Genomic DNA, 57,531 nt, shown 5'->3' with positions numbered 1-57,531 from the left:
CCGGCCCCTCATAGCTCCACTCAAAGCCATTTTTGCTGTACTCCATCACATCGGTTCGGGGATTCAACGGAGCGCCGTCGACTGTCACCTTCACGCCGTCGATCGTCCGGTCGCCAACATAATGTTTCATTCTTTCTCTCCACTCATTGCGTCCCGGCTGCCGATCGGACTAGTGCGTCACTTCCACGTCGCCGGCAATCACACGCATGACATCGCGGTCGCGGTGCGCTTCTGCCAGAGAGCCGGAAAACATCAGTTCGCCGCGCTCCAGCACATAGAGGCGATCGACGTAGTCAGGGATGTGATGGACATTCGATTCCGCCATCAACACGCCCTTCCCCATTGCCCGGATCGACGCGACGCCCTCTGCAATCAGCGGAATGATAGCTGGCGACAATCCCTCGAACGGCTCGTCCAGCAACAGAAGCTTCGGATCAAGCGTCAGCGCACGCGCAATGGACACCATCTTGCGCTCGCCGCCTGACAACTGCGCACCGCCACGCGCAAGATACTGCCGCAATTTCGGGAAGACCGCATAAGCTTCCTCGATGCGCTCCTGAGCCGGCCGACCGGTCGGCCGCGTCCATGTCGAAAGCTCGATATTCTCAGCCACAGTAAGGTCGGCGTAAACTTCAGACTCTTCTGGCGAGAAGCCGATCCCGCTCTGGGCGATCCGCCACGTCGGAAGCTTCGTCAGATCGGCGCCGTCAAAAGTGATCTCACCGGATAGCGGACGGCGATAACCCATAATGCTGCGAAATGTCGTGGTTTTGCCCGCTCCGTTACGCCCGACCAGACAGACGAGTTCGCCCGCCGCAACCGAAAGGCTGATACCGTTGAGAATGCGGCTGCCCTGAATATCGACTTTTACGTTGGAGAGCTCGAGCATTACGACGCCCTCCTCAAGGTCGGCGGCCGTGTTCCAACGACGGCCGAAATCATCGCCGGATCGGCAAAGAACCGGTCTGGGGGCATGTCGGCCAGGACCTTGCCCTCCTGCAGAGCCACGATCCGGTGCGAATAACGCGCCACGAGATCCATGTCATGCTCGACCTGAACGATGGCTCGTACTCCTGCCGCCTTCGCTGCCGACACGAGAACTTCCATGATGGAATGCTTGTCTCCCGTGGATACGCCGCTTGTGGGCTCGTCGAGCAGGATGACCGTCGGATTAAGTGCAAAAGCGCTGGCAATATCCAGCAGCTTCTTTTCACCCTGGGAAAGGGTGGATGCCACCGTATCCAGCTTGGCGCGAAGACCGAGAACCTCCGCCACGCGCTCAACATCGGCCTGAAGTTCGCTGTCTTTCGACAGCGAACGGAATGGATTGGCGATGCGCCGCAACCGCGAAGCAACCGCAACCGCAAGGGTTTCACGTACCGTCAGCGCCGGAAATACATTCACGAGTTGGAAAGCACGCGACATTCCGCGCCGGGCCAACTCAACCGGACCCACACCTGCGATGTCGTTCCCGAGAAAGCGAACCTCGCCGATGGTCGGCCGCAACAGGCCGGTGACAACATTGACAAGGGTGGTCTTGCCTGCGCCGTTTGGTCCGACGATCGAAACGAACTCGCCGTCGGCGACGTGGAAAGACACGTCCTGTAGCGCTCTGTATGCGCCGTAGTGTTTGGAAACGCTGATGGTCTCGAATAGCGGCGCCCGGACATCCGGCGATGTACTGATCGGATGCATCATCTGCCCCCTGCCTTGCGAGAGACGAGCATCTCGACGGCACCTGACAAGCCTTGTGGCAAGAAGATAACAAGCAGAACCAGGACGCCGCCCATCACAAAGCGCCAGTACTGCGTGATCGCCATCACGAAGTCCTGCAACAGCACAAAGGCGAGCGCGCCGATGGCCGGGCCGACAAAAGTTCCGCTACCGCCAAGGACCGCCATGAAAACGAGGTTGCCGGAGTGGGTCCAATACGCGAGTTCGGGATCGGCCAGGCCAGTGGTGATTGCGAGAATCGTTCCGCCGATCCCGCCATAAACCGCCGAGATCACGAACGCCGCCAGCCTCATGCGGAAAATCTGCACGCCTACGTAAGCCGCCTTGCCGGCGTTTGCCCGGATTGCCTTCAGATGCAAACCAAATGGCGACTGGGTGATGCGCCACATCGTTGCTCCCAACAGCGCCAGCAACGCCAGCACATAGTAATAGAAAGGCCCCGTGAGAAATGCGGTCTTGCCTCCGCGCCATTCCATGCCGAACAGCAGCGGACGCAACACGCGCATCCCCTGGTCGCCGCCGGTAACGCTGTAGAATTTGAACAGGAAGGAATGAAATAGCATCCCGAAAGCCAGCGTCAGCATCCCAAAGAAGATTCGGGTGTAGCGAACGCAAAGAACGCCAATAACAAGCGCAACAAGAGCGGAGACCACCGCACTGGTCAAAACAATCAGTTCGAAACTCAGCACACCGAATTTTGACGTCAGTGTCGATGCAGTATACGCACCGACGCCAAGAAAGAGGGCGTGCCCAAACGACAGCAGGCCCGTCGTTCCGAACAGAAGATTGAATCCAAACAGCGCGATTGCGTAGGCAAAGAACGGCACGAGCAAGAGAAGCGCATACGGCGATGCGACAAGCGGAAGCAGACCCATAATCGCGATCAAGCCGAAAAAGACCCAAAGGCCCTTGATCCGGGGGAACGGGTTACGCCTCGGCGCAGTCAACGAAATATCGATGGATTGTTCACTCATGCCGTCACCTTGCCAAACAATCCGGCGGGTCTGAAGATGAGCGCCGCGACGACCACGAGATAGACTGACAGCAGCTCCATTTCCGGCATGATCGAGATCGATGCCGCACGCATCAGTCCGACGATCAACGCACCGACAAGCGCGCCGCGCATGCTTCCCAGCCCGCCGATCACAACGACGGCAAACGCCTCCACGACCAGCTCAACGGCCATGTCGAGCGACGCAGCACTGGATGGGACAACCAGTGCGCCGCCGACCGTTCCGAGCATGCAGCCAACGGTGAAGACAAGCGCGAAAATTTTCGACGCATTGACACCGAGTCCTTCGGCCATATCGCGGTTTTCCGCAGTCGCCCGCACGATGCGGCCGGTTTTCGTACGTTGCAGAAATAGCCCTAGCGCGGCGGCAATGCCGATACTCGCCGCTATCACCAGCAGATTATAGGTCGGCACCTGCACACCCATGATATGGGTCGTGCCATATATCATGTAGGCATTGTCCATGGTGCGCGGCGTCGCGCCCCACGTGAAGCGAAAGACATCCTGAAACATCAGAAGCAGGCCGAAAGTGAGCAGCAACTGATAGCTCTCGTCCCGGCGGTACACCGTACGCAGCACCCGCTCGATCGGCAGTCCAACGACGCCGATTACAAGCCCCGCGAGAATAAGCACAGGAAAGAACATGAGCGGCGGCAATCCGAACTTCATCGCAACAGCGACCGCAGTAATCCCGAAATATGCGCCGAGGGCATAAAATGAGCCACAGGCGAGATTCACGATCTGTTGCACGCCGAATACGAGCTGAAGCCCCGCCGCCACCAGAAACAGGATGGCGGCGTGGAATGTCCCACCGAGAATGATATCGACGATCGCCGTCATGGCTCAGACAGGCATCTTGGCGGTCTTGATCCATTCCCAGAAATCCGCGCCCGGCGGTTTCTGCAGTTGCTCGGCCTGGAATGTGTCGATCGAAGCCAATGTCGGGAAATCGTACTTGTTCGTGTTTGTCGACGGCCCCTGATAGAACACCTGCTCCGCGATCTTGTCCTTGCGGAATCGGCCCTTGCCGCCGAGGCTTTCCACTTCGAGGCCTGGCATTGCTTCCGCGACCATATCCGGCGTCGGCCATTTTTTCGCGGCTTTCTGCGCGGCCTCGACGCCCGCCTTGTAACTTGCAAGCGCGAAGTAGGCACGATCCGCTTCCCAGTGCGGCGCCTCCTTGTAGCGATCCATGTAATCCTGAACAAACGCCTTTTGCAGCGGCGATGCCTGCGGATGATCGAAATAGAGGGTGTTGTGTCCGAAGATCACGCCCTCGGGCATGAATTCTTTCTTGAGCTGATTGAGTTGCCAGCCGGCCGCCGGCAGCACGACCTTCACGCCGTCGAACAGACCCGCCGCAGCGCCCTGTTTCATGAATACCGGAAGATCGGCGAACAGCATCGATGAGAAGATCAGATCAGGCTTGGCGGCCTTGAGCGCGGCGATATGTGATGTCAGATCAAGGGTGCCGACTTTTGGCCACTGCTCGGCGACGAACTCAGCCTCCACACCATAGCGTGCGAGAATCTGCCGGAAAGCTTCCCAGTTGTTGCGGCCGTAGGAGTAATCCGGATTGATGCCAGCGACCCGTTTGAATTTACCCTTGAAGTGCTTGACCGCGAGCAGCGACGCCATCACGGCCTCGCATTCATTGTCAGTCGAGCGAAATACATAGCGCGACTTCGGCATCACTTCCTTGACGCCATCCTGCGTGGTGCCATCCCACATCACCAGGAGCGACTGCTCCTCTTCCGCAACAGGAGCTACGCCAAGGCTGACGCCGGTCGAGATCAGTCCGTGGACGCTTTCGACCTTCTCTTGCAGCACCAGGCGACGGAAACGTTCGATCGTGTCCTTGGGGTTGGTCTCTTCTTCAATGACAAGCTCGAACTTGCGTCCGGCAATGCCACCCTCCCTGTTCATACGGTCCGCCGCCCATTGCACGGCGCGGATACCGCATTCGCCGGCGGTACCGGCCACACCGGAGCGCGGTGCGATGATGCCGATCTTGAATGGCTTGTCCTGGGCAATGGCCGGGGCAAATAGCTGGGGCGCCGCGGCGGCGGCAACACTGGCACCTGCGAGCTTCGAAAAGGCACGACGGGTGAGCCTCATTGATATCCTCCCATGTAAGCTAAGCGCATCTGCCGTGCGCCGTTGCCATACGATAAATATATCAGACAGATTTCAGCAAGCACTTTTTACGCGCCGGGGTGTCGCAATGCCGGTTGCCGGTCTAATAGATTGGTGATATGTCAGATTAAAGAGGCTGGACGACGTCGCCGGCCATGCAGAAAATGACGGAGATTGCGCCATGGAACTCTCATCCAGCCCAATGACCGACCGGCAGCGTAAATACCGGGCCACCTACAGGGATCGCATCGCTGGCTGGTACAATGGCTGGCTCCACGCCTTCGTCATTTATGTGATCGGGCTCACTGCCCTCTCGGTCTACATCGCCAACATCGGCAATGTTCGCTGGTGGGAATGGCTGATCGTGCCTGTCACCTTCCTGGCGGCAAATTTCTTCGAATGGTGGATTCACCGGTTCGTCATGCACCGGCCGTCGCAGATCAAGGCATTCCGTGCGATCTACAACCGGCACACCCTGATGCATCACCAATTCTTCACCGAAGAGGAGATGCGCTTCGCGGACCATAACGACTGGCGCGTGACGTTCTTCCCCCCCTATGCCCTAGTCACCTTCACATTGATGTCGATTCCGCCGGCACTCGCGCTGGGGTGGCTGGTGTCACCGAACGTCGGCTGGCTGCTGATTTGCACCACGACATCGATGTATCTCATCTATGAGTTCATGCACTTCTGCTGCCACGTCGACGAAAACTGGTTTGTCCGAAACATGCCGTTCGTCAACACTATCCGGCGGCATCATGCGGCTCATCACAATCAATCGATCATGATGGAGCGAAACATGAACCTGACCTTCCCCGTAATGGACTGGCTGTTCGGCACATCGGATCTCGATCGCGGACTGATCGGCCACATCTTCAACGGCTACGATACCCGTTACATCCGCAAAAACATGCGTAAAACCTCGCGTACGCCAAAACCCGACGCTGTCGGCCAGCGCTCGGGCTTTGCCACGCCCGCCGAATAAACGCGTGGGAGATTCGACATGAGCACGATTGAGCCGAACTGGTTGTCCCTGGTTTGGTTCGCCGGACTGGCAACCGTCTGTGGCGTTGCCTTTCTCATAGTCGCTGGGAAATTTCCGCTCGATGCCCGGCCCGACGCGGCAAGGTCGCTTCCCGCAACCTTGTTGATTATCGGCAACGTAGTTCTGCTCGCGATGCTGCTCGCCGGCACTGGACTCTACGGATATGTCGAACTGCGGTGGAGCACGCTGGTCGTCGTCAGCGGACTTATATTCCTGTTCACGCCAGCGCTATTCGAGGAATGGCGCTGGCCCCTGCGTAACGCAACAATTGAACTATCCGTACTGGTCGGCATTCAGATCCTGGCGCTCGCCGTACTTGCCAAAGTCGGCGGTTCAGCGTTCGCGATCCTGTCGTGAGGTTCTGTCCATATAACCAAAGGAGCAATCGATGCCCGTGAAGATCAAATTGGTGCTGTCTTTGGTCGTTATCATTGTCGCGGCTGTCGCATTCTATGTGCAACACACCCTCGGCCACGAGCGCGTTCAGTATCTCGTGGTGTTTCTGGGCGTCTTCATGGTGTTCGCGATGTGGCTGTTTCCGGAAGTGAAACGCGAGGAAACCGCCGGCGGCATTCGCCGGGAGACAACCCAGAATCGCGCCAGCTAAGGCACCCGCTAAAATTTTCGCCGCGCTCCATGAAAGGAGCACGGCGATTTTTTCCATACAAAGTAGCGCGCACAATTGCGCCGTCAGATCGTCAGCCGCCGAGATAAGCCTCGCGAATGTGCTTGTCGTCGATCAACTCTTCTCCCCGCCCCGACAACACGATCGACCCGGCTTCCATCAGATAAGCATAGTCGCACATATCCAGCGCGGAGTAGGCATTCTGCTCCACCATCAGCACCGTGGTGCCTGATTTGCGGATTCCGTCGATGATCTCGAACACCTGCTCCACAATATTCGGCGCGAGCCCCAGGGATGGTTCATCGAACATCATCAGCTTCGGTTTGGACATAATCGCGCGGCCGATTGCCAGCATCTGCTGCTCGCCGCCCGACAGAGTCCCTGCCACCTGACTGCGCCGCTCCGCAAGCCGGGGAAACTGCGTGAGAACCCGATCACGATCCTCCGCAACACCATCAGCGTCACGCCGCAGATACGCCCCCATATCGAGGTTCTCCTCGACTGTCATGTCAGGGAACACCCGGCGTCCTTCAGGACAGTGGGCAATACCTCGCGCCAGAATCTCCCGCGCCGAACACCGGGTGATGTCTTCTCCTTCGAAGATCATGCGGCCAGACGCCGAGGGCAAGATTCCAGAAATGGAGCGCAATGTCGTGCTCTTCCCGGCCCCGTTCGCGCCAATCAGCGCGACGAGCTGCCCCTGCTTGATCGAGAGAGAGATACCCTTGATCGCTTCAACTTTGCCGTAACGGCAAACGAGATCGCTAATCTCTAGCACGTTTCTTCGCTCCTTGCCCGAGATAAGCACGAATGACTTCAGGATTACCCTGAATTGCCGACGGTGGGCCTTCGGCAATGATCCGGCCGTAGTTAAGAACAACAATGCGGTCCGACACGCCCATCACCATTGGCATGTCATGCTCCACGAGCAGGATCGTGACGCCGAGACCGCGTAACTTATCGAGAAGCTGCATGAATCGCGCTGTCTCCGTTGCGTTCATGCCCGAGACCGGCTCATCGAGCAGCAGCATCGAAGGATCCGCAGCCAACGCCAATGCCACACCAAGAAGCCGCTGATCGCCATAGGCGAGCGAGCCTGCCATTTCACGCGAGCGGCGTTCAATACCAACCAGCGCCAGGATTTCCGCCGCGCGTGTCCGCAGTTCCTTTTCAGACTCACGCTCCCGCGGCAGCGCCAGCAAGGTATCCCACAATTGCGAGCGGCCGCGGCGGTGCAGGCCGATCATGACATTCTCGAACACGCTGACACTCTGGAACACGCTGGTGCGCTGAAACGTCCGCACCAGGCCCAATGCCGTAACTTCGTGCGGCTTCAGATTGTTCAGCGACGTGCCGCGATAAATCACTTCTCCCTTTGTCGGCCGAAGGAAGCCCGTGATGACATTGAACGCGGTCGTCTTGCCCGCGCCGTTCGGCCCGATCAGACTGACGACTTCGCCTTCGTTAACGACGAAGTTCATGTCCGAGATCGCAACAAGACCGCCGAAGTGAACCGCAATGTGTTCGATTGAGAGTGCCGGTAGCGTCTTGGCTGCTTGAACCTTAGCTGCTTGAGCCTGCATCATGGCGCATCCTGCATCTTGGCTTCCGGCGCAATGGCAGGATCCCTGGTTTCATCGACCCCGAACCATTTCTCAATGGCCGGAACGATCCCCTGCGGCAGCACGAACACGATCAGGATCATGAACACCCCGTAGAGAATCCACTGAATTTCCGGAGCGGCGAACGAGCGCGCAACAACGGGGATGAACCCGAAAATCAATCCACCGACGAGTGGCCCTGCCAACGTTCCTTTGCCGCCGGTAATCACCATGATCACCATGGTAACGGTGTAGAGAAAGAGGAAGACGTCGGGATCGATGATTTTCAGATAGTGCGCGTACAGGCTTCCTGCCGCTCCGGCGATGCCGGCAGATACGACAGCCGCCAAAACCAGATAGCGGGTGACGTCGATACCGACGGAAACCGCCAGCGATTCATTCTCCTTCAGCGCCACCATCGCGCGCCCAACCCGCGAATTCACCAGGCGGCTGATGATGATGTAGGAGATAACCACGACGCCGAGGACAAGATAGTAGTTCGATTGCTTGCTGAAGAAATCGAAATAACCGAGCCCCGGAAGTCCGAGTGTCATGGGCGGAATCGAAGTCAGCGCCAGTGGACCTTGGGTCAGTTCCACCCAGTTCAGCGCCACAAGTCGGACAACTTCCGCAAAGCTGATGGTCACAATGACGAAGTAGGCACCCCGAACCCGGAACGACAGCTTGCCCACAATGTATCCGCACAGCCCGGACGCGAGTATGGCGACGATAAAGCCAAGCCAGACGGGCCATGGCTCATGAACGACTCGGATGCCGCCGATCAGTTCCACGTCGAACCCGAGCGCCGTCAGCGCGCTGACGTAAGCCCCGATACCGAAAAAGGCGACATGACCGAGACTCAGCTGGCCGGTGTAACCCAGCAGCAGATTGAGGCTCATCGCCGCGATGATGAAGATCCCCGTCGTGATAAAGGCATTCAGGAGATAAGGATCCTTCAGCCACAACGGAACCGATGCGAATACGACAATCGCAATCCAGGGGAGAAGCCGTTTCATCCAATTCGCTCCGATCGTGCAAAGAGTCCGGTCGGTTTGAAAAGCAAGACCGCGATGATAATCAGAAAGCCCATGGCGTCGCGGTAACCCGACGAGATGTACCCGGCGCCCATCTCCTCGGCAAAAGCCAGGATGAAGCCACCGATGGTTGCGCCGCCGATGCTGCCGAGACCGCCGAGAATGACGATGGCAAACGCCTTCAGCGATGCGATGTTGCCCATCTGCGGTGAGATCACGTAAACCGGCCCGAGCAGCGCGCCTGCGGCGGCCGCTAGCGCCGAACCGATGGCGAAGGTGGCCATGTAGATCGCCTGAATGTTGACACCCATCAGCGAGGCGGTGTCGGTGTCCTGGAATGTCGCACGCATCGCCTTGCCGAGCTTGGTGCGGTTGATCAGGAAATACGAGATGGCGATCAACGCCAGCGCCGCGAAGAATACGAAAAGCCTCAGCCACGACACCGAGAAAGGACCAATCGTCAACGGCGTCTCCGGAAACGGCGTATTGACTGCCTTCGCGACGCCGCCCCAGACGTACTGCTCTGCGTTTTGCATCACGATCATCGCACCGATCATGATCAGCATGGTAGTGTCGATATCGGCACCACGCATCGGCCGCAGAAGAACGAACTCAATCAGTGCGCCAAGAAGGCATCCGGCGACAATCGCAAAAAGCAGCGCCAGAAAAAAGTTGAACCCAAGCATCACAGCGATGAAGTACACGAAGTACGCACCGAACGCATAAAGCTCGCCGTGGGCAAAGTTCACCACGCGCATGATGCCAAAGATCAAAGTCAGGCCGATTCCGAGCAGCGCATATGTGCTGCCGAGGATCAGCATGTTGATCATGTGTTGCAGAAATTCAGTCATCGAGCTTTATCCAGGTCAAAACTCATCGTTCGGCGGAGGCCGCCGTGCCTTTGGAATGGAAAGGCGCGGGCATCGAGACGATGCTCGCGCCTCCATGCTTACAGCTTGGGAAGAACGACCTTAGAGTTGTCGATCTTGATCAGGTAGACGTTGGGCATGCTCTGCCCGCTCTCCTTGCCGGAGGGCCCCTGCTTCTCGAACTTAATCTTGCCGTTCAGGCCGAGCAGTTCGGTCTGCCACAACGCGGCAGCGATCGCCTCGGGCTCCGCCTTGCCTGCCTTCTCGATAGCAGCTGCGATCGTGCGGATGCCGTCGTATCCACGGAAGCTCTCGGTCGCGCCGGCGAAGTTGAAGCCGCGCTTTTTCCATTCGCCAAGGAAGTACTTGGTCGCCGGCGGATTCGGCGTCTCGTCCGGATACCACGGAGCGAACGTCGTCAGGTGGAACGTTCCGTTAGCAGCGACGCCAGCCTGATCGATCAACTGATCGGGATTCTGCGAGCCGCCAGTCGTCACGATCTGCTTCTTGATGCCGAGCGCTGTTGCCTGTTTCAGAACGAGCGTGAGCTGCTCGACAGCAGTCGTCACCATGATCGTGTCAGAGTCGGTTGCCTTAATTTTCGACAACTGAGCGCTCATATCTTGAGCGGACTGGTCCATCGTCTCGACGAGGCCAACCTGGATATTTTCAGCCTTCAAGACCTTTCCGAAATCTTCAGCGGCGCCGCGGCCCCAGTCATTGTTGATGACAAGGAAGTCCGCCTTCTTGATCGACAGCTTGGGAAGAATTGGCTTGAACGCCGCGGCTTCGACCGACGACGGCGGCGAGATGCGGAAGATGTAGGGATTGCCGGTCGTCGTGATCTTGCCCGACGAAGACGTCTCCACCACCATCGGAACCTTGTATTCCATCAGCTTCGGCATCACGGCCAGCGTCAGGCTCGATCCCCAGGCGCCCATGATGACCGGCACCTTGTCGGCCGTGATCAGCTTCTCGGCGACAGCCGCAGCTTCAGTCGGGTTGCTCTTGTTGTCCTCGACGACAAGCTCGATTTTCTTGCCGAGAATGCCGCCTTTGGAATTAATTTCATCAGCGGCGATCTTGGCGCCGTTGACGACATAGGTACCCGACGCAGCAAAGGGTCCGGTCAGCGGTTCGTTAACGCCGATTTTAATCGTCTGGGCCGCGGCCTGACCGGCAACGCCAGCCGACAGCAACGCGATTGTCGCAAGTAGTTTGGTGTGTTTCGCCATCTTCCATTTCCTCCGTTTGAGTGCGGAAATCAGGTCTTTTTCAAGCAAAGCTTGTGCCAGTTGTCCGCTTGTATTTATCTAACTGTCGTCCCTAACCCCGATAGTCCTATTTTTAGTATCTTAGTATCATCTGCAAAGGCCGCTCGCCGTCAAGTTTTTTCAGCAATCCGGCACACTGACCGCGAGCCCTCCGCGCGACGTTTCCTTGTATTTCGTCTGCATATCGGCCCCGGTATCCCGCATCGTACGGATAACCTGATCCAAAGTAACGTGATGCGACCCATCGCCGCTCAGCGCCAGCGACGCCGCATTAATGGCCTTGATCGCGCCAAATGCGTTGCGTTCGATGCAGGGGATTTGCACCAGCCCGCCAATCGGATCGCAGGTCATTCCGAGATGGTGCTCCATCCCGATCTCCGCGGCATTTTCAATCTGCCGACTGCTGCCGCCCAGTGCCGCTGTCAGGCCGGCCGCAGCCATGGAGCATGCCACACCCACCTCCCCCTGACACCCGACTTCAGCGCCGGAGATGGAGGCGTTCATCTTGCAGAGCCCGCCAACCGCTGCGCTGGTCAGGAGAAAAATCCTGACGCCGTCCGGGGAGGAGCCCTCGCAATGGTCGGTGTAGTACCTCAGAACTGCAGGAATGACGCCAGCGGCGCCATTGGTCGGGGCAGTAACAACCCTGCCGCCTGCCGCATTTTCCTCGTTCACAGCGATCGCATACAGGCTGGCATAATCCATCGCTGCGATGGAATGCCGCACGTTGCGGCTCTCCGACGCCTGCAGCCGGGCATGCAGCGAGCGAGCACGACGCTTGACCTTCAAGCCACCCGGCAACTGACCATCGGTGCGTATCCCGCGGTCGATACAGTCGAACATGACCGCGACGAGACGATCGAGCCGATCGTAGACTGACGCTTCATCCGCAAGTGTGGTTTCGTTCGCGAGAACTACCTGCGCGATCGAGAGACCGGAGCGGTCGCACATTTCGATCAATTCAGCCGCGCTTCGATAGTCGAATGGAATGGCCGCGGACGACTCTGCTGCAGAACCCGTTTCGCCCTCTCGCTGAACGAATCCGCCGCCGAGCGAGTACCAGGTTTCGGCCCATAACTCGTGGCCAGCCTGATCAAGGGCCGCAAATCGGAGCGTATTCGGATGAACCGGTGTCGGCTCATCAAAATTGAAAACGATATCCTGTACCGGGTCGAAACGGATCGTCATTCCATCCTTCAGTACGAGCTTGGTCGTGGCAGAAACGACAGCGATGCGGCGGTCCGCATCATCAGGATCGACAGTCTCCGGCGAGAAACCAGAAAGCCCAAGCATAACGGCCTTGTCCGTTCCATGACCACGCCCGGTCCACGCAAGGGATCCAAGCAACGTGACTTGCAAGCGTCTCAGGCACGAGCGCTGAGATTCATCAAGGGCCGACATGAAGGCCGCAGCGGCCTTCATCGGGCCTACCGTGTGAGAGGATGACGGCCCGATCCCGATCTTGAACAGATCAAAAACACTGATCATGACAGGTGACCGGGCATCGCCCGCTCCAGCTTGGGTTGTTACTTCGCCCTCAGCCTTGGAATGACCTCCTTCGCGATCAGTTCGACCTGATCCATCCGGTACTTGTAGGGCACGAAGATGATCTTCTGAACGCCGACAGCCTGGTGAGCCTTCAATTGCTCGACGCACTCATCGACGTTGCCCATGATGGCGCTCTCGCGCGAGCAGTCGCTGTGTTCAGGGAAATCCCATTCCTTGTTCAGCCACTCGTTCATCTCATCCTGAACGGCAGCCTTGGACGGACCGATCATGATCGGCAACTGCGAAGCGTTCAGAAGCTTGTCAGGATCCTTGCCGCCCTCCTTCGCGAAGTTGCGGAGCTTGGCCCAAGATTTTGCGAAAGCTTCGGGTGAATAGAAGTAGGTCAGCCAGCCGTCGCCGACAGTTGCTGCGCGCTGCAGGACCCTGTCGACATAGCCACCGATAAGGATAGGCAGAGTCGGCTGCTGTGCCGGCTTAGGATACATGACCGCGGCCGAGATGTCGTGAGCCATGTACTTTCCATCGACCATCGGCTCCGACCACAGACGGCGCATGATTTCCAGATTTTCATCCATCAGCTTGCCGCGCTTGTCGAACGGAATACCCATGGCATCGAACTCGCGCTTGTACCAGCCTGACGCCATGCCCATCAGCAGACGGCCACCTGAGAACTGATCCATACTGGACAACTGCTTGGCCAGTGCAACCGGGTTGCGCAGCGGCAGAACAAGAATGCCGGTGCCGAGCTTGATCTTGCTGGTGCGCGCGGCGATTGCTGTCAGCGTTGTCAGCGAATCCAGGATCGGAAAGTGCGGGTCCACACCAAGAAGAATGTGATCCCAGACCCAGAGCGAATCGTAGCCCAGTTCCTCGACGCGCACACCGTAGTCCATCAGCGCTTTCGCATCCGGCATTTCGGGATAGGCAGTGAAATTGCGTGCGGCGATACCGAACGTGTTCGACAGTACGGTCATGTTTGCTTCCTCGGTTTTTCTTATGCGATGAAGAGACGATCGGGATCGAGCATTCGCAGCGTGGTCAGCTCGTGCTCGGTGGGCGGCTCAGTGACGTTGACCTGATCGTCAAAAATCAGATCGAAACCGGTGTTGTCCTGGACCTGTTCGCGCGTGATTCCCGGATTGAGGGCGAGCACCTTCATCCGGCGCGAGGTTTCGTCGAAGCCGAACACCGCAAGTTCAGTGATCACACGGTACATGCCGCCTTCCGGCAGCCCGCTTTCAGCGCGGGATTTTCCGCCGCGGATAAAGCCAGGGCTGGTTATGAAATCGACCTGATCAACGAAGCGGCGCTTCTCGTGCTTCATCGCAACGATCATGTTGGTCAGGCTGGAAATGTCGTTTCCGCCGCCAGTCCCCGGAAGCCGTGTCTTGGGCTTCTCGGAATCGCCAATAAAGGACGAGTTCAGATTTCCGTACTTGTCGATCTGTGCGCCGCCCATGAAGCCGACGTCGACATATCCGCGCTGCAGCAGCAAAAGAACTTCGGCGCTGCCCAGCACCATGTTGGCACGCTTGGTACAACGCTGATCGTTGGTCGACGGCGGCAACTTGCCCGGCTCGACAAACGCACCGATCACGCCGCCTTCAAACAGGATTGTTAGGCCAGGGCAACGCAGGCGCTGCGCCAGCGTCGCGGCCAGCAAGGGAACGCCAATGCCGGCGAATACAACCTGACCTTCCTTGAGCTGGCGCGCGCTCAGGATCGCCAGCATCTCCGAAGCTGTATGACGATTCTGTTCAGTCATCGAAAATGCTCCTGCCCCTGCGGCTCGCCGTCACGATTTCGTCCATCCCGATCTTCGCAAGAAAATCGTTCCAGGTTTTCGGTCCGTAGACGTACTCGTCGAGATACTTCTTCATTCCACCAACGGGATCGCCGTTCACCTGCGCCACGTACGCATTAAGATGGTTCATCATCGGCTCGTAGACGCCATAACACTCGTGCGGCGCGGAGCCGTAAGGCACCTCCACCACCGCATCGACGCAGAAAAATGGAATCTTCGTCTGGTCAGGTGCGCGACGAATCTGGTCGTTGGAAACAATCCGCTCGGTGGTCAAGATCACGCGGTTGGCTGCCATCGCAAGATCGATATCCATGAACTGCAAGCCATCGATCTGGGCATTGCCGTAAGCATCGCAGCGCTGCACGTGGATCACCGCCACGTCCGGATTCAGCGCGGGGACAAGCAGCACTTTCTCACCGGTGAAGGGACAATCGAATTCCTTGGCTTCCGGACGAATGCGGGCCACATCGGAGCCCAGCATCGAACGCATCGGCATGAACGGAACACCCATCGCGCCGGCACGGAAGCGCATGCCGACACCCATGTGGCTCCATTCGTCGTAACGTGCCGTTCCGCCTTCAACATGGTGGCGCATCACCTTCGAAAGGCCCCACAGGATGCCTTGGGCGAACCAGCTCGAAATGATGTGATTGGCTGCACCGGATCCCAGCAGCAGATCGCCGTCAGTCGAGATAATGCAGCGCGAACAGGAAAGTTCTTTCTTCCGCGCCCGGATCAACTGCCAGATCATGGCCATCGGCGTGCGCGATATGGTCGAACCCCCGATCCCAACCGATGCGCCGTCACTGACAAATGATGCCGCTTCTTCCAGACTCACAACCTTCTCGCGAAGACTTCGGTCTCGGCGCGCGAGGTTCTCTCGCAGCTTCTGATATGGCTGGACGATATCCTGACCTACGCTCATGAATTTGCCTTGCCTGCCATTTCGGTCTTGTACTGCGGCCCGAAGGCCTCAACGTTGAAATCCTCGATCAGGCGATCCCATTCCGAAAGGCTCGATACGAGACCATTCCAGAACGACTGGTGCCTGCGGCGCTCGAAATCTTCGACACTGACGCCCTGCTGCTCCACCCAGGTGTAGTAGCCGAGATTGAAAACCTGCCGGCGCAACTGATTGGTCAATTCCACGACATTGTCGGTTGCGATCGACGTTAGGCAGAAGCCAAAAATCTCTCCCGCATTAACTTCGTCAAACGACGGAAAATGCTTCGCGCGATAGCTGTCACGCTCGCTGTCATAAAGCGACGCACTATCGGTCGCGATGGTGACGATGACGTCATCGGGTCCGTAGTGAAGCTGTTTTGCGAGTTTGATCGAGGCGACAACGTTGGCGAAGCCGGAAATGCCGACATCCGCGAAGGCTGCAACCAGCTTACCGTCGAGTTTCTGGCGACCCTGAAGATACTTTCGGCCGACATCAGAGCCGAACAGCAGATTGAGGCTGTCGGTGACACGATCCGAGACGCCGACGACAACGTCGGTGTTCATCACGTTATGGATGAATGGAATATGCTTGTCGCCGATACCCTGAATATTGTGCTCGCCGTAGCCGTTGTTCAGCATCGTCGGGCATTCGAGCGCTTCGACCGCGGCAATCTTCGTCCCATGCCGCGTCTTCAGATAGTCGCCTGCCGCAATGGTGCCGGCCGAGCCGGTCGCCGAGACAAACGCGGCGAGACGCCGCTGGCCGCTGCCGTTGAACGCGAGAAACGCCTGCTCTGCCGCACTGCCCGTGCAGGCATAGTGAATGATATAATTCGAAAATGCCGAGAACTGATTGAGAATCACGTTCTGCGGATCGCGAGCAAGTTCAGCGCACTTGTCGTAGATTTCCTTGACGTTGCTCTCGGTGCCGGGTGTGCGCACGATATCATCCGGATGCGCAACCCACTTTTCGAGCCACTCAAACCGCTCGCGGCTCATGCCCTCGGGAAGCACGGCCACACCGCGGCAGCCAAGCACACGCGACACCGAGACGCCGCCGCGGCAGTAATTCCCAGTCGAAGGCCAGATCGCCTTTTGCTGCTCCGGATCGAACCGCCCCGTCACAAGCTGCGCTGCCAGCGCCGAATAGGCAGGCAGGACTTTGTGCGCGCCGATCATCGGAAAACGCCGGCCGAGCAATACAACAATCGGCGCTTTCACACCGGTGAGCGCTTCCGGGAGCACGAGATAACCCGGCACATCGATCCGGCTGGTGCGATCGGCCCCGTTGTACCAATGGACCCGCCAGAGATTTGCGGCATGAGGTTCGTCGGGCGCAATATCCACCAGCGCCTTCGACGCCGCGGCGGGAATGCTGGACGGGTTGGCAAGCTGCGAGAACGTCGGCATCACCACGCCCCGCTCGCGCACCCGCGCAATGGCTCTCGCGCGCTGCTTGCTATCGACTATGTCGGGATTGATGACCGAAGACATACCAAACTTCTTTCAGGCTCACACCGATTTGAATGATACTAACGTTAGTAAAATAGGATGTCTAGGCCGGTGCTGTCCGATCCTATGAAATACTTGCGGCATGCACGTTTTTGTCACCATTGACCGCCATTCGCGCAGCAGCCGCGTCAAACGAACGCAACCGGACGTCCTCTTCCGCATTGCGATAAAGTGTCGTGCGCTGCCTCGGATTGCGCCCGGCCGAGAGGATGATCGCTTCCATGTCTTGCGGCGTCATTTCCTGGCCATGGGATGCACCTGCTGAGCGCGAAATGCTCTCGTCCATCAAAGTGCCGCCGAGATCGTTGACACCCGCCATCAGACATTGGCGAACGCCATCGGCGCCAAGCTTTACCCAGGAAGCCTGAATGTTGGGGATATGCGGATTGAGCACCAGCCGCGCGACCGCATGCATCAGGATCGCTTCGCGGAACGTGGGCCCTGGCCGCGCACGGCCCTTGAGATAGATCGGCGCTTCCATGTGAACGAACGGCAACGGCACGAACTCGGTGAAGCCGCCGGTATCCATTTGCAGATTGCGGATGCGCAGCAGGTGGCGCGCCCAATGTTGATAACCCTCAATATGACCGAACATGATGGTAGCGGTCGAACGGAAGCCCACCTGATGCGCGGCGCGCATCACATCGAGCCACTGCTGGGTGTTGATCTTGTCGGCGCACAGCACCGCCCGCACTTCATCATCGAGAATTTCGGCCGCGGTTCCCGGCAATGTGCCAAGGCCCGCCGCCTTCAGCTCGCGCAAAAAATCAATTACAGGAATTCCCAGCGTCTGAGCGCCCTGATGAATCTCCAGCGGCGAGAACGCATGCATGTGCATCTGCGGTACAGCCTGTTTCACCGTCCGGCAGATATCGAGATACTTCTGTCCGGTATAGGACGGATGAATGCCACCCTGCATGCAGACTTCAGACGCGCCGCGTTCCCAAGCCTCGACCACGCGGCCGGCGACTTCGCTCATCTCCAAATCGTAAGGCCTGCCGCGCAGATTCTCGCTCATCTTGCCCTTGGAGAAAGCGCAGAACTGACACTTGAATGAGCAGATGTTGGTGTAGTTGATATTGCGCGTGACAACATAGCTCACCGTGTCGCCATTCTTCTCACGGCGCAGTTCATCCGCTGCACGGCAGATGGCCGCGAAGTCATCACCACGCGCCCGAAACAGACGGACGACTTCTGCTTCGCCCAGCGTGACTCCGCGCTGGGCTTTCGCCAACACCTGTCCAAGGTTCGCGGATGGTGTGGCCGATGGCGCTCTTTGAATCCAGCCGAGTTCACGTGAAGGCAATTGCCCGACGTGGCCGGGGCACCAGTCATCAACACGAGGCGCACCATCACCGTCAATGTGATTGAGCACCGAGGTCCGCAAACCAGCATCAACCCATCGGGATGCATCTCGCGCGAACGACGGATAGATCGCAAGGCGCTCGACGAGATCCTTGCCCGCCGCCTTGGTTGCCGCTTCCAAAAGCCGCAGATGCGGCCACGGTGCTTCCGGATTGACGTGATCCGGCGTGACCGGCGACACCCCGCCCCAGTCGTTGATGCCCGCTGCCACAAGCCTGCCCAGTGCACCGGGGCTCAGATTGGGCGGCGCCTGAATGTTCATTTCCGGATCGAAAATCAGCCGCGCGAGCGCAATCGTCCAGAGATGATCCTCGACATCCGGCGAATCGGTATTCGCCATACGCGTGCCGGCCTTCGGACGGAAGTTCTGGACGATGATTTCCTGAATGTGTCCGTACTGATCATTAAGATCGCGCAGGGCCAGCAACGAGTCGATGCGTTCCTGCCGCGTCTCTCCGATACCGATGAGAATCCCGGACGTGAACGGTACGTTCCGTTCACCTGCCAATCGCATCGTTTCGAGGCGAGCGGCCGGAATCTTGTCCGGCGAACCATGATGAGCACCGCCCTTCTCGGCAAGACGGTTCGAGATGCTTTCCAGCATGATACCCTGAGATACCGAAACCTTACGCAGAGCGTCGATGTCTTCTCCGCTCATCAGACCGGGATTGATGTGCGGCAGCAGACCCGTTTCACGAAACACCGTAGCTGCAGCTTCTGCGAGATAGGACAGCGTGGTGAGATGTCCCAGCCTGTCCAGCTCCTCACGAGCGACGCGGTAGCGCAACTCAGGCTTGTCCCCCAGGGTGAACAGCGCTTCCCTGCATCCGGCCTTCTTGCCTGCTTGCGCAATGGCAACCATCTGCTCGATTGAGAGATAGGGCTTCTCGCCATTGCGCGGCGCATGCGCGAAGGTGCAGTAATGGCAAACGTCGCGGCAAAGCTGCGTCAGCGGAATAAAGACCTTACGCGAATACGATACCTGATGCCCATGGACGGCGTCGCGCCGTGCGGCAGCGGCGGCAAGAAGCTGATCGAGATCGCCCACATGAATGAGTTCGGACGCCTCGTCGCGGCTCAATCGGTGGTCCAGCGGAAATTCCTGCAACAAAGAAAGGACCGTCATCACATATGCCTCACGCAAAGCGGCAGCGCGCCAACACCCAGGCGGTTTGAAACATTCAGTTCTGCGAGCAGCGCCGCTGTCAGCGAATACTTTCCGGTCGCGATCGGCGCGACCAGGTCCTGTGGGCGATCGATATCCCGCCCGATGCCGTCCGAGCTGACGACGCCGCAGGCAAAGCCCTTCGCCCGTGACTGCATCTGATGACGCAGATAGCTGTCCTCGCCGAATTTCGGCACGATCATATCTGGCGCGCGCATGGCGAGAGCGTTGGTGCCGCCATCGGACAAGGCCGGCGCCAACACCACAGGATTGTGCTGAAGTTCAGCGATGATCGCCCGCAGATCACTTGCGGTAGCAAACGGCACATCGGCCGGAACAATCAGTGCACTTGCCACTGCATCGAGTGATTCCAAACCCTGCTGAACCGCCGCATTGACACCTGCTTCCGTGCCATCGTGGACGACCCGCGCATCGAACAACGACGCAAGATTTGCAACCATCGGGTCGCTGGTAACGACCACAATGCCGGCAAGTTCGGAGGCACACAACGTCGTCAGAACTTCGTGCAGCATGGTACGTGCAAGCTTGACCCGCTCGTTGTGCGACAAAACCGGCGCGAGCCGCTGCTTGGCCTGGCTCAGCCGTTTAACAGGAACAACAGCCCAGATGTTTGAAGGGTTTTCAGCGAACGTTTCCATCACGTCACTTTCCTTCTTTCCGCGGTTGCCAGCCGCTCCGCAAATTCCAGGCAATCGGCTGCCAGCCGGTCACGGTCTTCCAGGCTCCGCATCCACGTGGATGTCACATGCACAGGCATGTCCACCTTGCCGGCATCGCCACGATCGGTCTCGTCGATGATCAATCCGTCGATAAAGCGATAGTGCCCGGCGATCGCGACAGAGTTCGCCGGCACGCCTAGCTCAGCCATGATCTTTGCGGTTGGCCCCTTCACCGCCTGCCCACCGATCAACGGAGAGATCGCGAGAATAGGCGCGGTCACGCGCTCGAGAGCATTCCGAATATCCGAAACGGCCAGAATAGGATCGACACTCAGATACGGATTCGACGGACAAACAATGACAGCAGCAAGGTTTGGGTTATTGAGCGCCGCCAGAACCTGATCGGAAGCCGCTGCATGCTCCGCATTCTTGAATTCAAGCCGCTTCACCACCGGCGCGCATTGCAGCCCGACGAAATAGCGCTGAAATGGCAGTGGCCCATCGGCTGTCATTACCGTGGTCTCGACGCGATCATCCGACATGGGAAGGATGCGCGAAGCTATCCCGAGCCGGCGCGCCATCGCGGTTGTGAAATCCGTGAGCGACATTCCCGCGCGCAGCGCGCGTGTACGCTCAACATGCATCGCGAGATCGCGATCGCCGAGCCGGAACCATGTCTCGCCACCCAAGCCGCCGAGCGACTCCATGAAATTCCAGGTCTCGTCCGCCCTGCCCCAGCCGCGCTCGATATCGCTGAGACCGCCGAGCGTGTACAGAACTGTATCGATGTCCGGCGAGACATGAAGTCCAAGATGCTCGAAATCATCGCCGGTGTTGACGATTATAGTCAGATCGGCGCCGATAAGACGCTCCAATCCGAGCGCCAGCTTGGCGCCCCCAACGCCGCCGCAGAGCGCGACGACCGGCCGTCCACGAAGCGATGATGGTTGGACGCTCATCGGAACATGTCCCGTTCGCGAGGGCGCACCAGCGCCGATGCAGAACGCGGCGCTGCGTCGAATGTCAGACCGCGCACCACAACCACCGGCAGACCTTCGGCCGCCTGCCCCATCAAGAGCGACGCGCCGGCGGCGATCTCATCGGCCACCGCGATTTCAGTCATCTGCATCTTTCGGCCGAACATATCCGGCTCACCGATCATATCGAGCAATGACGGTAGGCCCGCAGCACCGAGCGCAACACCGACGACGCCGTTGCGCCACGGACGCCCGAAACTGTCATTGATGATGACGCCAACCTTTGCACTAAATGCTGCGTCAAACCTGGCCTTTAACTGCACCGCAACACCATCCGGGTCGCGCGGCAACAACAGCACGCGCTCCTCGCCATTAATGTGCTCGATGTTCGATTGATCGATTCCCGCATTGGCCATCACGAATCCAAGCCGATGTGCAACGATCATGACGTTGGGACGATGGCGCACGACCTCGTCGGATTCCGACAGAACGACTTCGATGTAACGTGCGTCCTTGCCGACCTGATCGGCAAGCATTCGCGCCTTGTCAGAAGGAATCACGTCCTTCAATGCAACATAGCGGTTCTCTGCTTTTGAGACGATCTTCTGGGCGATTACGACGATGTCGTCGGAGAGCAGCGAAAGCTCCGCCTTGTTCAGAGACTCGACAATGAGCGCAGCAAGATCATCGCCCGGGGCAATCAGCGGGATACCGGGTACAGCATGATATGTGACGCTCTTCGCCATCGCGAACGATCATTGTGGAGCGGGTGGAGAAAGCCCGGTGATACGGATGCCCGCACCGGGAACCTTGTAACGGCGATTGATTCCGATCAGAACCGACGTCAACGCCTCCGCAGCAGCCGAATTGGCGAGCACGCCGCCATCGATACCTGCACTGGCAACCTCGTTCGCCAGTCCGATCACGACGTCACGGGATTCCTTGTCGTTACCGAATACAAGCACGTCGCAATCCGCGCGACCGCCTGCATGTAACTTCGTGGCGCCGACGTTGTGAAACGCGGAAACCACTTTAACACCCTCGCCGAGCAGAGTCTGCGCGATCTGCGCCGCCGAACCCTCGGGAGGAAGCTGCACGACCGACACCTTCGGCGGCACCAGCGGTACAGCCGCATCAACCACGATCTTGCCCTGCACTGCGTCCTTTACCTCGCGCAAGGTCGCATCATGACTGCCGAACGGCACCGCAAGCACCACTATGTCGGCAGATTTCGCCGCGCCGACGTTGTCGTCACCGCGGGCACCGCCGCCAAGCTCCTTGGCAAAGGCCTGAGCCTTCTCCGCCGAACGCGAACCGATGACCACGGAATACCCCGCAGCAAGCCATCGCTTTGCGAGACCTGAACCGAGATCGCCGGTGCCTCCGAGAATAGCAATGCTTGGCTTAGCGCTCATATAACCGGCCTTTCTTCAGATACGACGTCAGTTGCAAATGTTCAGTCGAGCGCCATTTCGGTCAGCGGCACCAGTTTGACACCGGCCTTCTCGAGACCCTCTCGCACCGACTTTGCCAGCGCGACAGCAGTCGGCTCGTCACCATGAACGCAGAGCGAATGAACCTTGCAGGGAATCTGTTTGCCGGTCCGCGTGGTAATCGTGTTGTTCACCACCATGTCGACGACCTGCTTGGTCGCAACCGCCGGGTCCTTGATAACCGAGCCTGGAATCTTGCGCGAGGTTAGATTACCGTCTTCTTCGTACTGGCGGTCGCAGAAGCCTTCCAACGCGACCTTCAGTCCGAGGCTGCGCCCGGCCTTCTCCATCTCGGAGCCGGACAGCGCGAGATAGATGATGCTGTCATCGACCGCCTTGATCGCGCGACCGATCGCAAGCGCGTAATCGTAGTTCTCAGCCGACATGTTGTTGAGCGCGCCATGCGGCTTCAGATGCGTCACCTTCACACCGGAATAGGACGCCAGAGCCTGAAGCGCGCCGATCTGATAGGCGATCATGTTCTCAAGATCGTCGGGGCGCATGTCGATCCGCCGGCGGCCGAAGCCCCAGAGATCGTTGAAACCGGGATGAGCACCAACGCTGACGCCCGCGCGCTTAGCATCAGCAACGACCTGACGCATGGTCAGCGGATCACCGGCATGGAAACCGCAGGCGATGTTGGCGGACCCGATGATCTTCAGAATTCCGTCATCGTCGCCGATATGATAAGCGCCGAAGCCTTCCGCCATGTCTGCGTTGAGGTTGATCTTGATGGTCATTGCTCACTCCGGATTTAGCACGATTGGCGGAAGTGCTTGTTTTTAAGGTCCCGCCAAGCATAAGGTACTATTGTTAGTAAGACAATATCTTTTATCGATGTCGTCGCTTAACGGGAGCCAAAAAGTCGCCCGAACAGGCGCTTGAGCCTCGCCTTCAGGACGTCGAACACGAGCGAAGCTGCATCGAGGCCCGGGGCCTCTCCCTGTATTGCCTCTGTATTCCCGGAAAGCTTTGCCTCGAGGTTCCGGACAAACATGGCAATCAGGCGTCCGGCGACGTCCTGGACGAGCCCGGAGCGGCTGAACTGCGCCAATGCGCCCGTAAGCGTGAACCCAATGCTGACGTCCACACGTGTTTCATTGGGGTTGTCGCCCTGCTTAACGGCGTACCCGACCAGGCCACGCGTCGCAGAGTTGCTGCGCTTGTCCTTGCCCGAACCCATAATGGTTCCGGTCCGCTTCGCATCATCGCGAGTGATGTCGGCGACGCCCTGGAACTCCGCTGAGATCGGGCCGACCTTGACCTTCATCTGACCTTCGACATGGCCGTCAATCGGCTCCCCCGCCAGCGACGCGCCGGGAAGACAAGAGGCAACGCCGGCGATATTGCCGAAGAAGTCCCACACGACATCGACCGGGTGCGCAACGGTAAAGCTCTGGTTGAATGTTGTCTGCGGCTTCCAGTCGGGATCCATACGCGCGGAGGACGCGGACGGCGCGCTGACTTTCTTTGCAGTTCCCGGCGCCGCGACTGCACGGGGCGCAGAGCCAGCAGCCACCGGAGCCGAATGTCCCGACCCTGACGGGCCAAGCCGCGTCCGATTGCCGTTTGGAATCGCGGCAATACCCCGGCTGCGGCGCGCTTCGACGACGCGCTGCACCGCACGAATGATGCCGACATAGCCCGTGCAGCGGCACAGGTTGCCGCTCATCGCGACACGAATGTCATGCTCGCTCGGCGCTTGCATCCGCAGCACCACATCGCGAGCGGACACGAGCATTCCCGGCGTGCAATAGCCGCACTGCAGCGCATGTTCCTGCGCGAACGCGGCGCGCAATTCAGTTGCGATCTCGTCGTTGTCGAGACCCTCGATCGTGGTCACGTCGGCCTGCTGGCAGGCAACCGCAAAGGTGATGCACGAGCGCGTCGGCACGCCATCGACCAAAATCGTGCAAGCACCGCAAACGCCGTGCTCGCAGCCGAGATGAGTGCCGGTGAGGTTCTGGGTCTCACGCACGAAATCGGCGAGATGGGTACGCGGCTGAACATTCGCGCTGACCTGTTTGCCGTTAACTGTGAGGCTGACTGTATTCATGCCGATTGCGCCTGTTCGATAGCGCGCCGCAACGCGACAATATGTGTTTGCTTGTCGAGCGGATCGGTCATACCCGCCGCTTCAATGACCTCGCCAACCGCCTGGCTGTTGAAACCAGCGCCAAGGCGCTCGGCGCGTCCGTCGCCAAGGATGTTGCTGGCTTCAGCGATCACGATGGGCCGGCTCTCCGTCGCCCCGATGACGACACGACTGACCCCGCGATCCGGATCGGAAAGGAATGCCCCGATGGCATGCGCGAACTCACCGGTCTTCCGGCAGCTCTTGTAATAACCCCATCGCGCCGTGCTGCTGAGTTTGGGGACCGTGACGCTGACCAGCATCTCGCCCGGCTGCAAATCGGCTTCCAAGGCACCGACCATGTAGTCCTCAACCGGGATGGTACGCTCGCCGTTTGGCCCGCGCAGCATAACCTTGGCGCCGACGGCTGCCATGATCGAATGCCAGTCCGCGGAAGGATCGGCGTGGGTCAGGCTGCCCCCTATGGTTCCGCGATTGCGCACGGCGCGGTAGGCAATACTGCGCGCCACTGTCGGCAATGCACCGCAGGTTACGTCCGGCACGCGCCGATCTTCGATGTCCGCGTGGGTGATGCATGCGCCAAGCACGATCTCGTCGGAGCGTTGGTCCACGCTGCGAAGCTCGTCGATGCCGGTGATGTCCACTAATAGATCTGGCTGCACGAGGCGCATGTTGAGCATGGGCCCAAGCGACTGACTGCCAGCCATGATCTTGACCATGAGACTGTCGTCACTGATCAGCTTGAGAGCTGCACCGACGTCACCGGGACGCGCGTAATCGAAGTTAACCGGCTTCACGCGAGCACTCCTTCACCGGCTTTTGCGCGTGGTGTGCTCTTGGCTTCCTCGATTGCCTCCAGCACCCTGCGCGGCGTGATCGGCGAGTGCCGTATTTCAGCACCGAGCGACTTAAGCGCGTCATTGACCGCATTGCCGATAGCTCCCGGAGGCGCGATCGCGCCCCCCTCGCCGAGGCCCTTCACACCGAACTCGGTGTATGGCGCCAAGGTCTCCATGTGGCCGAGCTTGGGTTCGGGCACCTCGGTCGGACCGGGCAACAGATAATCCGCGAACGTCGACGCAAGCGGCTGACCGGATGTATCGAAATTCATCTCTTCGTACAACGCGGTGCCGATCCCCTGCGCGAGCCCACCATAAATCTGGCCGTCGACCACCATCGGATTGATGAGTTTTCCGCCATCCTCGACGATCACGTAGTCGAGGAGCTCGATGTCGCCCATTTCCGGATCGACCGCGACGACAGCGATATGGGAGGCGTAGCTGAACGTACCGGAGTCACGCACCGGCTTGTATCCGATGGTCACTTCGAGGCCACGCGGATCGACCGACGGAGGAAGATCCTGCGGGCGGCGATACCAGGTGTAAGCGACTTCCTGCAGGGTCACGCTGCCGCTCGGGCCGACCACGACGCCGTCGCTGAGTTTTACGTTGCTGATATCCGTCTGCAGCAGATGCGCGCCGATTCCAAGCACGAGTTTGCCGAGCTCGCGCGACGCCGTCGCAACCGCTCCGCCGGCCATCACCGCACAGCGTGATCCCCAGCTTCCGGTCGAGTACGGCGTATATTCGGTGTCACCGTGCACCAGTTTGATCTTGGCCGTATCGATGCCCAGAATCTCATGCGCGACCTGCGGCAGCGTGGTTTCCATGCTCTGCCCGTGAGAGTGGACACCGACGCGCAGCTCGAGCCCGCCGTCCGGCGTCATGCGCGCCGTCGCCTGCTCATGGCCTGGCACCATTGGAATGCCCCAACCGGCGTAAACCGATGTTCCGTGTGCGCCCTGCTCGCAATAGACTGACAGGCCGACGCCGATCAGGCGCCCATCCGCCTCGGGTTTCTTCTGACGTTCGCGCAGGGCCGGCAAATCGATCTTGGCCAGCGCCTGACGCAGCGACTCCGGATAATCGCCGCTGTCGAAATGCTTCTTGGTGATATTGTCGAACGGCATCTGGTCCGGCTGCACGAGGTTTTTCAGCCGCACCTCATAAGGCTCGAGACCGGTCTCACGGGCGATGGCATCCATCATCAGTTCAATGGCGAAGCAGACGCCCGTGCGGGCAACGCCGCGATACGGCAGAATTGGACACTTGTTGGTCGCGACGGACCAAGTCCGGCAGCGATAGGACGGAAAATCGTAAGGCCCCGGCAAAATGCTCGCGACCTGCGCGGCCTCAAGACAGGCTGAGAACGGATAAGACGAATAGGCCCCTGAATCGACCGTCGCCTCGCACTCAACACCGCGCAGCTTGCCGTCGCGGTCGGCATAGACGGTGATGTTGTAGTGATGCTCGCGGCAATTGGCGCCTGCAGTGAGATGCTCGCGGCGATCCTCGATCCAGCGTACGGGATAGCCGCAACGCTTTGCAAGCCAGCCGAGACAGACGTCTTCCGTCAGCACGATGCCTTTGTAGCCGAAGCCACCGCCGACATCGGGGGAAACAATGCGGACCTGAATCTGTTCGAGTCCGAGACACTCCGAAAGACCGTTGCGCACGATGTGCGGCTGCTGGTTTCCGGTGTAGAGAACCAGTTGGTCCATGCGCTTGTGCCACATGGCAACGGTACCGCGACCTTCCATCGGCGCCATGCTCTGGCGAGCCGTGGAAATTTCTCGGGTAATCTTGATGGGCGCATCGTACGCCGCTTCCATATTCACATCGACGAACGTCTCCAGGAAGATGTTATCCCCCCAGTGCTCGTGGAGCAGCGCCGAATCCGGGCTCTTCGCGAGCAGCATGTCGTGAACGGCAGGCAATTCCTCGAAATCCACCTCCACGGCGGCGGCAATGTCTTCTGCCTCCGCCCGCGTATCCGCGACGCACATGGCGATCAGCTCGCCGACCTGACGCACTTTTTCGAAGGCCAGAATCGGCTGCTCGGAAACCTTGAAACCCGGCAGGCCCGATACAGCGCGGATCGGCTTCACACCTTCAAGGTCAGCCGCAATGAAAACACTGTCACGGTACTCGGGCGGAATCCGTATGCCCTTGATCCGCGCGTGAGCCAGAGGACTCCGGACGAAGGCCACATCGCGCATGCCGGGCAACCGTATATCGCCGACGAATTCGCCCCGTCCGCGCATCAGGCGGTCATCTTCCTTGCGGAGAAGCCGCGCGCCTACGCCTTGCTCAACCATGCCAATTTCCTTCAACGGAGGCGGAACACCACCGGCCAAATTCATCCTATTTTTAGGACGATAGCAAGACCTCGTTCGCGCGAATTCTGGAACAAAGTAAAGCTGCTGAAAAAAGCTGCTCAGTGCACCGGAACTAGGCTTTTCCGGATTTCCGCCGCGTCAGGTTGACGGTCTTATGCCCGTTCCGGGATTTCTTTTCCCGCAGCGGCTTGGTACCCAAAAGGTCCATTTGCAGCTTGATGCTTTCGCTGCGGTAAATGATATCGCCGACATAGATCGCGATACCGCCGTCATCAATGACAACGCAGTGGGCCTCGACGGTCGGGGCGCCGATCGAAATCTTCAGAAGATCTGCGATTTCGGGGTCCGCGCTACCGATCGTCAGCGTCTGATGCGCCTCGGACAGGGTAATTTCATCCATGGCGTCGATGACAACAAGCGCGGCCGCATTCTTGAACCGTACGGGGTTCAGATCGAAGATTTCCCGCGCCAGAAGAAGATTGACGACCGAATAAGGATCCTCATTGCGGTACTGAACGCTGCGCAGCTTGACGTAGCTGGAGGCGAGATCGCCATCGGACTCTCCCAGAACAGGCGGAGCCACGCCCTCATCGATCGCCAGCCGCCGCGGCACGTTGTCCTTGAGCGATTCGATCAAGGTGGCCCAACTGGTCGCAAGCTTGACCCAATGCCGGTCCTGGGTCTTCTTCGAAACAAAGGTGCCGAGTCCCTGGCGCGCCTGAAGCAGGCCCTCCTCGCGCAGAATGTCCACAGCTTGCCTTACCGTGACGCGCGCCACCTCGAACTCGCGTTCGAGTTCTTCAAGCGTGGAAATCTTGTCCCCAGCGCTCCACTGCCCGGATTGAATCCGTGTCCTCAACACCGATGCGACCTGAATATACAGGGGCACTCTGCTGCGGTCGTATGCCTTTAACAGTCTGGACACATTATTACTTCTTCTGGAATCTGGGACTCGCAGCGAAGATCATAACTGACGCCGACATCAAAGCAATGCGCTAGCTGACGGGGCGACATGAGCCAAAGCGTGAACTTTCGCCGAGTGGATCACGCTCGATTTTCGTCCTGCCTGCACGGATATTCAAGGAGGATTTGACGAAGTCATACTATCTTTAGTACTATAATATCAATCAAACGAATGTGGACCGCATGGCTGATTTCCGGATTTTAAAGGCGGCGGACAGCGCCCTTGTGATCGAGTTCGGATCTGCCATCGACCGCAAGATTAGCGATCGTGTCCTGGCCTTGGCCGCGGCTCTGGAACAAGCCAGATTGCCTGGCGTGACCGAGGTGATCGCCACATTCCGTTCGCTCAGCGTGAACTACGACCCGCTGACGACAACCGGCAGCGAACTTGAGCAAGCTATTGCAGCATTCGTGGACCAACCCGCTCAATCAACCCACCGTAAGCGGTTATGGGCCATCCCCGCCTGCTACGATCCGAAATTCGCACCCGATATCGAAGAGGTAGCAAAGGCCAAAGGTCTTTCGGTTTCTGAAGTCGCAGCGCTCCACGCCGGCACGCAATATCATGTCTACATGATCGGATTTGTCCCCGGTTATCCCTACATGGGCGATTTGCCGGAGAAACTGCAATTGCCGCGCAGGTCGGACCCTCGCCTGCGCGTTCCTCCCGGCTCGCTCGCGATCGCAACCAGCATGACCGCCGTCTACCCATACGAGAGCCCGGGAGGCTGGCATTTGATCGGAACCTCGCCCGTTCGTTTCTTTGATGCGGCATCGGCAAGGGGGTCCCTGCTCGGCCCCGGTGACGGCGTCAGGTTCGAGCCGGTCACACCGGAAGAGTTTGACCGAATTCGCAAAGCTGTGGACCGCAATGACTACATTCCGGACAGCACGGAGCTTGCGGCGTGATTTCTGTGCTCAAAGTTATCGCGCCCGGCTTTCACACCACCGTGCAGGACGAAGGACGGCGCGGCTTTCAGCACGTCGGGGTGCCAGTTTCCGGCGCCCTCGACCGCAGCGGCTTCACGCTGGCAAATGCGCTAGTGGGAAACGGGCAGAACGCATCGTGTCTGGAAATCATCGGCTCCGGTCCTGAACTGGAGGTTGTCAGCTCATCCGTCCGCGTGGCCCTTGTCGGGAGCGGCGGCGGGCTCGATATCGTCGGGCGCGAGGATCCCTTTATCCCTTCAGGACAGTCGATCCGGTTGACCAAAGGCGAGATCGTACGCGTGCGTCTGGGCGGCGATGCGTTCTGCTCTTATCTCGCGATTGAGGGCGGTTTCGACGTCCCGCTGTGCCTCGGCAGCCGATCGACCTATACGCGCGCCGGCTTTGGCGGACTGTCCGGACGGCAGCTCCGCGCTGGCGATGTCCTCGACGGATCAATCGAGGACGTCGCGGCGCGCGAAGAAGTCACTCTGAGCGAACAGCGCAATCTCCGTTTTGATCAGCCGATCCGCGTCGTGCTCGGCCCGCAGGATGAATATTTCACTGAAGATGCCATCCGCGAACTTCTGTCGAGCACTTACACCATTACGCCGGCATCCGACCGGATGGGGTTTCGCCTCGACGGCCCAACTCTTGCACACAAAAGCGACTACAACATCGTCTCGGACGGTATCGTTGCCGGATCGATTCAGGTGCCCGGCTCGAAGCTTCCCATTGTTCTGATGGTCGATGCCCAGACGACAGGCGGCTATCCAAAGATCGCCACGGTCATTTCCGCTGACTTGCCGCTGCTCGGCGTCCGCGGCGCGGGTCGCACCGTGAGATTCAAAGCTGTCTCACGGGAAGAAGCCGAAGCGATCCGCCGGGCGGAGCATCAGGATGTCCTGAGCATCATTCAGGACATCCGGCCCGTAGGCGAGATGCAGGGCATCAATCTCAAGGCGCTGTATACGTGCAACCTGATTGATGGTGTCGTCGATGCGACGGCTTGATCAGGAATTCCCGATCAGGCCGGGACAAGAATGCGCGGATCGACGCCGGTCAGGCTCTTGTAGATCGAGGGATCGGTCGCACCCTCGGTATTGAAGAGAAGCACGCGCGAATTCGCGTTCAATCCAAGCAATTCGCGGCCCTGCGGATCAGAGGCCGCAGCGAGCAGACCGGCCAGGCCTGCGCCACCACTTTCACCTGCGACCACGCGGCTTCGTCCATTTTCTGCTCGAGCCAACTGCTTCATCGCAGCGATCGCATCGGGATCACGGACGGTCATGTAAGCTTCCGCCAGCCGGGACAGAATGCCCCACGCCAGCATCGATGGTTCGTAACATTCGAGCATCGCCATCACGGTCGGCTCGACCGGCGCGATCTTGACCGGCGCGTCGGCCTCATTGCTGGCGAGCAGACACGCCGCGCGATCGGGCTCGACAATGATGAATTTGGGCCGGGAAGTGCCGCTACGGAGCGTGAGATTTGCAGCAATGGCGGCGGCAAACCCGCCAACACCTGCCTGCAAGAATACATGCGTCGGCAGTTCCGCCATTTCATCAAGAATCTCGGAGACCATCGCGGTGTAGCCCTGCATCACGAGACGAGGAATGCGCTCGTAACCCGGCCACGACGTGTCGGATACAATGATCCAGTTGTTGGCATGACAGACGCGTTCTGCTTCAGCGACCGCGTCATCGTAGTTGCCGTCAACTTCGATAACATTGGCGCCGAAGCGCGCAATCGCCGCGATCCGCTCAGGACTGACGCCTTCGTGAACGAAGATATTGGCCTGGCATCCGGCGAGATTGGCTCCGGCGGCAACGGACCGGCCGTGATTTCCGTCTGTCGCACAGCCGACATTGATGTTGCGCACAACTGCGCGCACGTCGGGGTCGAGCAATTCGCCGGGAAGCACAGGGCGGCCGAGCACGCGGGCCGCCTCTTCAAGCGCGAGACAAACCACGGCGTAAGCACCGCCCAACGACTTGAAACTGCCAAGCCCAAACCGCCCGCTCTCGTCCTTGATATCAACCGATCGCACGCCCGCCGTGGCCGCCACCTCGCCCAGAGAGAGCAGCGGCGACGGCCGATAACTCGGGTGCAGCCGCAGCATTGCCAGCGCTTTTTCGGCGGCCACCGGTCCAAACATCTCCTGATCCAGGGCCAGGAGGGTCTTGCCGCGGTTGATGCTCTTGTTGCGTTCAATCATATCTGCACCTCTTTCGGATGCAAAATTAGCTTACTTGACGTGCTATTTTACCCCTGATTTTATGGTCTAAGCGCAACAATCTTGCGAGAAATCGATGGCACCTTCAAAAAGCATCCAACTGGACGAATTCGACCTCGCCATTCTCGAGGAGTTGCAGGTCAACAACCGCACATCGCTTCAAGAGATCGGAAAATCCGTCAATCTGTCGGCCGCCGCCGTGCAGCGACGAGTCCGGCGGATGGAAGACGCGCGCGTTATTCAATCCAACGTGGCAATTGTTGATCCCGCCAGCGTTGGGCGTCCCATTACGATTGTCGTGGAAGTACAGATCGACAGCGAACAGGCGGATCTGATGGATTCGGCGCGCCGTGAGTTCGCCGCCGCGCCTGAAGTTCAGCAATGCTACTACGTGACAGGTGCTGCGGACTTCATCCTCGTCCTCACCGTGTCGACCATGGAAGAGTATGAGCAGCTCAGCCGCCGCCTGTTCCTCGAAAACCGGAACGTGAAGCACTTCAATACGTTTGTCGCGATGAACCGCGTCAAGACGAGTCTGAGGGTGCCGCTGATACCGGGCAAAGGCCTTTGAAATTTTTGCCGACGCCAAATCTTATCAACGCTTCTAAGGGAAATACCCGCACAATAGGCCCGCTCACAACTCTCGCCGATGCCTTCAAGCACGATCGTCATATAGAGACCGGGCTTCATGATCCCCTGTGTGCGAAGATCGTTCGGCAGGTGCAGATCGCGCGGATTAAGAATGCAGCTGGGATTATCAAGCCAGATCATGCTTTGGGAAAATGTGTCTTCAACAGGTGAGAGGCCAGTTCAGAGCTATTTGAAATTGAGGGGCGGCGTTCTTCCACCTATGGAAACAGCCCGCGCGTCGTCTTTGCGGCGCGTACGCGCTCCACGCCGATGGCCATGGCGGCCGTCCGATTAAAGATCTTGTCGCGTTTCGCGCGCACAGCCATCTGATCGAAAGCTCGATCGAGAATCTGATATTCACGCCGCATCACCTCTTCTTCTTCCCAGAAGAGCTGTTGCAAATCCTGCACCCATTCGAAATAGCTGACCACGACACCACCGGCATTGCAAAGAATGTCGGGTATCAGGAAAATTTCATCCTGGCGTCTTTCGAGCACGAGGTCGGCATCGGGGGTCGTGGGACCATTCGCACCCTCCGCGAGAACCTTGCATTGCAGTTTTTCGGCGATGGTCGCGTCAATAACGCGCTCGGTAGCCGCCGGTACAAGGACATCGCAAGGCAGCGTCAGGATGGTAGATGGGTCGCACATCAGTTCCTTGGAGTAGCCTTGAAGGCTCCCGTGTTCGGTGACATGCCTGATCAAGGAGGTGACATCCAGACCCGTGGCGCGATGCAAGGCACAGGTATGATCGCTGACTGCGATGACAGTCACACCCATTGCTTGCAGTTCTGCGGCTGCGATCGATCCGACGTTTCCAAAGCCTTGAACCACGGCCGTTGCATTGTTCAAGGTGATCGCACGTTCAAGCATCACCCGCTTGGCCAGATGAGCGACCCCGCGGCCCGTCGCTTCCCGCCGCCCCAAGGTCCCGCCCGCACTGACCGGCTTGCCTGTTACGATTTCGGTGACGGTGCGTCCTTGATACATCGAATATGTATCCATGAACCACGCCATCACTTGTTCATTCGTCCCCATATCCGGCGCCATCACATCGACGTGAGGCCCGACAAACGGAATCATCTCCTGCATGTAACGGCGAGAGAGATTTTCCAGCTCCCGTGCGGACAAGCTCAAGGGATCCACGCCGATACCGCCCTTGGCGCCGCCATATGGCAAGCCAACAAGCGCACACTTCCAGCTCATCCAGATTGCGAGCGCGGCAACTTCCCCAAGGTCAACGCTTGCAGCGAAGCGTGTTCCGCCCTTGGTCGGACCGAGCGTCAGATGATGCTGAACGCGATAACCCTCAAAGACCGCGGTCGATCCATCATCGCGATGGACAGGGCATGAAATAACAATCGCGCGCTTCGGCATGAGAAGTCTGTCGCGATCGTCCTTTGGAATCGCCAGATAGTCCGCGATGACACCAAACTGCTTCACAGCCATCTCAAAAACCGGACCGCTATAGACTGTCATCTATGTCGCACCTGTTAATTGGAGGTAGAGGAAGAGCTGGTCACGTCTGCTGAGCGGGCACCGATGGCTTCACGAAAGCATGACAATCGCCGGGAGCGATTCTTCATCCGCACATTAGCAATTCGGGCAAGCGTTGGCTGCGGAATTCACTTCCAGAATTGAGCATGGAGCGCGATGCTGCGCTGCATCCAGCGCTGCAAAGTGCTCTGCAATCATGGAAAACCGTCTGCTACCGGCTGCGGTCGCCCTACCCCGCAATACAGAATGCCACTTCGCGAGACTTCGTCCGGCGAGTAGATATTGCGAAGATCCACAATGACGGGAGTGGCCATGATCGCCGAAGACGTTCACGACTGCTCCTTTATCCTGAAGCGCCGTGATCAGCGGGATGGGCGGTGCATCACGCATGTCGTCGGTGTTTGGCTTGAACACCTCGCTCCATCCGTCACAAACATTGTGCGAATGTCGTCCACCGTATCGACGCCTTGCCGGAAGATAAAGGCAACTCATCGTCTTGAACATCTGATCAAGCCGATACGCCGAGAGACGACCTGCAACAAGCAGAGCCCGTGTTATCTACAGCGGCGTACACGCACGCCATCAACCCACACGGTACGACAAACTACAGCTGGCGGACGGCGAACAACAACGGCTCCCCGAGCTCCAGCGCAACCGGCGCGGTATACACCCTTCGCGCAAACCACCGCACCGGCGTCCGTCGTTCGAATAACCATTGTCCCGGAAAACGCCAGAACGGCAGACGCAATCAGCAGAAATGAGCGCATGGCAAACTCCCAAAGCTGTCTTGTTTGATCCTTGAAGCAAGCGATTTTCTCAAGCCGTCAGCGCCGCTGACTTACTTATTCTCCGCAGCGATTAGGACTTTCTTGCATGCCGCGGTGAGCTTGTCGCTTGATTTGGACAGACAAGCGATAATTCGCCCCCCTCCCGGCTCGACGCCCTTACAGAATTTTTCATAATCACCCATGCAGGCGCTACGCTGCTCGGCCGTCAAATCCTGCGAATACGCAGCTCCGGAAACGCACAGAAGAGCGGCAATCAGTATGACATGTCGCATGTGTATGCTCCCTTTTCCGATTCAGTTGATCCTACGCGGCAGGCAAAGTCCCCATTAAGCCCGCAGTTGCCATGGGGAAACGACAGGCGGAGGTTCTTGCTTCTTTGTCCGGTAGCCGTTGTACTGAGACGATTTGAAATCTTTGATCGGGCAACTGCTCAAAGCCGGCGCATCCGAAACCGGCCACAGTCGTGGGGGAAAACCATGGAGAATATCAGAGCCAAGTGGCTTACGTTCTACGCTGACCATGTCGAACCAGCCTCGAAGGAAATGTTTGGTCACGTCGAGAAAATGATCGTGGCAACATTGGTGATATCGGCAGGTGCACATGTCTCCAGCACTGACCCCGCCATACTTTTGTTCGGCTACTTACGTCACGGCCTCATTGGCCGTGGCGTGGAGTTGTTTGGTATCGTTCTTCTCGTTCTGAATTTTCTTGACGGCTTGTATAAGCTTTCAAAGTTGAATTGGCATATCGCTTACCAAATCGCCATGTCGATCTGTTACATCGTTTTGAGCGTCCGATTGGTCCAGTTGATCCTTGCCTTCCGCGGAGAGTAGCCTGCCGGTTTGGCGATTACTGCGCCGCGAACTGGCTCAGTACATCCTTGCACGCGGGTGACAGCGAACCAGCCCGCACAGCCAGACACTGCACGATACGGCCGCCACCGGGCGCGACGCCTCCGCAAAGCGCGCGAACGTCTCCACCGCAGGCTGATCGCAGGACAAACAGCTCCTCGCGCGGCCGCATCGGCCGCAAAACCAATGCAGGCGCGGGAGCCGCCGCAGAACTTGCTGCCGGTGCTGCGCTCCCCTCGGCTGGAGCGGCAGTGCCGCCGCTAACAGCATTCACAGCCTGTTGGCAGCTCGCCGAAAGTTTCGACTTGTTTTTTTCCAGACAATTCAAAGCCGGTGCGCCCCCAGGCGGGACGCTCGCGCAATTCTTCTGATAGTCGGAGCGGCAGGCGCTGCGTATGGCTGCAGTCTGTGCGTCTGTGGGCTTTTGCGAGGGTGTCGTCGCAGCGGCCTTCGGAGCTGCGGCAGGCGCAGCAGCTTTCGCCGGTGCGGGAGCGGCAGGTGCCGGAGCGGTTTCTGCCTTCGGCGCGGCCGCGGGTTCGATGGCCTTCACCGCTTGCTGACAGGAGCCGGACAGTTTCGACATGTTTTTCTGCAGGCACTGCAACGACGCTGCACCACCCGGCGGTACGCTGGCGCAGTTCACTTCATAGTCCGAACGACACGCCGAGCGGATGGCATTTCGTTGTTCGTCAGTAGGTTGCTGGGATATCGCTGACATTGCCGTCGCCAGAACGATCATTACAGAGAGCGACCATAGCGCTGCCACACGTTTCAACGTGTCAGTCATTTGAAGAAATCCCTATCGGCGTCCGAAGGACAATGCCCGCAACAGAAGTGAATTCGAAAAAACTTGTCAGCAAATTCCTAGTTGACGATATCATTTTCTGTTTTGGGTTCCACCGCAAGTGGATTGTTGTTATCCATAGGGCTGCGGACGCAATTTTCCAGCGGAATAATTTCCGCAAGAAATTTTTGAATAGGGCACCGAAATGAGAGCTTCGTGTCCGGCCAGTATTAAATTTCCCGGCGCCACCAGGCGCAACGCATCTGCTATCCCGCGTATTCCTCTCGTCATATTTTCACTGGCCGCGCTAACTGCTTGCGAACAGAATAGTTTCGTCCCGCCGCCGCCGCCGAAAGTCGATGTCGGCGTTCCCGTGCAGCGCACAATCACGCGGTATTTAACAGCCACCGGCAACACCGCTCCATTCAAATCAGTCGATCTGGTGGCGCGCGTACAGGGTGTCCTTCAGACAATCAGCTACGAAGACGGCGCGTTCGTAAAACAGGGTACAACCCTGTTCACGATCGAGCCTGAAACCTACAAATTGAAACTTGAGCAGGCGCAGGCCGCCGAGGCCGGTGCGCAGGCCTCGTTGAAGCAGGCAGAAGCCGATTTCAAACGTCAGTCGGACTTGGTCACCAGACAGATCGTCTCGCAGGCAACGCTAGAACAGTCCACATCCGCGCGTGATAACGCGCAGGCCAATCTGCAACAGGCTCAGATCAACACCAAGATTGCGGCCGTCAATTACGGCTACACCAATGTGACGGCGCCGTTTGACGGGATCGTCAGCGCGCACCTTGTTTCGGTTGGAGAACTGGTGGGCGCCGCCTCTCCAACCCAGCTCGCGACAATTGTCGCATTCGATCCAATCTACGTAAACTTCAACGTCAACGAACAGGACGTTCTACGCATACGCGCGGCCGCCGCCAAAAGAGGGCTGACACCGAAAGACCTCAAAGACACTCCCGTCGAAGTCGGTCTACAGACCGAGGCTGGTTATCCGCACACGGGTAAACTCGACTACGCCTCGCCAACCATCAACCAGGCAACGGGCACACTTGCGGTACGCGGGATCTTTCAAAACACTAGCCGTGTGTTGATTCCCGGATACTATGTGCGCGTCCGCGTTCCGCTCGATAAGCAGGATGCCCTGCTCGTTCCCGATGTCGCGCTCGGCAGCGACCAGGCGGGACGATATGTCCTTGTTGTCAATAAGGAAAATGTCGTCGAGCAGCGCAAGGTTCAGACCGGGCCTCTCGACGGCGAATTGCGCGTGATCGAGAGCGGCCTCAAGGCCGATGATCCTGTCGTTATTGCCGGCCTGCTTCGCGCAATCCCCGGTCAGAAGGTCGATCCTCAGCTACAAAAGATAGACCAGCCTCGCGCTTCGGCGAACTAGGGACCGAGGACGGCCATGATCTCGAAATTCTTTATCGAACGGCCGGTGCTCTCAAACGTCATCGCGATCCTGATGATTTTGATCGGCGGTGTTGCGCTGTTTAGCCTGGCCGTTGCGCAATATCCCGATGTGGTTCCTCCTACTGTGCAGGTCACAACGCGCTACCCCGGCGCCAGCGCCAAGACGGTCATTGACACCGTGGCACTGCCAATCGAGCAGCAGGTCAATGGTGTCGAGGGCATGCTTTACATGCAGTCCTATAGCGGCGCTGACGGAAGTTATACGCTCACAGTGACATTCAGGATCGGCACCAATCTCGACTTTGCGCAGGTGCTGGTTCAGAACCGGGTCTCCAGCGCGCTGTCGCAGTTGCCGCAGTCGGTTCAAACCCAAGGCGTCACGGTTCAGAAGAAATCGACGGCAATTCTTCTGTTCGTGACACTGACGTCGCCGAATGCCACCTACGACAGCCTCTATCTGAGCAACTACGCCACGATCAACATCCGGGATGAGCTCTCGCGGCTGCCCGGTGTCGGCAGCGTGAACGTCTTCGGCGCAGGCCAGTATTCAATGCGCGTCTGGCTTGATCCGAACAAGCTGCAGGCTCTCGAACTGATGCCGCAAGACGTCATTCAAGCGATCCAGCAGCAAAGCCAGCAGGTCACGGCCGGCCAGATAGGAATGCCGCCGGCACCGCAGGGACAGGCATTCCAGTACACGCTGAATGTTCAGGGCCGGCTGGATGAAACGAGCGAATTTAACGATGTCATTGTCAAGACGGGCAGCAACGGCGATGTCACGCGCGTCCGCGACGTCGGGCGCGTTGAACTCGGCGCCCAGACCTACAGCCAGATATTCTCGCTCGACAAAAAGCCTGCGACCGGGATCGGCGTGTTCCAGTCGCCCGGAGCGAATGCTCTTGAGGTCCAGCAAGCCGTAAAGACGAAGATGACCGAGCTGGCACGCGGGTTCCCGCAGGACGTGCAGTTCGACATCCCGTTCGACACAACGAAATTTGTCTCAGCATCTATCCACGAAGTCTACAAGACGCTGATCGAGGCTGGTTTTCTGGTGCTTGTCGTCATTCTTGTGTTCTTGCAAGACTGGCGCGCCATGCTGGTTCCGGCAACGACGGTCCCCGTCACCATTATCGGTGCCTTTGCCGCGATGGCGGCGCTCGGCTTTACCATCAACCTGTCGACCCTGTTCGCCATCGTGCTCGCGATCGGAATCGTGGTCGATGACGCCATCGTCGTCGTCGAAGGTGCCGCACACAACATCGAACAGGGCATGTCTGGCCATGACGCAGCGATCAAGGCAATGGATCAGTTGTTTGCACCTATCATCGGGATCACGCTGGTCCTGGTCTCGGTGTTCCTGCCGGCCGCCTTCTTGCCCGGCCTGACAGGCCGCATCTATGCGCAATTTGCGCTGGTGATCGCGGCAACTGCTCTGATCAGCGCCATTAATGCTGCGACCCTGAAACCCACGCAGTGCGCGCTGTGGCTCCGGCGTCCGGTTCCGCCCGAGCAACGCAACTGGTTCTATCGCGGCTTCAACCTGGTCTATGACCGGATCGAGAAAGGTTACACCTCGTTCATCGATCGGATGGTCCGGCACAGCAATGTCTCGGTGGTCGTCGCGCTGATCCTGATTGCCATCGGCGGCTATGGTCTCTCCCGTGTGCCGACCGGATTTATCCCTATAGAGGACCAGGGATACCTGTTGGCTGCCGTGCAGTTGCCGGACGGCGCTGCGCTGGACCGCACCCAGCGCGTCCTCGATCAGGTGACCGAGATCGCCGGCAAGACTCCTGGCGTCTCACAGATCATCAGCATCGCCGGCATATCGGCGCTCGACAACAGCTCAAGTCTCGCCAATGCTGGCGTTGCATATCTCATGCTGAAGGATTGGGATGCGCGGGGCCCCGGAGAAGATCTGCGATCGCTCGTTGTCGGGCTGAACCAGAAGCTCGAAGCGATACCGGAGGCGCGGATTTTTGTGCTTCCGCCCCCGCCTATTCAGGGCATCGGTAATGCCGCCGGCTTCGCCATGCAGGTTGAACTGCGTGACGGCAACTCCGATTTCGGCAAACTTCAAGCCGTCACCCAGGCGGTCGTCGCCAACGCCCAGACACAGAGCGCGTTGCAACGCGTCAGTTCGCCGTTCCGCTCCATGGTCCCGCAGTTCGACGTCGAGGTTGACCGGATCAAGACACAAACGGTGCATATCACGACCGATCAGGTGTTTTCCACATTGGCGGCCTATCTCGGGTCGTCCTATGTCAATCAGTTCAACAAATTTGGACGCACCTTTCAGGTCTATGCGCAAGCCGACGCCCAGTTTCGCCTGACGACAAAGGACATCGAGAATCTCACGATACGCAACTCGCAAGGCGCGATGATACCGCTCGGCACGATCGCAACGGTCACACCGGCGGTAGGTCCCTCCCTCATCAGCCTCTACAATCTCTACCCGTCCGCCACCATCATTGGACTGCCGTCACAGGGCTACAGCTCCGGCCAGTCCATCACGCTGATGGAACAGATCGCCGACAAGACCTTGCCGCCTGGCACGGGCTATGAGTGGACCGCGATGTCGTATCAGGAAAAAGCCGTCGGCAGCCAAATCTACTACGTGTTTGGCCTCGCCTTGCTGCTGGTCTATCTGGTTCTGGCTGGCCAGTATGAGAGCTGGTTCGCGCCGATTGCGGTCATTCTGGCGGTGCCGTTATCTCTGCTCGGGCCGATGGCAGTCCTGACGGGACTGAGGATCGAGAACAATCTCTATACGCAGATCGGCCTGATCCTTCTGATCGCCCTCTCGGCCAAGAACGCCATTCTAATTGTGGAAGTTGCGCTCGAACTTCACGTCCGGGATCGCAAGCCGCTGCTGGAATCTGCTGTGGAAGCAGCACGGGCGCGGTTCCGGCCAATCCTGATGACGTCGTTTGCCTTTATCCTCGGTGTGGCTCCGCTGGTGTTCGCGACCGGCGCCGGCGCGAGCGCCCGCAAGTCAATCGGCATTACCGTGTTCAGCGGAATGCTCGCTTCGACCTTCCTTGCGGTTCTGTTCGTTCCAACATTCTTTGTCGTGATACAGCGGCTAGAGAACTGGCGCGCCGAACGTAAGGCAAAGAAGGCCGTCGCACAGCCGGCCGCAGTAGGGCCCTAGCCGCCCGAACCGTCGTGCTTTCACGGACCTGCCTAGGTTAAATGAAAATCGTGTTGATGCGTGTGAAGTTCTGCCGACGAACTGAGCCGGGTCGTTATCCCGTGATCGTCATGGCTGGTGAAAAAGTCGAAGCTTGTCATGGCTTGAACAAGAGTAGCCACATTAACCCCGTCACCAGACCAGGATCTATCAGACTGCATAAGGTCGGATGTCGACTGAACGTTGTGGTCAGTATTGCGGCCGAGGTCCGATCTGAAATCGAAGCTGTCGCGCTGATGAGAGTTACTGTTCCAGGAAAATGCGTGGCTTGAAAAACTATGGCTATGGTGAGACGAACTGCTCTGGCTTGAATAATCGGTTGCCACGCGAGACAGGCTGGTTTGTAAATCCGTAGAGATAGGACGGCCTGGGTCAAAATCTGTCGGAGCGGGGATCTGGGCTGATCCGTGCGCTCGCACATCAATCGCGCCGCTTCCGTGGCTCTCGCTCGGCGATGACTCATGCGAAGCATGTTCTACTGAGGATGATGAACCCACCTCCCTCGACGAATTCGAGTGATCATCCCTCTCCTGCGGGGGCTCCCTCGAGCATCTTTCGTTGCAACCGGCTGAATCCACCTCTCTTAGCTCGGACTTGTGGTGATCTTGTTCCTGACTATCGGAAACGACGTCGCCGGTTCCTGCCGACAGCTCACGGCTGTCGCTTGCCAGGATGATATCCTGGTCGTTTCCAGAAACTGCATCAATCGGACTGTCATCGAAATAGTGATGGTGGTGGTGATGATGATGGCTTTCCGCAATTACGAGGTCAAACTGGTCAACCGCGGTGGCGTTGTGCTCGTCACTCGCGATGACCTTGATATGGATAACGCATTCCTCGCCCTTCGGCGGCGTTCCCGAAAATGTCATCGACACAGGATCAAACGTGAGCCAGTTCGGAAGCGGATCGCCATTCGCTAACGTCGCGCGGAACGTCAAAGTATCGCTGGCATCGAGATCGGCGAATACACAGGCCGGGATGACATATTCGAATCTGCAACCTTCCTTGGCCCGCTGGTCCGGAATCGGATGCTCGACAGTTGGCTTATCGTTCAATCCGTTGATGGTCAGCGTGAGCGTTTCCGGAACAGCAGACGATCCAGGCTGGCTCTCGAAGCCAATCGTATAGATTGCCGATTCCCCAACACCCAGAAACGCGAATTGGCTCGCATCATAGTTCACGACGCCCGTTGCGGGATCGACATGCACCAGCCTGGCGAGATCGACGCCCTGAGGTGTCGGCACCGTACTTTCCACCCCGGTAACGGTGGCGGTGCCCGGCACGTATCGCCCCGCCGATTGATCGACGACCTGTCCATCGACCGAAACCGTGACCTGATCGCTGATGGCAAAGTTTCGTTCGACGGGTCCTTGCGATGCCTGGACGTCCACCACGTTTGCGACTGCGATCGCGCGCACAACCGGAGGCGGGGGCGCTTCAGGGAAAATCAAGAGATCCTGCGCCGTCGCGATAACCGGTATGATGGCGACACCGCTTGCAAGAGCGATTAACCCTGGCACACCGGATTCGACTCCCCGGCCAAAGGAATTACTGGCAAAACTTGCCAGCGGGTTGGCGCTGGAGCCGGTTTTTTCGCCTCCCGGGCCGTCCGGATTGTAGTTGGGGTAGTAAATCTTGAAAACCTGCTGAATGAGGCTTTTCTCGCTTTGGATATCGGCAAGCGTTTTGAGTTGATCAACAGCGGAGACGGGTTGTCCCGCGCCGAGCGGCGAGACGATTGTTACAAGGCCGGCCTGAGACACCACCTTGAGAAGTTCTCCGGTCGCCTTGTCGTAAAGATGAAACGATCCGATTTTTCCATCCGGCTCTCTCAATACCGAGAATTTGCTCGGTCCATCATCCGAAGCGATTTCCACCATAATCGCCGTGCCACGGATGCCCATCGTGGCAACCGGTGTTTCGACGCGCATGTTCCCGAACTTCGCGGTATGCCCGGCGACGAGGGTAATCGTTCCTTGTATCAAGCTTAAAAGCGACGAGTTGGACGATCCGTTTGGGTCATACGTCATCTCATCCAGGACGATGCGCGCATTCGATGCGAGACCAAGCGCCGTGCCGTCAACGAAGCTGATTCCGATCGTGGTATCCGGTCCGGTCTGGACGACGTCTCCCTTGAGAAGCTTGTCACCCTGCTTTAACTCGACAGGAACGCCATTGCGCGTAACCACCGCGGTACCGCTCACTTTCGCGACGTTGCCCACAGCAGGTACCGCACTTGCGATCTGGTCAGCTTGAGCATATTGGGCCCTCGCCGTCATCGCTTCAATTACGCGACCCGACAGGCTCGCTCCTTCTGGAGACATCAGCGGCGCGCGATGATCGCCCTTGAAATATTCCTGAACTGTAACGCTTTCGATTTCGTTGGAAATGATCAGATCAATGCCGACCCTGTCATAATTTCCGGAAAATAGAAGTTCGGAATTCACAAAGGCTGCCGGCGAACATGCGGCGGGACATTCGATTGAGTTCGCAGCGAACACAAATCCGCCTGAAATTGCGGTTCCGGCCAACCCTTGCATACTGAGATTGCTACTCATGTGGGTTCTGTTGCCTCGATTTCATGCCATCCCTGGCTATGCCGTTGCTGCTTCGCCTTGCTCCATTCTGCCGTTGGTGACGCGCCGTACTTTCGGCTCGCGACCATTCAGTTTAGGAGCACTCTCAGTCCTACCAAGAGCAGTCACGAGCGCCGCATTGACGTCCTCGATCCGGCCAAGTTTGACGAGTATCGCCGCCAGGTTCGCGAAAGCCTCGGGCAGATCCGGCTTTAACCGAATGACCTCCCGATAAGCGTTTACGGCATCTATATGATGTCCCAGCGCATCGCACGATTGAGCAAGACAGAACCACGGTTTGTAAATTTCGGGCCTGATCGCCGTGAGTGTCTTGAAAATCCGTTTCGCGGCAGCATGATCACCCTTGCTGGCCAGTAATTGACCGAGCCGATGAATCGCGTCCGCATTCTTCGGCTCCACATCCATGACTTGCCGGTAGCCGTGTTCGGCTTCCACAAGCCTGCCTTTCTGATGAAGCTCGGTTGCCTCTTTCAAAACATCGGGAATGGTTCGCTGATCGATCTTGCCGCCGAGATTCAGTCCGTTCTTGGTGCCGACCATGACGTACCGGATACGGCGCTCTTTCACACCGAATGAGTACTTGTAGGGCTCATTGCCACGCAGGAAGTCATACTCGGTGAACCCGTTGGCGATCGCATGCCGGATGCTGTGGGAATGCAAGATCACACCCGGCGGCGGGCCGTCGAAGGTTTCGTCTCGCCCGGTCATATAAAACAGGAAGGCATGCTTGCGCCGGTCGATCAGCGTCGCGAGCGCAGCAAGCGGCCGATCTTCCTTCCAAAGTGTCGGCAGGAACAGCAGACCGGCCCTGAAGCTGCGCGTCAGCATGGCCCGGTTCGAACGTATCAGCGTGTGAACGAGATCACCCTTGCGCGGTGTCCACTTGATCTCCCAAAATCGCAGCAACGTATTGAGGTCCCGCTCAATCGTCTCTGGCGTTGCCACGGTGATGCGATACTCGCCGGTTTCGTCGACGAGCCTCAACAGACGCCTGATCTTCTGTCTGGTGTTGGAACTCAACATATCGAGATATGCGTTCCAGTCCGGCGGAAGTGCCGCGAACGGACAGAGATTGTTGTCGATGTTATCGACTTTACCGATACGATTGATTTCACTGGTCTGGAAACCGGCTTTCGGAAAATGCGCCAGAAGAAGCCGAATGCGCGGCTCCGACATACGAATGTTTTCGAGATTGAGACGTGCCCAGTTCATCCGCTTCAGGTGCCGGGCAAATGCGGGAATGACCTGATGCTCCGCTCCGGGGGCGCAAAGAATGCCGGTATAGTCGGCCGAGAAATTACCGGCCATGTTCAGCTCATTGTGAAAACGCGCATTCTCCAATTTGGTTTGGATCCGCATCGGCAGGAAGGCCACATACGGGGCGTCTGCCTTCTCGCTCGTTTTCGCGCCAAGGACAAACCAGGGGGTGGAGATCTGCCCTAGCCAGCCTGAAAGCCATTTCCAGGACATGAACAACTGGGCATCCGGGTCCGCGTCATAGACTGCGTTCCAGTTCTCTTCCAGCCGGGCAAAATCCGGCAATGTGTCTATGACATCAATGCGCACAGGATGACCTCGCTTGTTATGCTCAATACCTCAAATCAACGCCTCAACCTTCCTAAGCAAACCTCATTTAAGACCGTAGACGCGCTTTCTCATCGCTCGCGGAACGCGCGCGTCATACTGTCGTGGATCGGCTTCACGATGTACTGGAAGAACGTTCGTTCAGTCGTCTTGACGTAGACTTCCGCCGGCATACCTGGCGTCGGGCTGAAACCCGGAATTGCGGCTGCTTCCTCATTATTCAGCTTAACGCGGATGATATAGATGTCGGTCGGTCCAACTTGTTGGGATTTTTTCTCGTCGGCCAGCGTATCGGCTGAGAGATAGATAACTTCACCCGATATCATCGGAGTAATGCGCTGATTGAGAGCGCTGAGTCGAACCGTTGCGTGCTGCCCATGCCTGACGCTGTCGATGTCCTGCGGGCGCACGCGGGCTTCGATGATAAGCTCATCCTTGAGTGGCAGTATTTCCATGATGTTCTTGCCGGCTTCGATCACGCCTCCTTGCGTGTGATACCGCAACTTGACGACCACCCCTCTGACGGGCGCCGTAATGCGAATGCGGTCAAGCACACCCTTTGCACTCAGCATTCGCTCGCGTACATCGACCAATTCGCCCCGCACCTCATGCATTTGCTCCACTGCGGTCTTGATCGCGGTCTTCTTGACGCCGTTGATCTGTTCAAGAGCCTTCGCGATGCGCTCTTTGGCGTCGCCGATATCGCCCATGATCCGGCCGACCTCTCCATCAAGGTTCGCTTGCGACCTTTGCAGTAGCAGAACCTCCGGCTTCCTTACCAAGCCGGTCTTCAGGAGATACTCCTTAGCTTCAATCTCCTCCTCGATGAACTTGATCTGGCGGCGGACACCGTCAAGCTGAATTCTGGAACCCTGAATTCTTTCGTTCAGCGCGTTGATGCCTTCATTGATCCCCGCGATATCGCTGTTCATATTATTCCTGCGGGCTGTGAAGGTCAGTTTTTGACTACCCAGTATTTCCTTCACTTCGGGCTCATTCATCGCCTGAATCAGTTCATTTGGAAACGCGATCTCATCGGCTTCGCTCATTTCGGCCTGCAACCGGGCATCTATCGCCGTCAGTCGCATGCGGCGGAGAAACAGGCGACGCAGCTCGGCGCGCGGAGCGGTTTCATCCAGATCAACCAGCAACTGTCCCTGCTCGACGATATCGCCCTCGCGCACGTAGATTTCACGTATGACGCCGCCTTCGAGGTGTTGAATGATCTTGTTTTGGCCTGTTGCGACAAACACACCTGACGCGACAATGGCGCCGGCGATCGGAGCCATATTGCCCCATACGCCGAAGCCCATGACCATAACCGCCATAATGAGCACACCGCCAATCGTCGGCAGGCGTGTCGACCGCGGCAGTGAATCGTACCAAGTGCCTTCAGCTACCTGCCCCTGAGCAGCGAGTTTTTTGCCTGACACCACAGCACCTCGATTCCTGTTAAATCAGATCTTCCTCATCAAGAATTCAGCATTGGCGGCCCGTCACCGCCGCTTGGTTTGCGTCCGGAAATGAGCGGGATGATCTCGTCACGCGTCCCGAACGCCTGTACCGCACCATTGTTAAGGATCATGATCTTATCGACGCTCCTAAGAAGCGCGGCACGCTGCGTGATCGTCACGACCGTTATCTGCTTCTCTTTTGCACGAATGAGCGCCTTGGCCAGCGCTCGCTCGCCATTCGCATCTAGATTTGAATTTGGTTCATCGAGAACCATCAGGCGCGGATTGCCATAGAATGCGCGCGCGAGCCCAATTCGCTGCCTTTGACCGCCGGACAACGGGCTTCCGTCCATGCCGACAATGGTTTCATAGCCCTGTGCGAAACTCGATATCATCTCGTGAACGTCGGCTGTTTCTGCCGCGTCGAAGATATCTTCATCGATCGCATCCTGCCGCATGCGTGCGATATTCGCCTTGATGGACGCGGGGAAAAGCTGGACGTCCTGTGGCAGGTAGCCGACGCTTTCGCCGAACTGACGCGTGTCCCAGTTCCGAAGGTCCATCATGTCCAGGCGCACATTGCCGGCCGTTGGGATAATTGAACCCACAAGCATGCGCGCAAGCATGGTTTTTCCGGTTCCCGAATCGCCCACGATCGCCAGCGACTCTCCGGGTTGTAATTGGAAGCTGATCCCGTTCAGGATGACTTTCTTGGTAGGCGGCGGAACGTACAGAATGCGCTCGACGCTGAGATGACCCTGCGGGCGCGGAAGCCGTAACCGGTCCAGGTTCAGCGGTGAATTTTGCAGAAGGGCTTTGACACGCCCGTACGCGGAACGTGCCTGCACAAAGCCGCGCCACCCCTCGATGGTCCCTTCCATTGGAGCAAGAGCGCGGCTCGCCACGATCGAGGCCGCGATGATCATGCCGCTGGTCAGTTGGCTCTCCAATGCCAGCCACGCGCCCCAGCCCAGAATCGCTATTTGTGTGCAGAGGCGCAGGAATTTCGAAATTCCCGTCATCATGATGTTGAGATCTTGCCCGGCGACCTGCGCCTTCAAAGACTCGACCGTTTCGTGGCCCCAGACCTGAACGCCCTCCGGGATCATGCCCATGGCATTGATGACCTGAGCATTGCGCGCCATCGCTTCTGCCTGAAGGTTGGCGCGGGTCCCAAAGGCATTCGCCCGTGTAAACGGAATGGCAGTGATCTTTTGATTTAGTATGGCGACAGCCATGAGCGCCAAACCGGACGACAGAACGATCAGCCCGAGTTGGGGATGGATCAGAAAAACAACCGCGAAGTACACAGGAGCTACCGGCGCGTCGAACATCGTCAGCAGTACCGGGCCGGTGATGAATGCGCGCAGATGCTGAAGGTCCGCAAGTGTCTGAAACTCACGACTCGACCCACCCTGTGCTGCTTTCGCAGCTGCGCTTAAAACAGGACCGCCCAGCCGCGCTTCGGTTTCGACTGCAACGCGCATCAGGATAATACGGCGCATCATATCCATCAGCACGTGTGCACCAATCGCCACCACCACGATCATCGACAGCATGACAAGCGTGTCGGTGCTTCTGCTCGTCATGACGCGATCCGACATGTTGAAAAGGTAGACGGGGATCGCGAGGACGAGAAGGTTGACGGCGATGGAGAATATCCCGACGGTCACAAGGTTGCGCCGCGCGTTGGCGAGGCCTTTGCCGAGAACATCTCGGAATTCATTATCGCTGGAACGCTTATGCAAGGGTGTCGAACCGCCGCCTCCACCGCCTCCCCCGCCGTTCGACGCTCCGTTACCTCCACCCCCGCCTCCATTCACTACGGATGGGACTGGTGCACCGGTGCTGACAGGTGAGCCGCTTGCCGGTGGACGCGCATCACTTTGCGGTTCTGGTGGTGTCTTAGCCACCTCCGGTGGCGCGGGATCGTCGGATCGCTTGGCTACGCTGTCTGCCGCGGACAGGGCTTTCTGGATTGAAACGGCGGCTCCGGACTGATCTTTCGCCAGTTCGGAAGCTTCCTTATGCGCCACATCGTTTGTGCCGCCTGGCGTATCGTGACGGGCGGGAAAAGGGACAACCTCCGCAGTGCGCAGTTTCGCGCTCTCTTCGTCGGTCAGATGCACAGACGTACTGGCCCTAATGTGAGGTTCGTTGTCGCCCCGTGTCATGTACCCCAGCCTCCACAACGCCGATCTGGTTCAACTCGATGACTTCGTTTTCACAGCACCTTTACCGTTCAGTGCATGACACTTGCTATTGGATCCTCGTGCACCGGCGTACTTAGTACCGGCTGCGCCACCGGCGCTTCCTCCTGACTATCGTTGACGAAAGCGATCAGCTCCGGAATCAGGGCCTGTGCATCGTGATTCAGCACATGACCTTTGTCGTCCGGCAGGAGATTTGCCTGCACGAGGATAGTATCGCCGTATACCTGACCGTTGACGAAAGTGTTGGTCGCACCAACATCGATAATTGCGACGTCATTGGAGAGAAGATTCTTGCCGCTAGTAACGGACTGGGATTCGAGGCCATCTGTGTCACGGGCGACAGCTGCAGCTGACGGCGGATCGAGAAACTGCATGACCATGTTGACGTCGGAAACGACATTGGTCTGCCAGACGGCGTTGACGTCGTAGTAGTCACCCTTGACATACAGCACGTTGAACTCGCCACCAGATCCGTCCACGAATTTCCCGTAAGAAGGATCGAGAGTCGTCGTGCCGCCTCCAACCGCAGACACGAGACTTTCGAGATTGTGGTTCATCGCCTCGAAATTGTCGTCACCATAATTCTCGATTGTCGCTTTGTTGTTCAATTCGTTCTGGCCCGACACCACCGACTGTGACGGATCTGTGCCTTCCCCGAACATTTTGATATAATCATTGTTCAGCAGGAGATTGTTCTGGAAGATTACATTCATGCCGTGATAGGCGCCGGCAACGATGATCAGATCGTAGTGAATCGATCCGTCGAACACTTGGGCCAGATTGCCCTGCTCATTCCCGCCGCTATAGAGCTCATAGTGCGAGTCCGCGCTTTTCTGAACAACGATATCGTTGTCGAGCAGATAGTTCATCTGAACGATTGTGTGAACACTGTAGTAGTTTCCTTCCACCACATCGACGTTCCATTGCGGTCCGGCGAAGGTGGCTTTCAGGTCCGCATAAATCCCTGGATGCTGGACGAAGTCGGCGATGTTGTCCGTAACATTATCTCCCTTCGCGATCGAAAGCCGGTCACCTCCAGCTGTGTCGATATGATCGTGATCAACGATCGAGTTGGTCTGGAAGATCGCATTGGTCTTGAAGTAATCGCCCATCACGATCATCGAGCGTCCGGATTCGCTCAGATCGACGATCAAGCTGGCGTTCCAGCTATCGTTGGCTCCTGTTGTAGCCCATTGCCCTAAGCCGTTACCAAGATCCGGCGCGGGCTCGGGTTGCGGAATGGGCGTCTGGTCGGGCGGCGGCGGCGCCGGTTCCTGCAAGACACCGTTCAGATAATAGCCGGGCTGAACTGAGTGCGCGCCCGGCGCGCCATCCTGAGAAACCTGGTCTTCGTTGTGCGCCGTGACAAATTCCGTGATGCCGGTTCCATTCTGGGGAATCCACCATTCTTTCGGAATCTGGTCGTTGGCTTCGTCTGCCATCCTTTCAAGGATGGTTTGGCTGTGCTCTGCGATCAGAGTAGATTGGACGGTAATGAGCGCTGTGTCGCAACTGCAGGCGACGCTGTCGCCATAGGGCGAAACGAGAAGACTATCGTTGTCCAGCAGGAAGTTGTGCTGCTTGATCTCTAGCTCGGTCTGCTGGCCGCCTTCCTGATACTGGACGGTGATCTTGTGCTCTATTCCTCCGCCTCCACCGCCGGCGCCGCGAGGTGCAATCAATCGTGGAAGCCCACCCGGCCCATCAGAATCCATATCTGCTTCTGGCAGTAGTGGATTGGGCGATCTTATCGGGAAGATGCGGGGGTTATGAAATTCGTCAAAGAGTCCGGGTTCCGGAGTCTTTAAACCCTGACTATCGAGGGGATCGAAATCCGGATTGCTTTCATAGTTTGGACGCGGCGTAACATAGTCGTCTTGCTTGCTTCGGTATGCAGCCGGGTCGTAGTCGATGCGATCCCGCGCGATGTCATTTATGATCTGCAGATAGCCAGCGAAGTGCCAAACGACTTCGGTTATGCCGCCGGGTACCATGGGAGCCTCCTATGTCAGGCTCAAGCAAGCGACGATCCTGCGGGGTTAGCCGCGACAACAAATCGTTTTAATATTTGAAGATCGTGAGGATAACCCGCGCGGCGGACGCCGCGCGGGCCATGTATTAGGTCATCCCAAATTATGGGAGTCAGTCCAGTCATCGCCGGCAATATTCGCCGTGACGCTGTTGAACTGGATGTTCGCACCCTGCGTAATGGTCTGGTTGAAAGCGTCCTGCGTCAGAGCGGCGTCGGCGCTTGCAATTGCACCCGTCGCGCTGTTGCCGGCCACGTCGTCGATCTTCGAATCCATCTTGACGTCGCCGCCCTCGATCTTGGCATCCATCGAGAAGCCGTGGCCATCTTCGCCACCCTTGAAGGACACCTTCGCGTCGCATACCGAGTCATTGTCCACCAGGTTGTTGACCTGATCGAGGTTGAACTGGTTTCCATTGCCGTCGATCTTCTGGTTCACCACGTCCGGCATGATCACCGAGCCGTGAACATCGCTCAGGCACGACAGATCGATAACCGGGCTGCTGAGGCCATCGGCGCTGAGATCGAGATCGACCTTCACGTCAACGTCAACATTGACCTTGTTGTCGATGGTGTTTTCGACCTTGTTCTCGACCTTGTTGTCGAGGCTGTTATCGACGCTGTTTTCGGTCTTGTTGCTGACCTTATTGTCCAGATCGTTGTCGATCTTGTTGTCATTGCTGTTGCTGTTCTTGTTGTCGTTCTTGTTGTCGTTATCGCTCTTGGAATCAAGAGACTGAACAGCAAACTGAGCCTGTCCCTGTCCCTGGCCCTGAAGCTGGCCCTGACCCTGAAGCTGTGCCTGCAAATTGGCCTGCTTCTGGTCTTGATCCTGGTCTTGCTTCTGGTCTTGGTTCGGATCGTTCCGCTTTGGCTTTGGCTGATAGTGACCCATGACGAACTCCTATGGGGTAAGGAGCATCGTGGTCGCCTCGAAAATCGCTGATCTTCTACGTCTGCGATCGTCAACGCGCTACGATGCGGTTGATGTCGGTCTCCCGACCGCGATCCCCTCGCAATTGTTTGCGAGACTCCGCATCGTCAGCGTTACTTATGTGGAAGTCTGGGAATAGCCGCACATTCGAGCATTACGAATCGTCTTAAGCATTAGACGAACGACACCATTCGATATGATTCCCGCGGTCCCTAAGCTATTCGAGAGTCCCCAAGCTAATCCTTTCGGCTAGCAAGGGTCACCCAAATGGATAGTTTTGCACGTCAGGATTGTTGCAATCGCGTTGCGCACGGCAACAGCCAGCAGGAGAAGCCTACGCGCAGGAACGCGAGAACGCAGCAGCAAAGTAATCAGCTCGGCGGCTTGTCCACCGAAAAGCCCATCGTCTCACCTGCAATCGCGAAACGGCGCAAGCCGTATCAGGGCGATGGTTTGGCCGAACCCAAATGACTTTCCAGCCGCGGCAGGAAATCCCAGATATCGCGGTTGATGCGCGTCATATCTTTTGTCGCCTTCACCATGCTTTTCAGCCGCGCCTCATCCATCGGCTTCATTTCGCCAAACCGAAGACTATCCTTTGTCTGCACGATCCGCATCGATTGCGTGTGGGTGATCTGGCCACTGGCATCGACGATATACATGCAGTGATTGAATTCGTTACGGACATGGGTCGATTCATTGAATCGCTCAATGATCTTGGAAAGCGCCTTCTCGAGATTCGGGTCCCGGATGGTGATCTTCGCCAGACGCTGAATGAGATCCAGCCGCGCGCGCGTGGTGTTAAGCGTGGCAAAGGTCAGCGCCGCAGATGCCTGATCCGTTCGTAAAAGGAGCATGAGAACGTAAATGAACAGACTCTCGTTATTGGTCCAGCTTGAAACCAGATTACCGATCAGCGCCAGAATGAGCGTGCGGCGATCGGCCGACGCAGGCGCCGATGCTGCAAGCGCCTCGAAATCGGGCTTTGTCGGAAGCCGGCTGGACACCATGGACAGGTCCACTCCTGACGGGTCTGGAGCACCGCACGATTATTGATGTATGATCCAGCAGGTCCTTGAACAAAACAAGGGCGGCATTGGCATTCTGACACTTTTTGGAGACCTTGCGGAGTGCAGCGACATGTGGCGCTGGGCCCTAGACCTATCCAAAGTTCGTAGAGCTCACAGGGCCGCAACCGCTGTGATCTCACCCATGGTCGAGAAAAGCCGCCACCGCCTTGGGGGCATATCCGACCTCACATGGTCGGACCCATACATGGTCGGCTTCATGGTCATGTTGATTACCATCGCGGCCAGGATCGAAGCCGGCAAGATCGAGGGTGAGGCTTTGTGTCGCGTACAGGCTAGATCTTGGAAAGACATCACCACGATACGATCCGGGCTAATCGGCGAAGAGGTGCTTTTGTTGAGTACCTCATGCAATCGAGAGTTTGAAACCGGTTGCCGGAATGCATTCGCCTTCGGCTCGATGCTTGTCGGGAATTCAATCCTCTTTGCCGGCGCTGGGACAGGATGGCAGGACCGGCCCCGCGACCTGCAAGAAGCGGATTCGACAATCACAGAGCGGGACGACGTATCAGCTGCATGGGAACGCTTTTTCGATGCGCACGTCAGCGTACGTCCGTGATAATATGGCAGAGCGAGACGCAGCAACTCTCTAAAGTTCCCTTCGTGGAACCCGTTGGAGGACACGTTTGACGTGCATCCAACTTTCAAAACGCAAGTTTGTGCAGCGCGATGACCCCCCACATAAAAACGTTGCAGGATTGCAAAAAAGGGGGACTATACTGAGGATTAAAGGCAAATTGATTAGACCCGCTAAGCATTGCGTTTTGAAATGGAAAGGCCCGTGCGACCACCGAAGTAATGAGTAGGGGCGTATTATGAGTATCACCGGTTATTCAAATTCAACTTCATTCCGCGAACGACAGCGAGCTTTGGACGATTTGTCTGAACAAATTTCTCTCAGCGAATTTCAGAATAATCCCGCTGAACAGAATGCCAGCCGGCGTCACGATACACACTCCAGCGGTCACTCTTTGCAATTCACACTCAAGCAATCCATTTTGAGAAAATCGCTTCCGAGCAGAGCTCGTCTCTTCATGCGAACTGGCGCTGACCACCCTTCTTCACCAGCCGTGCACACCCGTCTAGACTCCGCCTGCAAGCACGAGACGAATTCACAGGACGCACGCCCGCTTCCTCCGCGCCATCGCGCAGATCCCAAAACCACAACCAAGCCCAATGAAATCAGGCATCTCAACGGAGCCAACGAAAAGGATCACAAACCTCCTCCTGTAAAAAAGCCCGGGATCGTCGTGATCCATCAGCGCGCGTTTTTTCGTGACTGTTTCGTTCGCTGTCTTGAAATTTCTTACAGAAGCCATGGCATTTTCGCATTCACAAACATCTTTGAGTGGAGAAACTCGACCGAACAGAATGCTCTTACACCGGCCGTGATCGTATTCTTTGTCGATGGCAGCGGATCGTCCAGCGTCGCCGACCTTCAATTTCTTGAATCCAGCGCCGCCGATATTCCTGTCGTTATCATGTCCGACATCGACGACACGAACTATGTGATGCACGCGCTGAGAAATGGAGCACGCGGCTACATCCCAACTAGCTTACCATTCAATGTTGCCGTTGAAGCTGTGCGCCTGGTGGAAGCTGGCGGAACATTTGTGCCTGTCAGCAGCCTTGAGCTCGATCGCAACAAGCAGCCGGCGGTGTCCAAAACAAGCGAGCTTTTGACAGAACGGCAGATGATGGTCGTCGAAGCGCTCTGTCAGGGGATGGCCAATAAGCAGATCGCCTATGAGCTTGGTATGAGCGAGCATACAGTTAAAGTCCATCTTCGCCACATCATGAGAAAGCTCAAGGTCAGAAACAGGACTGAGGTTGCCGTCCTGACCAAGGATTTCTTTGAAAAGACAAACGATCACAAGTGGCTGGATTCTGGGACCGGCAGCCATAAGGATGTTCAGTCTTCGTGATTGCGCGTGAGCTCGCAAGGTCTTGCCGGAACCGGTCAAGGCCCTGGACCCTCTGGTGAGTCTTTGGCCAGACGGAGCTCAACTAACCGATCTCGCAAAACGGTCTGCCTTGTCGAGCGCGGCCACAAGGCTTTGCTCAGTCACCGCCCCTACAAACTGCTTCAGATACGGCGCTTCGGCGATCGAGCGCTGGGCGATCGTCTGAATGCCATCCTGCCTGTCGCCGGAAAACCCGAGGTCCTTCAGGCTTGTCGGCAGGCCAAGCGTCTTGTAGAACGTCATTATGTCGGCGAGAAATTCTTGTGATCTCTGCTCCAGACAGAGCTGCGTCAGAAGACCGAATGCCACCTGTTCACCATGCAGCGCGCCGTTGAGCGATGGAATGGCCGAGAAGCCACGCGTCAGCGAGTGCGCAATCGACAGCCCGCCGCTTTCAAAACCTAATCCGCTGAGCAGAATTGTCGCTTCTACGATATTCTCAAACGCAGCATCAGGCTCCTTCCGGTCGACCGCCACGAGCGATGCAACCGCATCCCTCCGGATCACCTGATAGCACTGGTTCGCAATTGAAACCGCGAGTTCGGCCGGTCGAGCCTTGTAGAAATTCATGCCGCCAGAATTAAAGCACTGCTCAGCTTCGAACTTCTTCGAGAGTGCATCGCCAATGCCCGCAACAAAAAATCTGCGCGGTGCGCGTGCGATGATCGATGTATCGACAACCACCGCGTCCGGATTGGTTGGCATCAGCCTGACTTCTTTCAGGACATGATCGTCGGTGTAGACGATCGCAAGACGGCTGGTGGGCGCATCGTTCGAGGCGACCGTCGGCACCACGATAATGCCCCCGCCTCGCTGAATCCGGACACCTTTTGCGGTATCGATCGCCTTGCCGCCACCAATCGCGACAACCACGTCTGTGCTTGCAGCACTAGCCCTGCCCGTCATTGCGTCGATCTGGGTAGCAGAGCATTCGCCCGAAAATTCAGCGAACTCTATGCTGTCGGTACACGGCTGCAGCAGTGTTTCGAGTTGCTCACGAAGGACTCCCATCACCGCGACATCCGCCACGACCAGGGGGCGGCGGCCATACAGCGGAACCAGTGCCGAAAGCTCATTCAGAGCGCCGGGGCCCTGTACATACCGATGCGGGCCGCCGAAAGCTCGAATGGTCATTGGTCACCCCAGAAGAAGTCACGCTTGCCGCCATCCATGCAGATCAGCGCGCCATTGATAAAAGCGGCCTGAGTGGAGCACAGAAATGCGATCAGAGAACCCACTTCGTCGGGCTGGCAGAACCGGCCGAGAGGGTTTTGCCCAGCGATGATGGCGCGCTTCTCGGCGGAAAAGCCGGCGATCAGCGCGGTCTCGACATAACCCGGCGCGATGGCATTCACGGTGATGCCGGCGCTGCCGACTTCCTTGGCCAGCGTCCGCGTGAAACCAATGACCCCTGCCTTCGCCGCGGAGTAGTTCGTCACACCGGGACGTCCACCCCCGGTGACATTCATCGAAGAGGTATTCACGATCCGCCCGAAGTTCCGCTCGCGCATAAACGGCACTGCATACTTGCTGCACAGGAATGTGCTGCGCAGGTGAGTCCGGACAATGATGTCCCAATCGTCAAGGGACATGTTCTCGGCAAGGCTTCCGAGATGGCGGCCGCCGGCACCCGCGTTGTTGACCAGTATGTCGAGTTGCCCGAGACCGCGGTACGCCTCGCGCACGACCGCTTCCGCGCCAACCTCCTCGGACACGTCACCGATACAGGCCACGGCTTTCGCTCCGTTCGCACGCAGCTCCGCGACGGTGGCATCAGCGGCATCACGGTCGATGTCGTTGATTGCGATCGAACAACCTTCCGCCGCCAGCGCAAGTGCCTCGGCCTTGCCGATGCCGCGCGCCGCGCCGGTGACCAGCGCTGCTTTGCCTTTCAATCCGAGATTCATAATTAGCCTTTTACTGCACCGGCACCGAGGCCTTGAATGAAGTACTGCGTCAGGAGCGCGAACGCTGCGAACAGCGGCAGCGCGATCAGCGTCGAGCCCGCCATGATCTCGCCCCACCGCAAATCGAATGAACCGACCATCGAAGCAAGCCCCACCGGAAGGGTCTTGTTGGCATCGCTGCCGATCATGATCAGCGCGAAGGTGTAGTCGGTCCAGGACAGCAGAAACGAGAAGATTGCAACGGTAATAAGCCCCGGCAGCGAGAGCGGAAGAACCACGCGTAAAAATGCCCCGAGTCGGGTGCAGCCATCGACCATCGCGGCCTCTTCCAACTCAAACGGCATGCCTTTGAAGAAGCCCCACAGAAACCAGACGCCGAGCGGGAGCGTCAGTGTCAGGTGCGACGCGATCAGCCCAA

General features: G+C 57.9%; 52 protein-coding genes and 1 pseudogene (2 of these 53 cut by a window edge). 11 read left to right on the top strand and 42 right to left on the bottom strand.

Annotated elements, in window-relative coordinates:
* The 6 genes in view from ACP7AL_RS17380 to ACP7AL_RS17355 are tightly spaced (at most 39 nt apart) and all read right to left on the bottom strand, a layout consistent with a single transcriptional unit that may run on beyond the window.
* Positions 1-130, bottom strand: the start of a protein-coding gene (locus ACP7AL_RS17380; protein WP_111835275.1) for a DUF6166 domain-containing protein. The gene continues 185 nt to the left of window position 1, outside the view; the window shows 130 of its 315 coding nt (coding positions 1-130); its start codon is at positions 128-130; its stop codon lies off the left edge, out of view.
* Between the two features lie 39 nt (positions 131-169).
* Positions 170-889: an ABC transporter ATP-binding protein gene (locus ACP7AL_RS17375; protein ID WP_425993242.1), complete on the bottom strand. Its 720-nt coding sequence runs from the start codon at positions 887-889 to the stop codon at positions 170-172.
* Positions 889-1,695, bottom strand: coding sequence for an ABC transporter ATP-binding protein (locus ACP7AL_RS17370; RefSeq protein ID WP_006019495.1), 807 nt, complete (start codon positions 1,693-1,695; stop codon positions 889-891). Before ACP7AL_RS17370 ends, ACP7AL_RS17375 begins: the two co-directional genes overlap by 1 nt.
* Entirely contained in the window at positions 1,695-2,708 is a 1,014-nt protein-coding gene (locus ACP7AL_RS17365) for a branched-chain amino acid ABC transporter permease (RefSeq protein ID WP_425993241.1), read from the bottom strand. The genes ACP7AL_RS17370 and ACP7AL_RS17365 overlap by 1 nt, the downstream gene beginning before the upstream one ends.
* Positions 2,705-3,586: a branched-chain amino acid ABC transporter permease gene (locus tag ACP7AL_RS17360; protein ID WP_425993240.1), complete on the bottom strand. Its 882-nt coding sequence runs from the start codon at positions 3,584-3,586 to the stop codon at positions 2,705-2,707. The genes ACP7AL_RS17365 and ACP7AL_RS17360 overlap by 4 nt, the downstream gene beginning before the upstream one ends.
* Before the next feature lie 3 nt (positions 3,587-3,589).
* Positions 3,590-4,864, bottom strand: a complete 1,275-nt coding sequence (locus tag ACP7AL_RS17355; protein ID WP_425993239.1) for an ABC transporter substrate-binding protein — start codon at positions 4,862-4,864, stop codon at positions 3,590-3,592.
* A 199-nt stretch (positions 4,865-5,063) separates the two neighbouring features.
* On the opposite strand from ACP7AL_RS17355, the gene ACP7AL_RS17350 reads away from it, so the two are divergent.
* From ACP7AL_RS17350 to ACP7AL_RS17340, 3 genes are read left to right on the top strand one after another with little or no spacing between them, the layout of a single operon-like run.
* Complete coding sequence (locus tag ACP7AL_RS17350; protein WP_425993238.1) at positions 5,064-5,867, top strand: sterol desaturase family protein; 804 nt, start codon at positions 5,064-5,066, stop codon at positions 5,865-5,867.
* A gap of 18 nt (positions 5,868-5,885) precedes the next feature.
* Complete coding sequence (locus tag ACP7AL_RS17345) at positions 5,886-6,284, top strand: hypothetical protein (protein WP_425993237.1); 399 nt, start codon at positions 5,886-5,888, stop codon at positions 6,282-6,284.
* Positions 6,285-6,315: 31 nt separating this feature from the next.
* Positions 6,316-6,534: a hypothetical protein gene (locus ACP7AL_RS17340; RefSeq protein WP_425993236.1), complete on the top strand. Its 219-nt coding sequence runs from the start codon at positions 6,316-6,318 to the stop codon at positions 6,532-6,534.
* A gap of 91 nt (positions 6,535-6,625) precedes the next feature.
* On the opposite strand, the gene ACP7AL_RS17335 is transcribed toward ACP7AL_RS17340, so the two are convergent.
* The 20 genes from ACP7AL_RS17335 to ACP7AL_RS17240 all read right to left on the bottom strand — a co-directional run bounded on the left by ACP7AL_RS17335 (position 6,626) and on the right by ACP7AL_RS17240 (position 28,942).
* Complete coding sequence (locus tag ACP7AL_RS17335) at positions 6,626-7,330, bottom strand: ABC transporter ATP-binding protein (RefSeq protein ID WP_006019488.1); 705 nt, start codon at positions 7,328-7,330, stop codon at positions 6,626-6,628.
* Complete coding sequence (locus tag ACP7AL_RS17330) at positions 7,317-8,138, bottom strand: ABC transporter ATP-binding protein (RefSeq protein WP_425993235.1); 822 nt, start codon at positions 8,136-8,138, stop codon at positions 7,317-7,319. The genes ACP7AL_RS17335 and ACP7AL_RS17330 overlap by 14 nt, the downstream gene beginning before the upstream one ends.
* A complete protein-coding gene (locus tag ACP7AL_RS17325; RefSeq protein ID WP_425993234.1) occupies positions 8,135-9,169 on the bottom strand; it encodes a branched-chain amino acid ABC transporter permease in 1,035 nt (344 codons plus the stop codon). Before ACP7AL_RS17325 ends, ACP7AL_RS17330 begins: the two co-directional genes overlap by 4 nt.
* Positions 9,166-10,038 carry a branched-chain amino acid ABC transporter permease gene (locus ACP7AL_RS17320; RefSeq protein ID WP_006019485.1) on the bottom strand — a complete coding sequence of 291 codons (873 nt, stop codon included), beginning with the start codon at positions 10,036-10,038 and terminating at the stop codon, positions 9,166-9,168. The genes ACP7AL_RS17325 and ACP7AL_RS17320 overlap by 4 nt, the downstream gene beginning before the upstream one ends.
* Positions 10,039-10,136: 98 nt before the next feature.
* Complete coding sequence (locus ACP7AL_RS17315; RefSeq protein WP_425993233.1) at positions 10,137-11,291, bottom strand: ABC transporter substrate-binding protein; 1,155 nt, start codon at positions 11,289-11,291, stop codon at positions 10,137-10,139.
* 159 nt (positions 11,292-11,450) lie between these two features.
* The gene (locus tag ACP7AL_RS17310; protein WP_425993585.1) at positions 11,451-12,818 is read right to left on the bottom strand and encodes an L-serine ammonia-lyase; all 1,368 of its coding nucleotides are present in this window, start codon (positions 12,816-12,818) and stop codon (positions 11,451-11,453) included.
* Between the two features lie 38 nt (positions 12,819-12,856).
* Positions 12,857-13,813: an LLM class flavin-dependent oxidoreductase gene (locus ACP7AL_RS17305; RefSeq protein WP_425993232.1), complete on the bottom strand. Its 957-nt coding sequence runs from the start codon at positions 13,811-13,813 to the stop codon at positions 12,857-12,859.
* A gap of 20 nt (positions 13,814-13,833) precedes the next feature.
* The gene (locus ACP7AL_RS17300) at positions 13,834-14,604 is read right to left on the bottom strand and encodes a CoA-transferase subunit beta (protein ID WP_425993231.1); all 771 of its coding nucleotides are present in this window, start codon (positions 14,602-14,604) and stop codon (positions 13,834-13,836) included.
* Positions 14,597-15,568, bottom strand: coding sequence for a CoA transferase subunit A (locus ACP7AL_RS17295; RefSeq protein ID WP_425993230.1), 972 nt, complete (start codon positions 15,566-15,568; stop codon positions 14,597-14,599). The genes ACP7AL_RS17300 and ACP7AL_RS17295 overlap by 8 nt, the downstream gene beginning before the upstream one ends.
* Positions 15,565-17,082 carry a pyridoxal-phosphate dependent enzyme gene (locus ACP7AL_RS17290; protein WP_425993229.1) on the bottom strand — a complete coding sequence of 506 codons (1,518 nt, stop codon included), beginning with the start codon at positions 17,080-17,082 and terminating at the stop codon, positions 15,565-15,567. Before ACP7AL_RS17290 ends, ACP7AL_RS17295 begins: the two co-directional genes overlap by 4 nt.
* Before the next feature lie 82 nt (positions 17,083-17,164).
* Positions 17,165-19,591, bottom strand: coding sequence for a 5-amino-6-(D-ribitylamino)uracil--L-tyrosine 4-hydroxyphenyl transferase CofH (gene cofH / locus ACP7AL_RS17285; protein ID WP_425993228.1), 2,427 nt, complete (start codon positions 19,589-19,591; stop codon positions 17,165-17,167).
* The gene (gene cofC / locus ACP7AL_RS17280) at positions 19,591-20,289 is read right to left on the bottom strand and encodes a 2-phospho-L-lactate guanylyltransferase (protein WP_425993227.1); all 699 of its coding nucleotides are present in this window, start codon (positions 20,287-20,289) and stop codon (positions 19,591-19,593) included. Before cofC ends, cofH begins: the two co-directional genes overlap by 1 nt.
* Entirely contained in the window at positions 20,289-21,269 is a 981-nt protein-coding gene (gene cofD, locus ACP7AL_RS17275) for a 2-phospho-L-lactate transferase (RefSeq protein WP_425993226.1), read from the bottom strand. The genes cofC and cofD overlap by 1 nt, the downstream gene beginning before the upstream one ends.
* The gene (gene cofE, locus ACP7AL_RS17270; RefSeq protein WP_425993225.1) at positions 21,266-22,033 is read right to left on the bottom strand and encodes a coenzyme F420-0:L-glutamate ligase; all 768 of its coding nucleotides are present in this window, start codon (positions 22,031-22,033) and stop codon (positions 21,266-21,268) included. The genes cofD and cofE overlap by 4 nt, the downstream gene beginning before the upstream one ends.
* A 9-nt stretch (positions 22,034-22,042) precedes the next feature.
* A complete protein-coding gene (gene npdG / locus ACP7AL_RS17265) occupies positions 22,043-22,702 on the bottom strand; it encodes an NADPH-dependent F420 reductase (protein WP_006019474.1) in 660 nt (219 codons plus the stop codon).
* A 41-nt stretch (positions 22,703-22,743) separates the two neighbouring features.
* Positions 22,744-23,520: a LamB/YcsF family protein gene (locus tag ACP7AL_RS17260; protein ID WP_006019473.1), complete on the bottom strand. Its 777-nt coding sequence runs from the start codon at positions 23,518-23,520 to the stop codon at positions 22,744-22,746.
* A 107-nt stretch (positions 23,521-23,627) separates the two neighbouring features.
* Positions 23,628-24,836, bottom strand: coding sequence for a xanthine dehydrogenase family Fe-S subunit (locus ACP7AL_RS17255; RefSeq protein ID WP_425993224.1), 1,209 nt, complete (start codon positions 24,834-24,836; stop codon positions 23,628-23,630).
* Positions 24,833-25,672 (bottom strand): FAD binding domain-containing protein, encoded by an 840-nt coding sequence (locus ACP7AL_RS17250; RefSeq protein ID WP_425993223.1) that lies wholly within the window; start codon positions 25,670-25,672, stop codon positions 24,833-24,835. Before ACP7AL_RS17250 ends, ACP7AL_RS17255 begins: the two co-directional genes overlap by 4 nt.
* Positions 25,669-28,032: a xanthine dehydrogenase family protein molybdopterin-binding subunit gene (locus ACP7AL_RS17245; RefSeq protein WP_425993222.1), complete on the bottom strand. Its 2,364-nt coding sequence runs from the start codon at positions 28,030-28,032 to the stop codon at positions 25,669-25,671. The genes ACP7AL_RS17250 and ACP7AL_RS17245 overlap by 4 nt, the downstream gene beginning before the upstream one ends.
* Positions 28,033-28,165: 133 nt before the next feature.
* Positions 28,166-28,942 (bottom strand): GntR family transcriptional regulator, encoded by a 777-nt coding sequence (locus tag ACP7AL_RS17240; RefSeq protein WP_425993221.1) that lies wholly within the window; start codon positions 28,940-28,942, stop codon positions 28,166-28,168.
* 257 nt (positions 28,943-29,199) lie between these two features.
* Here ACP7AL_RS17240 and pxpB point away from each other — a divergent pair, with 257 nt between their 5' ends.
* Together pxpB and ACP7AL_RS17230 are read left to right on the top strand one after the other, a co-directional pair.
* A complete protein-coding gene (gene pxpB / locus ACP7AL_RS17235; protein WP_425993220.1) occupies positions 29,200-29,925 on the top strand; it encodes a 5-oxoprolinase subunit PxpB in 726 nt (241 codons plus the stop codon).
* On the top strand, positions 29,922-30,956 hold the full coding sequence (locus ACP7AL_RS17230; RefSeq protein ID WP_425993219.1) for a biotin-dependent carboxyltransferase family protein: 1,035 nt from the start codon (positions 29,922-29,924) through the stop codon (positions 30,954-30,956). Before pxpB ends, ACP7AL_RS17230 begins: the two co-directional genes overlap by 4 nt.
* Positions 30,957-30,970: 14 nt before the next feature.
* Here the strand turns inward: ACP7AL_RS17230 and ACP7AL_RS17225 are convergent, their stop codons facing one another.
* Positions 30,971-32,161, bottom strand: a complete 1,191-nt coding sequence (locus ACP7AL_RS17225; RefSeq protein ID WP_425993218.1) for a diaminopropionate ammonia-lyase — start codon at positions 32,159-32,161, stop codon at positions 30,971-30,973.
* Positions 32,162-32,255: 94 nt separating this feature from the next.
* Between ACP7AL_RS17225 and ACP7AL_RS17220 the strand changes: the two genes are divergently transcribed.
* Positions 32,256-32,750, top strand: a complete 495-nt coding sequence (locus ACP7AL_RS17220) for an Lrp/AsnC family transcriptional regulator (RefSeq protein WP_006019465.1) — start codon at positions 32,256-32,258, stop codon at positions 32,748-32,750.
* A gap of 277 nt (positions 32,751-33,027) precedes the next feature.
* On the opposite strand, the gene ACP7AL_RS17215 is transcribed toward ACP7AL_RS17220, so the two are convergent.
* The 4 genes and pseudogenes from ACP7AL_RS17215 to ACP7AL_RS17200 all read right to left on the bottom strand — a co-directional run bounded on the left by ACP7AL_RS17215 (position 33,028) and on the right by ACP7AL_RS17200 (position 35,365).
* Positions 33,028-34,287 carry a Glu/Leu/Phe/Val family dehydrogenase gene (locus ACP7AL_RS17215; RefSeq protein WP_425993217.1) on the bottom strand — a complete coding sequence of 420 codons (1,260 nt, stop codon included), beginning with the start codon at positions 34,285-34,287 and terminating at the stop codon, positions 33,028-33,030.
* 212 nt (positions 34,288-34,499) lie between these two features.
* Positions 34,500-34,716: pseudogene (locus ACP7AL_RS17210) on the bottom strand (UDP-glucose 6-dehydrogenase); the annotation flags it as partial.
* Positions 34,717-34,859: 143 nt separating this feature from the next.
* On the bottom strand, positions 34,860-35,072 hold the full coding sequence (locus ACP7AL_RS17205) for a hypothetical protein (RefSeq protein ID WP_083875159.1): 213 nt from the start codon (positions 35,070-35,072) through the stop codon (positions 34,860-34,862).
* Between the two features lie 71 nt (positions 35,073-35,143).
* A complete protein-coding gene (locus ACP7AL_RS17200; RefSeq protein ID WP_425993216.1) occupies positions 35,144-35,365 on the bottom strand; it encodes a cysteine rich repeat-containing protein in 222 nt (73 codons plus the stop codon).
* Positions 35,366-35,569: 204 nt separating this feature from the next.
* Between ACP7AL_RS17200 and ACP7AL_RS17195 the strand changes: the two genes are divergently transcribed.
* Complete coding sequence (locus tag ACP7AL_RS17195) at positions 35,570-35,926, top strand: hypothetical protein (protein ID WP_006019461.1); 357 nt, start codon at positions 35,570-35,572, stop codon at positions 35,924-35,926.
* Between the two features lie 16 nt (positions 35,927-35,942).
* Here the strand turns inward: ACP7AL_RS17195 and ACP7AL_RS17190 are convergent, their stop codons facing one another.
* Entirely contained in the window at positions 35,943-36,731 is a 789-nt protein-coding gene (locus tag ACP7AL_RS17190; RefSeq protein WP_425993215.1) for a cysteine rich repeat-containing protein, read from the bottom strand.
* A 202-nt stretch (positions 36,732-36,933) separates the two neighbouring features.
* Here ACP7AL_RS17190 and ACP7AL_RS17185 point away from each other — a divergent pair, with 202 nt between their 5' ends.
* Positions 36,934-38,130, top strand: coding sequence for an efflux RND transporter periplasmic adaptor subunit (locus ACP7AL_RS17185; protein WP_425993214.1), 1,197 nt, complete (start codon positions 36,934-36,936; stop codon positions 38,128-38,130).
* Between the two features lie 15 nt (positions 38,131-38,145).
* Positions 38,146-41,304 (top strand): efflux RND transporter permease subunit, encoded by a 3,159-nt coding sequence (locus tag ACP7AL_RS17180; RefSeq protein ID WP_425993213.1) that lies wholly within the window; start codon positions 38,146-38,148, stop codon positions 41,302-41,304.
* Positions 41,305-41,336: 32 nt separating this feature from the next.
* Here ACP7AL_RS17180 and ACP7AL_RS17175 read toward each other — a convergent pair whose 3' ends face one another.
* The 7 genes from ACP7AL_RS17175 to ACP7AL_RS17145 form a co-directional block, all read right to left on the bottom strand.
* Positions 41,337-43,901 carry a putative Ig domain-containing protein gene (locus ACP7AL_RS17175; RefSeq protein ID WP_425993211.1) on the bottom strand — a complete coding sequence of 855 codons (2,565 nt, stop codon included), beginning with the start codon at positions 43,899-43,901 and terminating at the stop codon, positions 41,337-41,339.
* A 36-nt stretch (positions 43,902-43,937) separates the two neighbouring features.
* A complete protein-coding gene (locus ACP7AL_RS17170) occupies positions 43,938-45,506 on the bottom strand; it encodes a GNAT family N-acetyltransferase (RefSeq protein WP_425993209.1) in 1,569 nt (522 codons plus the stop codon).
* Positions 45,507-45,595: 89 nt separating this feature from the next.
* On the bottom strand, positions 45,596-46,957 hold the full coding sequence (locus ACP7AL_RS17165) for an HlyD family type I secretion periplasmic adaptor subunit (RefSeq protein ID WP_425993207.1): 1,362 nt from the start codon (positions 46,955-46,957) through the stop codon (positions 45,596-45,598).
* A 38-nt stretch (positions 46,958-46,995) separates the two neighbouring features.
* Positions 46,996-49,152: a type I secretion system permease/ATPase gene (locus ACP7AL_RS17160; protein WP_425993205.1), complete on the bottom strand. Its 2,157-nt coding sequence runs from the start codon at positions 49,150-49,152 to the stop codon at positions 46,996-46,998.
* Positions 49,153-49,220: 68 nt separating this feature from the next.
* Entirely contained in the window at positions 49,221-51,185 is a 1,965-nt protein-coding gene (locus ACP7AL_RS17155; RefSeq protein WP_425993203.1) for a hypothetical protein, read from the bottom strand.
* A gap of 129 nt (positions 51,186-51,314) precedes the next feature.
* Complete coding sequence (locus ACP7AL_RS17150) at positions 51,315-52,115, bottom strand: hypothetical protein (protein ID WP_425993201.1); 801 nt, start codon at positions 52,113-52,115, stop codon at positions 51,315-51,317.
* Between the two features lie 479 nt (positions 52,116-52,594).
* On the bottom strand, positions 52,595-53,164 hold the full coding sequence (locus tag ACP7AL_RS17145) for a hypothetical protein (protein WP_425993199.1): 570 nt from the start codon (positions 53,162-53,164) through the stop codon (positions 52,595-52,597).
* Positions 53,165-53,213: 49 nt separating this feature from the next.
* On the opposite strand from ACP7AL_RS17145, the gene ACP7AL_RS17140 reads away from it, so the two are divergent.
* Positions 53,214-53,801 carry a hypothetical protein gene (locus ACP7AL_RS17140; RefSeq protein WP_425993197.1) on the top strand — a complete coding sequence of 196 codons (588 nt, stop codon included), beginning with the start codon at positions 53,214-53,216 and terminating at the stop codon, positions 53,799-53,801.
* A gap of 256 nt (positions 53,802-54,057) precedes the next feature.
* A complete protein-coding gene (locus tag ACP7AL_RS17135; RefSeq protein ID WP_425993195.1) occupies positions 54,058-55,167 on the top strand; it encodes a DNA-binding response regulator in 1,110 nt (369 codons plus the stop codon).
* Positions 55,168-55,245: 78 nt separating this feature from the next.
* On the opposite strand, the gene ACP7AL_RS17130 is transcribed toward ACP7AL_RS17135, so the two are convergent.
* The 3 genes in view from ACP7AL_RS17130 to ACP7AL_RS17120 are tightly spaced (at most 14 nt apart) and all read right to left on the bottom strand, a layout consistent with a single transcriptional unit that may run on beyond the window.
* Positions 55,246-56,340, bottom strand: a complete 1,095-nt coding sequence (locus tag ACP7AL_RS17130; RefSeq protein ID WP_425993193.1) for a glycerol dehydrogenase — start codon at positions 56,338-56,340, stop codon at positions 55,246-55,248.
* Positions 56,337-57,101: an SDR family NAD(P)-dependent oxidoreductase gene (locus ACP7AL_RS17125; RefSeq protein ID WP_425993191.1), complete on the bottom strand. Its 765-nt coding sequence runs from the start codon at positions 57,099-57,101 to the stop codon at positions 56,337-56,339. The genes ACP7AL_RS17130 and ACP7AL_RS17125 overlap by 4 nt, the downstream gene beginning before the upstream one ends.
* A gap of 14 nt (positions 57,102-57,115) precedes the next feature.
* Positions 57,116-57,531: the end of a carbohydrate ABC transporter permease gene (locus ACP7AL_RS17120; RefSeq protein ID WP_006019446.1), read on the bottom strand. The gene runs 418 nt beyond the window's last position; only the last 416 of its 834 coding nucleotides appear in the window; its start codon lies beyond the right edge, outside the window — the gene reads right to left on this strand; the stop codon is at positions 57,116-57,118.

It is taken from the genome of Afipia sp. DC4300-2b1, from assembly GCF_049895725.1.
GTDB lineage: Bacteria > Pseudomonadota > Alphaproteobacteria > Rhizobiales > Xanthobacteraceae > Afipia > Afipia broomeae.
This window is presented reverse-complemented; position numbering and strand designations above follow the sequence as displayed.

Excerpts from the sequence above, each read along its gene's own strand:
- ACP7AL_RS17375 (WP_425993242.1), bottom strand. The coding sequence starts at position 889 with ATGCTCGAGCTCTCCAACGTAAAAGTCGATATTCAGGGCAGCCGCATT.
- ACP7AL_RS17370 (WP_006019495.1), bottom strand. The coding sequence starts at position 1,695 with ATGCATCCGATCAGTACATCGCCGGATGTCCGGGCGCCGCTATTCGAG.
- ACP7AL_RS17365 (WP_425993241.1), bottom strand. The coding sequence starts at position 2,708 with ATGAGTGAACAATCCATCGATATTTCGTTGACTGCGCCGAGGCGTAAC.
- ACP7AL_RS17360 (WP_425993240.1), bottom strand. The coding sequence starts at position 3,586 with ATGACGGCGATCGTCGATATCATTCTCGGTGGGACATTCCACGCCGCC.
- ACP7AL_RS17355 (WP_425993239.1), bottom strand. The coding sequence starts at position 4,864 with ATGAGGCTCACCCGTCGTGCCTTTTCGAAGCTCGCAGGTGCCAGTGTT.
- ACP7AL_RS17350 (WP_425993238.1), top strand. The coding sequence starts at position 5,064 with ATGGAACTCTCATCCAGCCCAATGACCGACCGGCAGCGTAAATACCGG.
- ACP7AL_RS17345 (WP_425993237.1), top strand. The coding sequence starts at position 5,886 with ATGAGCACGATTGAGCCGAACTGGTTGTCCCTGGTTTGGTTCGCCGGA.
- ACP7AL_RS17340 (WP_425993236.1), top strand. The coding sequence starts at position 6,316 with ATGCCCGTGAAGATCAAATTGGTGCTGTCTTTGGTCGTTATCATTGTC.
- ACP7AL_RS17330 (WP_425993235.1), bottom strand. The coding sequence starts at position 8,138 with ATGATGCAGGCTCAAGCAGCTAAGGTTCAAGCAGCCAAGACGCTACCG.
- ACP7AL_RS17325 (WP_425993234.1), bottom strand. The coding sequence starts at position 9,169 with ATGAAACGGCTTCTCCCCTGGATTGCGATTGTCGTATTCGCATCGGTT.
- ACP7AL_RS17320 (WP_006019485.1), bottom strand. The coding sequence starts at position 10,038 with ATGACTGAATTTCTGCAACACATGATCAACATGCTGATCCTCGGCAGC.
- ACP7AL_RS17315 (WP_425993233.1), bottom strand. The coding sequence starts at position 11,291 with ATGGCGAAACACACCAAACTACTTGCGACAATCGCGTTGCTGTCGGCT.
- ACP7AL_RS17310 (WP_425993585.1), bottom strand. The coding sequence starts at position 12,818 with ATGATCAGTGTTTTTGATCTGTTCAAGATCGGGATCGGGCCGTCATCC.
- ACP7AL_RS17305 (WP_425993232.1), bottom strand. The coding sequence starts at position 13,813 with ATGACCGTACTGTCGAACACGTTCGGTATCGCCGCACGCAATTTCACT.
- ACP7AL_RS17300 (WP_425993231.1), bottom strand. The coding sequence starts at position 14,604 with ATGACTGAACAGAATCGTCATACAGCTTCGGAGATGCTGGCGATCCTG.
- ACP7AL_RS17295 (WP_425993230.1), bottom strand. The coding sequence starts at position 15,568 with ATGAGCGTAGGTCAGGATATCGTCCAGCCATATCAGAAGCTGCGAGAG.
- ACP7AL_RS17290 (WP_425993229.1), bottom strand. The coding sequence starts at position 17,082 with ATGTCTTCGGTCATCAATCCCGACATAGTCGATAGCAAGCAGCGCGCG.
- cofH (WP_425993228.1), bottom strand. The coding sequence starts at position 19,591 with ATGACGGTCCTTTCTTTGTTGCAGGAATTTCCGCTGGACCACCGATTG.
- cofC (WP_425993227.1), bottom strand. The coding sequence starts at position 20,289 with ATGGAAACGTTCGCTGAAAACCCTTCAAACATCTGGGCTGTTGTTCCT.
- cofD (WP_425993226.1), bottom strand. The coding sequence starts at position 21,269 with ATGAGCGTCCAACCATCATCGCTTCGTGGACGGCCGGTCGTCGCGCTC.
- cofE (WP_425993225.1), bottom strand. The coding sequence starts at position 22,033 with ATGGCGAAGAGCGTCACATATCATGCTGTACCCGGTATCCCGCTGATT.
- npdG (WP_006019474.1), bottom strand. The coding sequence starts at position 22,702 with ATGAGCGCTAAGCCAAGCATTGCTATTCTCGGAGGCACCGGCGATCTC.
- ACP7AL_RS17260 (WP_006019473.1), bottom strand. The coding sequence starts at position 23,520 with ATGACCATCAAGATCAACCTCAACGCAGACATGGCGGAAGGCTTCGGC.
- ACP7AL_RS17255 (WP_425993224.1), bottom strand. The coding sequence starts at position 24,836 with ATGAATACAGTCAGCCTCACAGTTAACGGCAAACAGGTCAGCGCGAAT.
- ACP7AL_RS17245 (WP_425993222.1), bottom strand. The coding sequence starts at position 28,032 with ATGGTTGAGCAAGGCGTAGGCGCGCGGCTTCTCCGCAAGGAAGATGAC.
- pxpB (WP_425993220.1), top strand. The coding sequence starts at position 29,200 with ATGGCTGATTTCCGGATTTTAAAGGCGGCGGACAGCGCCCTTGTGATC.
- ACP7AL_RS17225 (WP_425993218.1), bottom strand. The coding sequence starts at position 32,161 with ATGATTGAACGCAACAAGAGCATCAACCGCGGCAAGACCCTCCTGGCC.
- ACP7AL_RS17220 (WP_006019465.1), top strand. The coding sequence starts at position 32,256 with ATGGCACCTTCAAAAAGCATCCAACTGGACGAATTCGACCTCGCCATT.
- ACP7AL_RS17215 (WP_425993217.1), bottom strand. The coding sequence starts at position 34,287 with ATGACAGTCTATAGCGGTCCGGTTTTTGAGATGGCTGTGAAGCAGTTT.
- ACP7AL_RS17205 (WP_083875159.1), bottom strand. The coding sequence starts at position 35,072 with ATGCGCTCATTTCTGCTGATTGCGTCTGCCGTTCTGGCGTTTTCCGGG.
- ACP7AL_RS17200 (WP_425993216.1), bottom strand. The coding sequence starts at position 35,365 with ATGCGACATGTCATACTGATTGCCGCTCTTCTGTGCGTTTCCGGAGCT.
- ACP7AL_RS17195 (WP_006019461.1), top strand. The coding sequence starts at position 35,570 with ATGGAGAATATCAGAGCCAAGTGGCTTACGTTCTACGCTGACCATGTC.
- ACP7AL_RS17190 (WP_425993215.1), bottom strand. The coding sequence starts at position 36,731 with ATGACTGACACGTTGAAACGTGTGGCAGCGCTATGGTCGCTCTCTGTA.
- ACP7AL_RS17185 (WP_425993214.1), top strand. The coding sequence starts at position 36,934 with ATGAGAGCTTCGTGTCCGGCCAGTATTAAATTTCCCGGCGCCACCAGG.
- ACP7AL_RS17180 (WP_425993213.1), top strand. The coding sequence starts at position 38,146 with ATGATCTCGAAATTCTTTATCGAACGGCCGGTGCTCTCAAACGTCATC.
- ACP7AL_RS17175 (WP_425993211.1), bottom strand. The coding sequence starts at position 43,901 with ATGAGTAGCAATCTCAGTATGCAAGGGTTGGCCGGAACCGCAATTTCA.
- ACP7AL_RS17160 (WP_425993205.1), bottom strand. The coding sequence starts at position 49,152 with ATGACACGGGGCGACAACGAACCTCACATTAGGGCCAGTACGTCTGTG.
- ACP7AL_RS17155 (WP_425993203.1), bottom strand. The coding sequence starts at position 51,185 with ATGGTACCCGGCGGCATAACCGAAGTCGTTTGGCACTTCGCTGGCTAT.
- ACP7AL_RS17150 (WP_425993201.1), bottom strand. The coding sequence starts at position 52,115 with ATGGGTCACTATCAGCCAAAGCCAAAGCGGAACGATCCGAACCAAGAC.
- ACP7AL_RS17145 (WP_425993199.1), bottom strand. The coding sequence starts at position 53,164 with ATGGTGTCCAGCCGGCTTCCGACAAAGCCCGATTTCGAGGCGCTTGCA.
- ACP7AL_RS17140 (WP_425993197.1), top strand. The coding sequence starts at position 53,214 with ATGATCCAGCAGGTCCTTGAACAAAACAAGGGCGGCATTGGCATTCTG.
- ACP7AL_RS17135 (WP_425993195.1), top strand. The coding sequence starts at position 54,058 with ATGAGTATCACCGGTTATTCAAATTCAACTTCATTCCGCGAACGACAG.
- ACP7AL_RS17130 (WP_425993193.1), bottom strand. The coding sequence starts at position 56,340 with ATGACCATTCGAGCTTTCGGCGGCCCGCATCGGTATGTACAGGGCCCC.